Consider the following 57,671-nt stretch of genomic DNA (forward strand, 5'->3'; position numbering starts at 1 on the left):
AGTAAAGCGCTGGGCGGTAAAGGTCGATGTATTCGTATGGAGCAGCGGGTGAAGTCTGGCTGCTTTCTCACTTTCCGCTGAGCCTGTTTTGCCAAGTGACACATCAGCTTTTGTGACCCAATACCGGTCTTTGGCAAAAGGGTAGGCCGGGAGACTGATGCGGCCCGGGTTACGCCGATAAAGAGCTGACCAATCGACGTCAAGTCCTTTAACCCAAAGGTCAAGCAGCTTTCCGTATTTCCCTTTTTTCAGCCAGGCATTTATGGTAAGCGCCATATCTTCATCAGAAGTGAGCGAAGCCGCCAATGAATGATGTTTGGCAGTTCTGCCCCGCCAGATATGAGCATGTTCGATATTATGATCGTTTGAGAAACTCATAAGCTTCATTTTCAGTTCTTCTATCGACTCGGCCGTAAATGCAAGCCGCTCAGCCATCGGTTCTCTTCCTGCCTGAAGCGTATAAGCGATCTTGGCCAAATCTCCGTCAGAACGTTTTTTTCTTATGACATCATCCAGAAGCTGGCGGGCGCGCTCTGTCAATTGCTGCTCATTTCGCGCTGATAAAATAATAACAGCCGGTTTTTGCGGAGAAACAGACGCGTTTTCCATTGGTTTCAGGCTGTCAGACGGCACATATTCCTGAATGATGACATGTGCGTTTGAACCTCCTGCTCCAAACGAGGAAATGCCGGCAATTCTCGGGTATTCCTTCATTTCACCCGTGATATTCAAGACAGGGCGTTTCCATTCCGTTTCTTTTTGCTGTACGAAAAACGGAGTGTGCTCAAACTCAATATTCGGATTCAATTCCGCCGCATGCAATGAAGGGGCAATCTTCTTATGTTTCAATTGCAAAAGCAGTTTGGTGATCCCCGCAATCCCGGCAGCGCTTTCTAAATGTCCGATATTTGATTTAATTGAACCGATGGAACAAAACTGCCTGTCTTCTGTTGTCAGGCGAAAAGCTTTTGTTAACCCGTCGATTTCAATCGGATCACCGAGCGCAGTGCCCGTTCCGTGGGCTTCCAAGTAACTGACCGTTCTCGGGTGAATGTCTGTCCGTTTCAACGTCTCTGCGATCAGATCAAACTGCGCTTTCGGATTCGGCACCATATAAGCGTTTGTCCTGCCTGCTGCGTTCAGCATGCTTCCTTTGATAACGCCGTAAATATGATCGCCGTCTTTCTCCGCTTGAGCAAGCGGCTTTAACACAATCGCCCCTACTCCTTCACCGTCAACAAAACCGTCCGCACTGTCTCCGAAAGATTTGCATTTATCACCGGGAGACAGCATTGAAAAAGCGGACAGCCGCTCATAGTGGGCCGGATCAACGATAAGATTGACTCCGCCGGCAATCGCTGTTTCACTCATTCCGCTCCGCAGGCTTTCTGCGGCGAGATGGACAGCTGTTAAAGAAGAAGAGCATGCTGTATCCACAGCCATACTCGGCCCTTGAAAATTGAACAAAAACGATACTCTGTTTGCGATAGACCAGTCGCTGGGAACTGTCGGGTAATTGCTGTTCATCACACCGACAAAGACTCCGATTTTCCGGCTGTCACAAAGCGTGGCCGGGGTGTACCCCGCATCTTCAATGCTTGAATAAGCAGTCTGCAGAAACAACCTTTCCTGCGGGTCCATCCTTTCAGCTTCCGCGGGAGATATACGGAAAAACAGCGGATCAAATTTATCAATGTCATCGATGAAACCGCCCCATTTTGAATAAATGGACCCCCATTTTCCGCGTTCCTCGTTATAAAACGTTTTCCAGTCCCAGCGATCTTTCGGCACTTCAGTAATAGAATGCCTGCCGGTTTTTACATTTTCCCACAGCTCATCAACGTGATCGGCGCCCGGATACCGGCCTGACAGACCGATGACAGCGATATCCTGGATATAGGGATCTCCGTTTGTCCTGCTGCCTTCCTCGTTTTGAGGAATCTTGTTTTGTTTTACATTCAGGTTATCTGTGTGATCAGACAGCTGCTCCTCACGCACACCCATCGCTTTCATAAATGCTCCCCGCTGAGAAAGAAGCAGGTAATCCGCGATTTCTTCTATCGTCTGATATTCAAAAAAGAGGGTGCTGGTCATTTGGTCAAACACGTTACGAAAAGCATTTGTGAGCCTGACGACCAGAATAGAATCCAAACCGTATGCGGTTAAGGAAACCGACGCATCCATTCTCCCGCTCGGAACCTTCAGCGTTTTTCCTATTAATTCCGTCAGATATGTGATGCCCCGTTCTCTTACGTTTGGAATCGGCCCGGCGCTTTCTGCGGGAGCCTGCACCCGTCCGGCGTTTTCGGGATGAGCCCGTCCATTCCCGAATTGCCGCTCGAGCGCTTCTTTACGGGAAGACAGAAAGTAATCAGCAAGCTCATCAATGGTTTGATATTCAAAAAACAAAGTGCTGCTGACAGAACCGAAGACGTCTTTTAACGCGTTGGTCAGTCTGACGACCAGTATGGAATCCAATCCGTATGCGGTTAACGGTTCATGGGATAAAAGACGATGCGCCGGCACTTTAAGCGCTTCACCGATTAACTTCTTCATCAGTTCAACGCTTTTTTCTCTCAAGCTGAAATGCAAGGTATTATCCGAAAGACCATCTGCGTCATACGGACGGCGCTCCGGTTTTTCTTCTGATGCCTGCGGGAGGGCAAGCCTGACTATTCCGTCACTTTCAGCCGCTATAATCTGCTGGCCTAAGTCGTGTGCGGCTTCAGCCGGAAACAGAGGATGGACGAATCCTTCAAGCGAAAGCGCTTCCGCCCAGCCGGCCGGCTCAACCCCCGGACAGCCCGGAATCCGTAAATCATGATCCTCATACAGCCACCAGCCTTCAAGAAGGCCGAACGTCACATGGTTGAATATGGTACGGCTGTTGATCTCATTTATAAACAGCTGGCCGTTTTTTTGCAGCATTGCTTTCGCATGGCGCAGCGCAGAGCGGATATTTTTTGTCGCATGAAGCACATTGGTCGCGATCACTGCGTCATACGTGCCGATGTCCGGCGCTTCTGTTGATACCGGCTGCTCAGCGTTGAATATTTTATAAGTGACATAAGGATATTCCGGACCGAATATGTCTTCTGCATGTAAAAGAAATGCTTTAGAAATATCCGTGAAACAATATTCGGCAATATGCGCTTCATACGGTTTCAATTTTCTCATGACCGCGGCGCTCGTCCCGCCCGTTCCGGCCCCGATTTCTAAAATGCGGATTTTCGCCTGCGGGTCTTTTTCCAGACGTTCCCGCAAAACTGCAATCAATGTGTCAGCAAGCTTGTCATTGAAAAAATCAGAAATGATATTATTGCGGTAAATGCCTTCCACAAGACGGAAGGAGGAGTCAGGGAACATCACTTCGGTTGCTGGAAGCTTACCGGTTAAAATGTCTGGAAGCACACGCAATGTCTCTTCTGCCAATCTGACATGGGCCCTCATGTCTTTCTGGCGCAGCCAAGTCTCTTTTTTCCGCTCCCATTCCTCCCACATTTGCCCTAGATCCGTTTTTTCCGGAGCAAGCGCTAATTCAGTCAGGAAGACAAAGCTCTCTTTCAGCCATCTGCTGTATTGTTCCGTTATGCCGGCAGCTGATTGAAATAACGGCAAAGTCTCATCAAGCCTTGCGCCCATCTCATAAAGGGTTGATACAAGCATTTTTTCGATGAGGGACTCCATCTCTCTCATGCAGCTCATTACACTTGATGCTTTTAACCTCTCAGCTTCGTCATTCTGCGTGATGTTACCCGCTAATTGTCCGAGTGCGGGAGGAATCTTTTCCGGATAAACCGTTACTTGTTCTTTCAGATCGTCTTTCATAAAAACCGGATCTGTCATTTTGATCAGCGCCAACTGGTCATGAGGTCCGGAAAGCAGGGTTTCCAGCGTTTTCATCGCTTCGGGCGCCTCAATAGAAGCGATGCCGTCCCGCTCCATCCGTTTCCGGTATTGTTCTGAAGCCACGACGCCGACACTTCCCCAAAAACCCCAATTGACAACTTTTACGGCATACGGCGCTTTTTGTGAGATCCGCTTAGCAAAAGCGTCTTTAAACGTGCACCCGGCGGCATAATTGCTCTGTCCCGGCGCTTTTTGAAACGACATCATCGAAGAGAAAAACAACAAGAAATCCAGCGGTTCCCCTTCAGCTACCCGGGCAATCTGCAAGCTGACATCAGTTTTTGCAGAAAGTGAAGCGCGGAACTGATCCTCTTCCATATTGGCAAAGCTTCTGTCTGATAACACGATGGCGGAATGAACGATTCCGAGGACCTGTCCATTTTCCTTCACAATGGTGTCATACGCCCGCTTGAGAGAATCATAATCCGCAGCATCTGCGCTGAAATATTGCGGTGCGGGACCTAAAGCCGCAAGTCTTTTCAGCTTTCTTTCAATCTGTGTATCTTTTTTCCGTCTCCCGATCCAGACAATTTTCGCCTGATAGGTCTGAATCATATACTCAGTCCACACTTCTCCTATTCCGCCTGCTCCGCCGATAATCACATAAACCCCGCCGTGCCGGTATAACGAAGGCTCTTCTGCATGAGGCTGGCAGACTGCCAATTGCTGGCGGTGCCACTGACCTGCACGAAAGACCCACGGATTTCCCTCGGGGTCCGCCGGTAAAGAAAAGACATCGGGAAGATGCCGGTCTCCCCTTTGAGATTCCAAATCAAGAGGCCGGATGCTCCAATTGGTGTATTCTTTTGCGAGCGATCCCGCTAATCCGTGTATGCTTGCATGACTCGGATTGACCTCATCATGTTCATGAATCGGCTGTGCTTGAAACGTGCAGATTGTCAATGATAGTGGTTCCGTGTCAAAATTCAGAAGCAGAAGCGCTTTTACCAGCCGGAAAAGCTGCATGACCCCGTGCTCCTGTCCGCCGGCCGTATCCGCATCATAAACGGATGGAATGGGATGATCCGGTGCCGCCCATATCATGTGTTGAAAAGAGCCTTGCGCTTTCAGTGTTTCAGCCATTTGTTCCGCGCTGTCCAAAGAAGTGATGTCCGGAAAACTGACATCGGAATACATCTCTTTCAAAGCCTGCTGAAAATCCGGCCCGGGCCCGATGACGATTATTTTTTCTTCACGCATGAAAGACATGCCGGTTTCCGGAATGGTGACGGTGTTCCAAACCGGTGTCATAAGCAATTCCGTTTCACGGCTTTTCTTCGGCGTGACGCCGGCTTTTTGGTTAAACCCGGCGCTTTCCTGCACCTCTTTTATGATAAAATCTTTCACTGCCGCCAGCAGCACGCCGCGCTCATCACAAATATGCAGATCAAATTGGTGAACGGAGGCCGCTTTTACTTCCGCATGCACAAATACGGTTTTCGCTAACGGTTTAAGCAGCTGTATTTCTCCGAAGGAAAACGGTACGATAAGCGCAGGCTCTTTTTGAAATTGCAGCACATGCGCCATTGCAGTTTGAACAGTGCCATCCATTAAGGACGGATGCAGGATGTACTGTTTAAAATCGGCTTCCAAGTGTGACGGGAGCGTTAATTTGGCCAGTGCTTTCCTTTCTGTATAAGAAAATTCGCGGATGACCTGAAAACTGTACTTTTGCACGATTCCCGCCTCAGAGAACGAGTGATAGATGTCTTTCGGCTCCGTTCTCTGCGTAAATGGCGCCGGGAGCTGAAAGACCGGGGCCTCAAAAGGCGCTCCTTTTTCTTTACAAATCACTTCTCCTTGCGAAAAGAGGGTGCCGTCCGCTCCTTTTTCTTTAATGACATAGCTTATACGCTCTTTTTCTGCTTCAAACTCTATCATGACGGATGTTGGGTCTGTCCCTGTCACAATCGGCTCCATGTACCACACACTTTGAAGAGAGACGACCGGGCGTTCTCCCCACAATCCCGCGCCGTATGCCGCCATTTCCAGATGACAGACTCCGGGAAGCACATATTTTTCGTTCACTAAATGATCTTTAAAGAAATATTCATCCTTGGAAAATATCTTTTGAAACGTCCCTTTCCGGGCGGATGAAACATTCTCATCAAGCAGAGGATGCAGCGCTTCACTCCTTTTGGTATTTTGGGGCTTTTTTGTATACCGCTTTTTTTGATCGGTCAGCCAGGACGTTTCCTTTAAAAACGGATACGTAGGAAGCGGAACTTTCTGATACGGCGTTTCCGGCTTTTTGCAATCTTGAAAGCCTTTCACCCACAGCGCGGCAAATTTCTCAGGATCTGAAACGGATTGGCCTGAAACGTCCGGCCGCCCGGGTGACGCTTTTCCGAAGTAAATATGCCTTCCGTCTCTGTGACCGCTTACAAACCCGTTTAATCGCTGTTTCAGCTCAGAAAGGGATGATGCAATGACAGCAAGCCGGAAGGAGAAAGGCTCTCTGCCTGACAATAGGGTGGCAGCGATATTTTCCAGGCTGTATCCGCCGGCAGAAGGCGGGTTTTCCAATCGGGTAAGAAAAGAGCTTAATTTCCCGGCATATTCTTTCAGCTGCTGTTCGGAATGTGCGCTTAGTACGACCGCATGCAGTTTTTGCTCAGTATTCCCGTCCGCTTGCCGTTTTGGCTGATAAGCACCTACGATCAGATGAGCATTAGAGCCTCCTGCGCCGAATGAACTGATTGCGGCGATTCTCGGTTTATCTCCTTCAGCCGGCCACGGCCGGTTGTTTCGGACGACATAAAATGGCGAATCAGAAAAAGAAATCTTGCGGTTCAGTTCCTCGGAGTGCAGACTGGCGGGAAGCGTTTCATGTTTCATGCTTAAAAGCACCTTGATTAAACCGGCGATCCCTGCAGCCGCTTCCAAATGTCCGATATTGGATTTCACTGAGCCGATTCCGCAGTCATTTTTCTCATCGGTCTGTTTATCAAATGCCATAGACAGACCGCGTATCTCAATCGGATCGCCGAGTGCTGTGCCGGTTCCGTGAGCTTCAATGTAGCTGATATCCGCCGGACTTACCGCGGCTCTGTTTATAGCGGATAAAATCAGGTCCCGGTGCGCTTCCGGATTCGGCACCGTATACCCGGTCGTTTTGCCGCCGTGATTAGTGGCGGACCCCTTAATGACACCGTAGATGTGGTCGTTGTCCGCAATCGCTTTTTTCAATGGTTTTAATAAAACGGCTCCCGCGCCTTCGCCGGGCACGTAACCGTCTCCGCCTTCACCGAAACTGCGGCATTTTCCTTCAGAAGACAGGAAATGCGATTGGCTTAAAAACATGTATTTTTGCGGATGTAAGCTGAGGTTGACGCCTCCGGCAAGCGCCATTTCACAGTCGCCCGACATAATGGCCTGACAAGCCTGATGGACGGCGACAAGCGATGAAGAACACGCCGTATCAACAGCGATGCTCGGTCCATGGAGATCAAGGAAATAAGAAACCCGGTTCGGAATGCCCCAATATAAGGAGCCGGGGCCTTTATACTGATCTTTGAGGAAACCTTCTTCGTGTGCAATTAATGAATATTCATTCCAGGTCACTCCGGCGAATACACCGATTTGATCCGTCGGCCTCGCCGCCGGATTCCCGTAACCGGCATCCTCCATCGCTTCCCAGCAGCACGTGACATACAATTTTTGCTGAGGGTCCATTAAATCAGCTTCCCACGGGGAAACAGAAAAAAACAGCGGGTCAAATTGATCCGGATGATCAATAAAACCTCCCCATTTACTGTATGACGCGTATTCTGCCGTTTTCTCTTCCGAGTAATAAGAGCTGTCCCATCTGTCCTCAGGGATTTCGGAGACACAATCTTTATTTTCCATTAAATTGTTCCAAAAATCATGCTGGTTTTCCGCTTTCGGAAACATCCCGCTCATTCCGATAACCGCAATATCAGAACTCCTGTCCGTTTCCGGTTCAGGCACCTTTTCAGCCGCCTGTACTGGAAGCAATTCTTCTTCCTGCCGGCTTCCCGTATCAGGCTCCGTTTCTTGGAATTCAAGAACGCTTTCGGGATTTCGTTTCTGCGCACTTAAAAACTCACTCAATTTCTCAATGTTCGGATATTCAAACAGCAGCGTTTCAGAAAGGCCGGTAAATTCTTTATGCAATATGGTCATGATTTCTTCACTGATGAGAGACGTCACGCCAAGAGTAAAAAAAGCGGTTTTATCTTCTGCTTCGGTCATCTCGGCACCCAGCTTTTGCGCTATTACCGTTCTTAAAAATTCGTTAATACATTTCATGAGGATACCATCCCTTGTACAAAAGAATTTTTCTGTGCTTTAACAAGTTAATCCGCCGTCTATTGCCATTGTCTGTCCGGTCATAAAGGACGATTCAGGAGAAAGCAGGAAACGAACGAGTCCGGTCATATCGTCTGTTTCGCCTAAACGCCCCATCGGCGTCCTTCTGATAATTTGCGATTTTTGTTTTTCCGGCATATTTTTCGTCATATCGGTGTCCACAAAACCGGGCGCAAGTGAATTGACACGGATTCCTTTGGACCCGAGCTCTCTGGCCAGGCTTCGCGTCAAGCCGTCAAGAGCCGCTTTGGATGCGCTGTAGACAGAAGTGCCTTTAAATCCTCTTGAGCCGATAATGGAGCTTATGTTAACGATTGATCCGGAATTTTGTTTCAGCATGACCCGGGAAACGTTTCGGGTCAGCTTGATGACTGAACCGATATTCAGATTGAGGATGCGGTCAATGTCTTCATCATTGGTCAGGGGCAGCAGCTGATCAAGGTTCAAACCGGCGTTATTGACCAAGCCGTCTATTCTGGAAAACTTGCGGTATACTTGAAGAACAAACTGTTTCATGGCGGCATCATCCGCCGCATCCGCCGCTTCCCAATAAAAGCGGCCGCGGTACTTTTCACTCTCTCTCAATGTGTTAATAAAATCAGATTCACTGCGGCTGAAAGCGGCTACTTTGTAATCCTCATCCAAAAGCGCCTGTACAATCGCTTTTCCGAGCCCCCGGCTTCCTCCGCTGACGACCGCTACTTTTCCGTTATTCATATGTACCTCCTGTTTTACACGTTTCTTATTTTTTTAAATCGGTCATTAGACAGTTTCCGATCTGTAACAGAAATGATCTGCGGTATCTGATATGGCTGCAGCTTCTGTCTGCAATGAGCTACGGCCCGCTTTCTGAAAGATTTGATATCTTCCTCTTTTTCAAGCACGGCCTCTGCCGCGACAATCTCGCCCGTAATCGGATTTTTTCGGCCCGTTATGAGCACATCCCGGACATTCGGTATCTCCAGAAAAACGCTTTCCACCTCTGCCGGAAAAACTTTCTCTCCGCCCACATTAATAATTTCACTCTTTCTTCCGAGAATTCTTATATATTCGCCGTCTGTTTCCACCTGGTCACCGGTGTCGTACCATCCGTCTTCATCGAAAGGTGACGGTGCATTTAAATAGCCGAGCATCGCCGACTCAGAACGGACCCAAAGCGTGCCTCCGGTAATTTTGGTCTCTGTTCCGGCACCGCCTACTTTCATCCAAGTGGATTGGCTGTCTTTTGATTTCGTTGAGAATATACCCAGTTCAGTTAATCCGTATGTTTGTTTCAGCCGTACACCCGGAAACAGCCGGTGAATGCCGCGCAGCGTTGATAGGGGCATCGGTTCTGTGCCGTAAGTGATCAGCTGGAGTGAAGAGAGGTTATAGCCGGCATCCGCCTTGGACATCAGCAGCATGTTTAAAAAGGTCGGGGTGGCGGGGAGTACTTGGACAGCATGTTTGTCGACCGCCCGATAAACGGACTCCGGCGTTCTGCTGTCTGATGTGACGATTGTTCCCCCGTTAAACAGAATCGCAAACAGCGTATTAATGCCGCCTATATGATCCAATTTCAGAAAAATGAGTGTACGCAGCGGTTTTCTTTTCGCCGTTTTGTATTTTTCAAGCAGCCGGCCGGCGCTTAACACGGATGCTTTGCTTTTGCCGGAGGTTCCCGATGTGAAAATAATAATACCTGACTCTCCTCTCTCTCGCAGGTCATCAAGCAGAGGGTGAGAGGCGCTTTTAGAACCTTCACGAAGCGTCCAGCTGTCATTTTCATTTATTTCAATGATTTGATTCACTTTCGCGTCTTCAAACATATCGAGATGCTTTTCCCTTGATTCATTGCTGAGAGGGACAACGATATTTCGGTTTAACAGAAGCGCCAGCAGCAAAAAAATGGCGTTCGGGGAATAATCCCCGATAAGCGCCACACATTCTCCTTCACGTATTCCGTTTTGTTCAAGTTCTTTCTGAAAAAAGCTGATTCGTGTCAGCAAATCATCATACGTAAAAGTCTGCCCTTTAAAAATGAGAAACTCACTGTCTTGCGTTTCCCTAAGCTTATCAGTCACCCAGCTGATATCTCCCCCGCTTTCTGTTATCATGATTGAGCACTGTCCATATATTTTTGATAAATATCACAAATGCTGCCGACGGTTGTAATGCTGGAAATTGTTTCTCCTTGGGAAAAAGGATCTACTCCGGTTTCCATCTCCATCTGTGCGACTAATTGAGCGATATCCAGTGATGAGAAGCCCAGATCCTCTATGACTCTCACATCATCTCCCGCTTCGACGGCCCGATATGACTGCTGTTCTTGAATGTCCTGGATGATTTGAGCGATGATCTGCTTCATTTCCTTGGTTTGTTCCATTTGCTTTCAGCTCCATTCTTCATTTTATAAACTTCTGATGACCCGTTTATAATCCGGAATATGATCTTGTGAAGAGGTCGGCACCGCCAGCAGCTTATCCACCTTGGAAATGGCCAGCAATGTATGATTTCTTTTCATATAGACTTCAATCTGATAGCTGATTTTCGCCACTGAGATCATACCGAGGGAATCACCGTGAAAGTCGGGATCGCATTCTTCAATGTGTCCCGTCATATAAATATCAAGCTCTTCATCTGCAAAACAATTTCCGTAATAATACGTCTCTCTCTCAAGCAAAAATAAATGCCGCGCGATTGAAACCGGAAAACCCGGCTTCGACCGGCGCGTCATCCATTCAAATTCCGCCGCATCCATTATCTTGCTGAATTTCGCAAACACCATGGCATGCCCCGGCGCAGCATCCTGATCAACAGGAACCCGATATGAAACGGGGTCTGCTGTTTTGAGGTTGCCCGGCTTCATACCGAAAGCATCCGTTCTGATTTTCTTTGACCGCATCAGCGCGTAAGGCGGCTTGGCTAGCTTAGAAAGTTCCGCAATGCATTCAGCCTTAGGCGCTGAGACTTTGCGGGTCGAACCTTCAGTTTGTGTGACGTCGACGACAATTAAACTATTGGCTTTCATAGAAGGAAACAGCCCGCGGTCCCAATCGCTTTTATCAGAGCTGACCGCTCCTTTCGGCCCAAACAAATAATCAGATTCTAATATGGTTTCTCCAAACCGGGAGATATCGACTCCGACGGAAACCTCGTCCCATAATCGGTACTGATCAAGAGGCTTATCTGAAGGAACTTTGAGATGTGTCATAAAATAAGCCGGATACAAAATCAGCCCTTGGTGATCGGCCATCTGATCAGGCCGGAATCCCGTTCCGTCCGTTAAATGGTGACTGTGTGCGTTGCCGAATAACAGCAGCAGCGCGTACTCATTCAAATTCCCTAACCCGACATGGCTCATCGTTAATTCATGATTTTCAATCAGCATGGTAGTCCTCCGCAGAAAAAATGTAATGTCCGGTCATACTCAGCCTGTAATCGATACCAGCCTTTGCGCAAGAAGACCGGCTGTTTCTTCCATGAGCTGTTTGCCGATCAGATCGACATGCCTGTTTCTCCAATTTTCAAGCGGGGTTCCTTTCACCCATTGATTAAATGCGCCGAGTGCAGGGCCGCAATGAATTTGGTAATCTATTTTACTTTCGCTTTTTCCTTCCAGAGCGAGCCTCGTCGTATGGGAAAAATACCATTTAAATACCATCGCCATTTTGTGTTTCGGATTCTGTTCAGCTTTGGCAATCTGTTCAGGAGATTTATCATGTTTCAACTGCTCATACACTTCTTCAAAACTGCGCTGGAAATACTTATCTTCAATTAATGTTTTCGTTTTTTCATCTATTTCATCTAAAGAATTGTATTGTCTGTACAAGTCAAAGAGTTTATTGGCTCTGGCCGGGAAAAACAGGCCTTTTTTCAACACCTGCACCCTTGCTCCCGCTTCAAACATATCTCCCGCGGGAGCATATGACGTATCCTGCACGTTCGCTTCCTGAAGCAGATCTTTCACTGAATCGCTTGTTCCGGCTTCGACCGTGCATTGATTAATAGAACCGGTTCCGATAAATTCGGCGCCGAGCAGAAACGCGGCAGCAGCCGCTTCCGGAGTGCCGATGCCGCCGGCTGCGCCGATTCTTACTTTTTTCACATAACCGTGCTTCTCCATCATGCGGTCTCTGAGTCTGATCATGGCAGGCATTAATGTATACGGAATCCCTTGGTCGGTATGCCCTCCTGAATCCGCTTCAACGCAAATGTCATCAGCCATCGGAATTTCTTTTGCAAGCGCCGCTTCCCCGGCTGTCAGCCGATTGTCAGACACAAGTCTTTCCAGCATATGAGCCGGAGCCGGATTCAGAAAGGCCTCAGCGACTTCAGGCCGGGATATTTTCGCGATGATTCTGTTTTGAACTGACACCGATCTGTCATGATTCCTGCTTAATCCCTTTGCCCTGTATATAACGAGAGCGGGGGTTATGCCCATAAATGCCGATGCTTCAATAAGATGAATGCCGTTTTTCAAATATAAATCTATCATTCTGACTTCCTTGTCAGGTGACATCATATGATGAAGAAGATTCATTCCGAATGTTTCCCCTTGCCGCAGTGCAGACCGGATGGTTCCGATGGCCTGTCCGATCCGTTCGATACTCAATCCGCCTGTTCCGTAAAAGCCCAGCATTCCCGCTTTTGCCGCTTTAATGACCATCTGTTCCGAAGCAATTCCCCTGTACATGGAGCCCGTCATGTAAGCATATTGGATGTTATAATCTTTTTTAAAATCTTCGTTCCCTAATCTCATTCCCGCCGTTTTTTGTGAATCAGCTGCCGCACTTGTAACATCAGCAGTATCAGACTCTTCTGTCGGCATAGGTAATGGGACGGCATCTTTTTTAATCTGCCGCGTCAGTTTTGTCAGCACTTCCCCGGGCCCGACTTCTGTAATTTCATTATTTTCAAGTCCCATCAGACGGCGTATCGTGTCCGTCCACTTTACCTGATTGGTCATTTGCAAAGTCAGATTTGTTTTGATTTCATCATTCTTATAAGGTGCGGCATGAAGATTTGAGATCACCGGAAAACGAAGAGGCAAAAACGCCGTTTCTTCTAAATAATCCGCAAACTCTTTTTCAGCATCTTTCATATAGCGGGAATGGAAAGCGCCGCTCACATTTAAAGGAAGGTACATTCTCACGCCGGCTTTTTCAAAGACGGGGCGCGCTTTTTCAATGTCTTGTTTCGTTCCGGCGATCACAATTTGCAAAGGTGAATTATGGTTAGCGATATCAATGCCGGTCAGATGATAATCGGATAAAACATCTTTTACTTGTTCAGCCGTAAACCCCAAAACCGCCGCCATGCCTCCGGGAGCTGCCTTGCTCATGAGCTCCCCTCTTTTTTTTACAAGCTGCAAACCGGTCTCAAAATCAAAGCAGCCGGCCGCAAATAACGCATTATATTCTCCTAAACTGTGCCCTGCGGCGTAATCAGGCTCTCTGCCGGACTCTTTCATTTTCTTTAAATAACTGAGTGCACTCACCGTATATAACGCCGGCTGGGTAAATTGCGTTTTCCCCAGCTGGTGATTCGGATCCTCCAGGCACAATTCTTCTATAGAGTAGCCTAATATGTCATCAGCCTGACGTGTCAGATCTTGAAATTCATCAAACAGTCCGCCTCCCATTCCTTTAAATTGAGAACCCTGCCCCGGGAAAACAAACGTAAGCATCTCATCCTCATCCTTTCCGCATCGTCAATTTTGCACACCACATGTGGTTCTCAATACAAAAACGTCTCTTATCTCATATATTGACTGGTGTAAACACCGGCATAAAAATAAAAACACAAACGCGTTTGCGATTCAGCACAGGTTTAAAAATCGCAAACGCATTGTGTTTTCCTTTTCTAACATAATTTACATAAAAACATATTGCTTGTTTACTGAATGTTTCTCATGACAAGCTGCAGTGCCAATATGCCCGAAAACAGCCGTGACGGCACACTTCTCCCTTATCATGTATATGTAGATATATACACTACAATCATTTTTATAATCCCTATTTCCTCTTCAACGTGCCGAAACAGCGATTGAAATTTAATAGGTGCTTTACTTTAATTTAATAAATTTAACAAATAGTTGCTATTTAAAGAGAATAATATCAATTTATAGATAATAATGTCAAGGGGTTTTTTCTTTATTTTCTGACATTTATTTCACAGTTTTATGTTCGGTGGATAAAATGTCAGATAATTCTCTGAACCCTTTTCATGTCAAAGAAAATTCATCGCTTCTCTGTCAATTGGGTCTATACTTATTTTTCATTTTCATATATTATGTAAAAAAAAGACGAAATAGAAAATTTTTTAATCATTTTAAATATTATCCATTAAATACTTTCTTTGTATAATAATTTCTTATTATTCTAAGGAGGATCCAGTCATGAAATGGTACGCACTTTTTGTAGAGTCGGGAAAAGAAGAAGCAGTGCAAAAATTTCTGCGTCTGCAGTTTGATGAGCAGGCTCTCTACTCAATCATACCCAAGAAAAAAGTCACAGAACGAAAAGCCGGAATCAAATACGAGGCACTCAAAAAAATGTTTCCGGGATATGTGCTGTTTAAAACAAAGATGACAGAGCGGACATTTCATAAAATCAAAGAACTCCCCATTTCATGCAGAATCGTGAATAACGGCGCATATTATTCCAAAGAGCGTAAAACCTATTTCACGACAATTAAGGATGAAGAAATCCTCCCTATTATCAGGCTGATCGGAGAAGGAGACACTGTAGATTATTCAAAAGTCTATATTGAAAATTCAAAAGTAACCGTTGCCTCAGGGCCTCTTAAAGGAATGGAAGGCATTATTAAAAAGATCGATAAAAGAAAAAGACGCGCCAAAATCTGCCTGTCTTTTATGGGACTGGACAAAATGGTCAACGTCGGAATTGAAGTGCTCTCCAAACCCTAGCATTTCAAAAAAAGCATCAACAGCATGTGCCGTTGATGCCCTTTTTATATAAACAGACGAAAGCCCGACATCAAAATAACCCCGCTCACCACTGTCACGGTCAGACTTTTTGTTTTCAAGGCAGTATTTTCATTCTGACAATCTGGTTCAAAGGACGCCACGCAGTTATCGGTGCGTTTCTCATCTATATTTGCTAAATGATCGGCTGTAAATGCCTGTTATGAAGATACGGCCCCGATGTGTATAAGAAAAATGCCCGTTCAGAACAATAAGAACGATGTGTTCAGCTGTGAGCAGTTTATATGACTGGATGATCATGAGTTGTTATAATCAATGTCTAAAAACATTCCGGGAGGCGAAATAAATGGCCAGAAAATTATTTACACCATGGACCGTTAAAGATGTAACGATCAAAAACCGTATTGTTATGGCACCGATGTGCATGTATTCCTCACATGAGAAGGACGGAAAACTGCAGCCTTTTCATATGGCGCACTACATATCGCGTGCAATCGGTCAGGTCGGTCTCATTATCGTGGAAGCGACAGCCGTTAATCCGCAGGGACGTATTACCGATCAGGATTTGGGCATTTGGAGCGACGATCATATCGAAGGCTTTGCCAAACTGACAGAACAGGTGAAAGCGCAAGGGTCTAAAATCGGCATTCAGCTCGCGCACGCGGGACGTAAAGCAGAGCTTGACGGAGAAATTTACGCTCCTTCAGCCATTCCGTTCGATGAGCAGTCCAAAACACCGGCTGAAATGACGATAGAACAAATTAAAGAAACCATTCAGGAATTCAAGCAGGCCGCGGCGCGTGCGAAAAAAGCCGGCTTTGACATTATCGAGCTTCATGCGGCACACGGCTACTTAATGCACGAATTTTTGTCACCGCTGTCCAATCACCGTACAGATGAATACGGCGGCTCACATGAAAACCGCTACCGCTTCTTAGGCGAGACCATTGAAGCCGTCAAGGAAGTCTGGGACGGACCGCTATTTGTCCGTGTTTCCGCATCTGATTATACTGATAAGGGTCTGGACATTGCCGATCATATCGGCTTTGCGAAGTGGATGAAGGAGCAGGGAGTCGACTTGATTGATTGCAGCTCAGGCGCACTCGTTCAAGCTGATATTAACGTCTTCCCCGGCTATCAAGTGAGCTTTGCGGAGAAAATCCGTGAGCAGGCCGAAATCGCAACAGGCGCCGTCGGTTTGATAACGACAGGAACAATGGCCGAAGAAATTCTGCAAAACAACCGCGCTGACCTTATTTTTGTCGCGAGAGAACTTCTGCGCGATCCGCATTTTGCAAGAAGTGCAGCGAAGCAGCTGAATACAGAAATACCGTCGCCGGTTCAATACGACAGAGCATGGTGACAGAAGAGACAGCCGGAATTTTTATCATCGGCTGTCTCTTTTTTTATTTTTTGAGAAACGATCGCCGAAGCATCTCCGTCTTCCTTATAGAACCAATTAGAGGGGATGACTCCAATGAAAGCAGCATGGATGGAAAGGACATACCTGATTGACGGCTGTCCGTTTTATACAAAACACCGTAAAGGTGCCGGCGAAGTGACGATCGTCTTTGAAGCCGGCTGCGGCACTTCTTCTGAAACATGGACACCATTACTCACTGACATAGATGAAGAATTTGGGGTTTTCACATATGACAGAGCCGGAATCGGCAAAAGCGGCCAAAGCAGAAACAAGCGAACGGCAGATCACATGGTACAGGAATTAAACGCCCTTCTGCTGAAGGCGGGCGTCAAGCCTCCTTACCTTGTCGTCTCGCATTCATACGGCACGATTATCAGCAGACTTTGGGCGAGCCGAAACCGACGGGATATTCTCGGAATGGTGCTCCTTGACCCGGTTTCTGAAGATCAGGAGACGAAAGTGCTTCCGCTTCTTCCCGAGGAAATGAAAGCGGCCTACCTGAAGCAGTTCAGATTAGAAGGATCACACGCTGAATTTTTGACAAGCCTTCGGCAGATCAAGCACCAGCAGATTCATTTTAACGATATGCCGCTGTTGATTTTATCATCGGGAGAGCGGGATGAGCGCTTAAAGCACGCTCATGAAGAATGGATGAAACTGCACAGAAGCATGCTTGATGTCTCTTATCAAAGCGGATGGATTCAGGCCAAAAACAGTTCTCACGCCATTCATCACGATGAACCGCATATCGTCCACCTTGCCATTTATGATGTTTGGTGTGCGGCGCGCCAGCAAATGAATGCTCCGGCCTATCAGGCGGTAAACTCATAAAACAAAAGCCATTGTGCCGGAGCACAATGGCTTTTTTATCGTGATCTACTTCGTCTCACGATGTAAAGTATACTTTTTCAACCGGGGTGAATACTTTTTCATTTCCAATCGATCCGGATTCGTCCGTTTGTTCTTCGTCGTGATATAGTTTCTGTCCCCTGTCTCTGTGCAGACCAATGTTACATTCACACGCATCATTTTCACCTCTCGATCAAATCGTAATAATTACGTTTTATTATATATCCTCAAATCAAAATGTCAAGCGTCCATTTTTTAAGAGCGTTCCACTGTGACTTCCATGAAGTCAAATGCGATCCTGCTGTTTTCAAATACCGCTTTCGCCTCATGTTCCAGACGCTCTATCGGCGATTCGCCTTGATACCTTGCGCTGATGTGAGTTAAGATCAGCTGTTTGGCGCCTGCTTTTTTTGCCGTTTGTGCAGCCTGTTCTGTCGTCGCATGATAGTAATTATGCGCAAGCTTTGCATCTTCTTTGGCAAACGTCGCTTCATGAACAAGTACATCGGCATTGCGCGCAAGCTCTGTTACCCGCTCTGATGCCCGGGTATCCCCTGAAAAAGCGACGATCCTCCCCTTTTTCGGCGGCTCCAAAAAATCCTGTCCATCAATTATTCTTCCATCATCAAGCGTGACTGTTTCGCCTTTTTTGATCTTCTGATAGACGGGGCCGGGCGGAATATTCATTTCCTTCAGTCTGCCGGCCTGCAATGCACCGGGAATATCTTTTTCCTGTACACGGTAGCCGAACGCTTCTACACCGTGAATGACGGATGCTGCGGTAACGATGAATTGCTCATCTTCAAAAACCGTTCCCTCTTCAATTTCATGTACGGTAAGAGGATATGTCAAATGAGTCGCCGTCACATTCAGGCTTGTTTCGATAAATGCTTTTATGCCTTTGGGCCCGTAAATCGTCAGCTCTTCTTCACCGCCCTGAAATGACCGGCTTCCCAACAGACCCGGAAGACCGTAAACATGGTCACCGTGAAGATGGGTGATAAAAATCTTTTCAATTTTCCTCGGTTTGAGTGTTGTATGTAATATCTGATGCTGAGTGGCTTCTCCGCAATCAAACAGCCATACGGAACGCCTTTCTTCAAGAAGCTTCAGCGCGACGGACGTTACGTTTCTCGCCTTTGCCGGCATGCCGGCCCCCGTCCCTAAAAATAATAATTCCACAATGCTTCCTCCTAGATCTTTGTACTACTAAGGATACAGGATCAGGCTGAAAAAGTGAATTCACCCGGGGCTTCTCCGGCCTGATTAATTTTTTTCCGCAAACCTCAAAAAACAGGCTGAAACATTTGCTTTCAATGAATTTTAGATTTAAAATGAAGGAAATATGCGGGGTTTTAAACCATGCTTCAGATAAAGTGAGGTACTCTAAGTGAAAACAAACGACAAACCAAAAGCAGTAATTGTAATATTTGGTGCCACAGGGGATTTGGCAAAACGAAAACTTTACCCATCCATTCACCGTTTATATAAAAATGGTCAGATTGGTGAAGAGTTTGCAGTTGTAGGTGTTGGAAGAAGACCTTGGTCAAACGAGGACCTCCGTGAAACCGTTAAAACGTCTGTTTCTTCGGCTGGGCAAAAAGACATAGATGATTTCACATCTCATTTTTATTACCATCCGTTTGATGTAACGAATCCGGGTTCCTATCAGGAGCTGAATGTCCTGCTTGATCAGCTTGAACATACATATGAAATCCCGAATAACCGAATGTTTTACTTGGCAATGGCCCCTGAGTTTTTCGGCACAATCGCAAAATCGCTTAAAAATGAAGGTGTCACAGCGACCAAAGGCTGGTCCCGTCTCGTAATTGAAAAGCCGTTCGGCCATGACCTGCCGAGTGCAAAAGAGCTTAACAAAGAAATACGGGAAGCTTTCACAGAAGATCAAATTTATCGGATCGACCATTACTTGGGCAAGCAAATGGTTCAAAACATCGAAGTCATCCGTTTTGCGAATGCGCTGTTTGAACCGCTTTGGAATAACCGCTACATCTCAAACATCCAGATTACGTCAAGTGAAGATCTCGGCGTTGAGGATCGCGCGAGATATTATGAAAAATCAGGCGCACTCCGCGATATGGTTCAAAACCACATTTTACAAATGGTCGCTCTGTTAGCGATGGAACCGCCGATTAAACTGAACACGGAAGAAATCCGCAGCGAAAAAGTGAAGGTGCTGAGAGCTCTCCGCCCTGTCGCTCCAAACGAAGTGAGCGATTACTTCGTCCGCGGACAATACCAAGCGGGAACGATCAACGGAAACTCTGTACCGAGCTATACAGATGAGCAAAACGTAGCACCGGATTCCAATACAGAAACATTCGTATCCGGAAAGCTGTTAATCGACAACTTCCGCTGGGCCGGCGTTCCGTTTTATATCCGAACAGGGAAACGGATGAAAGAAAAATCAACGAAAATCGTCGTTCAATTTAAAGACATTCCGATGAACCTATATTACGGCAATGAAACGAATGTAAATCCGAACTTGCTTGTCATCCACATCCAGCCGGATGAAGGCATCACTTTATATCTGAATGCTAAAAAATTAGGCGGAGCCGCACATGCTCAGCCGATTAAGCTGGACTACTGCAGCAACTGCAGTGACGAAATGAACACACCGGAAGCTTATGAAAAATTGATTCACGACTGTCTGCTCGGCGATGCAACGAACTTTGCCCATTGGGACGAAGTGGCGCTTTCTTGGAATTTCGTCGACGCGATTTCCGAAACATGGGCAGCCGACAAAACCCTTTCCCCGAATTATGTAGCCGGATCAATGGGACCTAAGGCTTCAGACGACCTCTTAGAAAAAGACGGCCTTCACTGGTGGAATATATAAGAAGGAATTAAAAAACCGCGGCGCTGTTTATAAGGCCGCGGTTTTTACATATCAGAAAAGCCCCCGCAGTTATTGCGGGGGCTTCTTCATTACTTCATCCATTCAGTATGGAAAATGCCTTCTTTATCCGTGCGTTCGTACGTATGCGCGCCGAAGTAGTCACGCTGCGCTTGAATCAAGTTTGCAGGAAGCACTGCCGTACGGTAGCTGTCGTAATATGCAAGTGCGCTTGAGAACGAAGGTACCGGCACGCCTTGGGCTACGGCAAGTGAAATCACTTGGCGAAGGGCGCCTTGGTAGCTTTCTGCAATGTTTTTGAAATAGCTGTCTAACAGCAGGTTGTCAAGCTCTGGTTCACGGTCATACGCATCTTTGATCTTTTGCAGGAACGCCGCGCGGATGATACAGCCGCCGCGGAAGATCATCGCGATTTCACCGTATTTCAGATCCCAGTTATATTCTTCAGACGCAGCTTTCATTTGGGCGAAACCTTGTGCGTAAGAACAGATTTTACTCATGAAGAGCGCTTTTCTGACCGCTTCAATCAGCTCTTCTTTGTTTTCAGTGACCGGCTTAACGTCAGGTCCGGACAACAGGCTGCTTGCTTTCACACGCTCTTCTTTCATTGCGGAAATGAAACGCGCAAAAACAGATTCAGTGATAATCGGAAGCGGCACGCCTAAGTCAAGAGCGCTTTGGCTTGTCCATTTACCCGTTCCTTTTTGGCCTGCTTTATCAAGGATGACATCAACAAGCGGTTTGCCCGTTTCTTCATCTTTTTTAGTGAAAATGTCAGCAGTGATTTCGATCAGATAGCTGTCAAGCTCACCTTTGTTCCACTCAGCGAATACTTCGTGAAGCTCTTCGGCAGACAGTCCGAGCACCTGTTTCAAAATGAAGTATGACTCAGAGATCAGCTGCATGTCACCGTATTCGATACCGTTGTGCACCATTTTTACATAGTGCCCCGCTCCGTCCGGGCCGATGTATGTCGTACAAGCTTCTCCGTCCACTTTAGCAGAAATGGCTTCCAAGATCGGCTTCACGAGTTCGTGCGCTTCCTTTTGGCCGCCCGGCATAATAGAAGGCCCCTTAAGCGCTCCCTCTTCACCGCCTGATACACCCGTCCCGATAAAGTGAATGCCGCTTTCGGCAAGCTCTTTGTTCCGGCGCTGTGTATCTTTATAGTATGTATTTCCGCCGTCAATCAAAATATCGTCTTTTTCCAGATGAGGAAGAAGAGATTGAATCGTCGCATCCGTTGCAGTTCCCGCTTTAACCATTAATAAAATTTTGCGGGGTGTTTCAAGAGACTGGACAAACTCCTCAATGCTGTATGTACCGACAACATTTTTGCCTTTTGCCTCTTCTAAAAACTCTTCCGTTTTGCTGCTTGATCTGTTGTATACAGACACAGAAAATCCCCGGCTTTCAATGTTAAGAGCCAGATTTTTACCCATTACCGCAAGACCGATAACTCCGATTTGTTGTTTTGACATATTCTAACGTCCCTTCTTCAAACGTTTAACCATTTTAAAATTTAAATTAAAATAAAATGATATTTATACTAAAGAAATTATCATACATAACCCCTTTTTTCAAGTTATTCACCTTTTCTTTTCATCCTGAAAAAAGTCTCTGTTAAAGCTCGTTCCCCTTGTTTTGCTTTCTTCTTTTTTCATGACGGCGCCTTTTCGGATCATGTGCCGGCCGTATTTTTCATTCAGCTCGTTCATCATCTGAACAATCGGCTCGTCTTTTGCATCCTCCTTGAATGAAAACAGGTCAAGCTGTTTATACGCCTGCTGTTTTTCGACCAGTTCCGTTCCGGTGATGCCGAGAAGTCTCACCGGGTTTTGGTTCCAGTGCTTGTCAAACAGTTCCATCGCCGCATTCATGATGTCTTTTTTCTGATCAGCCGGATTGCTGAGGGTCATGCTTCTTGTGACCGTTTTCCAATCCGCATAGCGGATCATGATGAACAGCCGGCAGGCCATGACCTCCTTACGCTGGAGCCGTTCGCTTACAGACAGCGCGAGGCGGTCAAACACGCCGGTTAATTCATCCCAGTCAGCCGAATCATGCGAAAGGGTGGATGAGTTGCCGACGCTTTTAAATTCATAAATCCGTTCGGGATCGACTTCTGCGCGGTGGATGCCGTTCGCCTTATCCTTCAGCCTCGGCCCGTTTATGCCGAGCAGCATTTTCAGCGCCCGTTCATCTCCTTTTGCCAAATCACCGATCGTTTTGATGCCGAGCGTTTTTATTTTTTCCGCAGTTTTCGTTCCTATACCGTGCATCTCTTCGATCGGGAGAGGCCACAATATGTCCGGCAGCTCTCTTTTTCTTAAAATGGTGATGCCGAGCGGTTTTTTCATATCAGACGCCATCTTGGCGAGAAACTTATTCGGAGCAATGCCGATGCTTGACGGAAGCAAAAGCTCTTTTTGCAGCCTTGCCTGAATGTCTGCGGCTGTCTCATACGCCCTGTGTCCGTGTGGTGTGTCCGTAATATCCATGTATCCTTCATCAATAGAAACAGGCTCGACCAAATCCGTATACTCCCTCAGAATGCTGAACATTTCTTTTGACGAACTCCGATAGCGGTCAAAATTCGGAGGAACGACGATGAGTTCCGGACAGAGGCGTTTCGCCTGCCACACCGGCATGGTGGTCTTTACGCCCCGCGCTCTCGCTTCATAGCTGCAGGTGACGATGATTCCCCTCCGTTCCTTCACGTTTCCGGCAACGGCGAGAGGTTTTCCCTTTAAAGTCGGATCATACGCCATTTCTACAGAGGCATAAAAACTGTTCATATCGATATGAAATATAATTCTCCCTTTTCCGGCCACTCCCGGCGCCTCCTTTCCTTTCATAGACAACCTTATATATATGTAGTAAAATAAGAGCTGAATGGATGTGATAAAATGATTCTTGAGTCAATGAATGACTTTTTATTTTTAGTCGATTTTTTCACAATTATTCTTCCCGCTCTGACCGCGATCGGCATCGCTTTTCTATTGCGTGAGCGCCGCGCAGGCGAGCATTGGAGAACGAAACGAATAGATGAACATCAAGCAGTCGTTCAGCTGAACCGAACAGACTTTCTTATTATTATATATCATCGCATTACAACTTGGATACGTAAAGTCATCCGCATGAATTCACCGGCGAATGATGATGAAGATGTCAGCTTCCTCCTTTTATAACGGCAAGTGAAGATAAAAAGGAGGAGACATAATTGTCTAAAACATATCAAAAATGGATAGCTTTCGGATTATTTTTTATCGTACTGTGCACAGGCCGCTCGGCTTTTGCGGCGACATCTCAGACTCAGACGGGAGGCCTCGGGAATATCGGTTTTTTCCACGATTACCTGATCGAGCCGTTTTCGGCACTTTTAAAAGGTGTGGCGGGCCTGTTCCACGGTGAGTACGGACTGTCGATTATTCTGGTGACGATTATCGTCCGGATCGTTGTATTGCCTTTGTTTGTGAACCAATTTAAGAAACAGCGGGTGTTCCAGGAAAAAATGGCTGTGATCAAACCGCAGATCGACAGCATCCAGGCTAAAATGAAACAAACGAAAGATGCGGAGAAACAAAAAGAACTGCAAATGGAAATGATGAAGCTTTACCGTGAGCACAATCTGAATCCGATGGCAATGGGATGCCTTCCGATGCTGGTGCAATTCCCGATTTTGATCGGTTTTTATTACGCCATCCGCTCAACGCCGGAAATCGCTTCACACTCGTTTCTGTGGTTCAGCTTAGGGCATTCTGATATTCTTGTATCACTGTGCGCGGGCGCCATGTATTTCTTACAGGCTTATATTTCCCAAAAGTTAAACGAGAAATATTCACCGGCCGCTCAAAATCCGGCCGCGATGCAGTCAGCAAAAATCATGGTCTTTATTTTCCCTGTCATGATGACCATTTTTTCACTTAACGTACCGGCTGCGCTTCCGCTTTACTGGTTTACAAGCGGACTGTTTTTAACAGTGCAGAACGTGCTTTTACAGCAGACGCATCATAAAAAGAAACAAGCTGCGGCTCAGGCGGAGCCCGCAAAATCATAACATTGAACCTGCCGTGTGAATTCCGGCAGGTTTTTTCATGTGGATCTTACGAAAAAAAGCACCCAATTCATTGGGTGCTTCGTTTTTAGTTGGCTGCTGTTTCGATAATGGCAACAACCATTTCCGCCGTTTTGACGAGCTCTTCAATCGGCATTTTTTCATTTTTCGTATGGATTTGTTCATAACCTACTGACAGGTTGACTGTCGGAATGCCGTGGCCGGCAATGATGTTCGCGTCACTTCCGCCGCCGCTCGTCTGAAGTTCGCTCGGCCGGCCGATTTTTGCCGCCGCTTTTTTCGCGACTTCCACAACCTGATCGCCGTCCTGGTATTTGAAACCCGGATACATGACCGCGATGTCCACTTCTGCGCGGCCTCCCATCTCAGCTGCCGCAGATTCGAAAGCTTCCTTCATTTTCTGCACTTGCGCTTCCATTTTTTCAGGCACTAACGAACGCGCTTCAGCCAGAATATCAACTTGATCGCAGACAATATTGGTTTGCGTGCCTCCTTCAAAACGTCCGATATTAGCCGTTGTTTCTTTATCAATACGGCCGAGCGGCATTTTTGAGATTGCTTTTGATGCGATTGTAATCGCGGAGATGCCTTTTTCCGGTTCTACTCCCGCATGAGCCGTTTCTCCGAAAATGGTTGCTCTCACTTTCGCTTGTGTCGGCGCGGCTACAATAATGTTGCCGACTTTTCCGTCTGAATCAAGCGCAAAACCGTATTTCGCGGTAATGTCTGAACGATCCATTGCTTTTGCTCCGACTAATCCTGATTCTTCTCCGGCCGTGATGATGAATTCAATCGTTCCGTGCTCGATGTTTTGTTCTTTCAGCACTTTAATGGCTTCAAACATTGCGGCAAGGCCCGTCTTATCATCAGCGCCTAGAATCGTCGTGCCGTCGGTTTTGACATAGCCGTCTTCCACAATCGGCTTAACGCCTTTTCCCGGAACAACAGTGTCCATATGCGATGTGAAATAAATCGTATCCGCATCTTTTGTGCCCTTTAAGGTGCAGATTAAGTTGCCGGCTCCATGCCCCGTCACTTCTTTTGTATCGTCTTCTTTTACGCTCAATCCTAAATCAGTAAATTTTTGTTTGAGCACCTTGCTGATTTCCGCTTCGTGTTTTGTTTCTGAATCAATTTGAACAAGTTCCAGAAATTCTTCAAGCAGGCGTTTTTCGTTTACCATTTTCAGTTCCTCCGTTTAAAGCGGTATATTACCGTGCTTTTTTTTCGGTCTTTCCTCTTCCTTATGTGCAAGCATGTCAAATGCCTGAATCAATTTTTTCCTCGAGTCTTCCGGCCGGATGATGTCATCCACCATACCGCAGGCAGCCGCTTTATACGGACCGGCGTTTTCCTTTTCATATATGGCTTTTTTTTCGCGCTTCATTTTTTCCGGATCGTCAGAAGCCTGTATGTCTCTGCGGTATAAAATCGATGCCGCGCCTTCTGCTCCCATCACGGCAATTTCCGCATTGGGCCAGGCAAATACAAGATCAGCTCCGAGCCCTTTCGAATTCATGGCGACATAAGCGCCTCCGTAAGCTTTTCTGATGATGAGCGTCACTTTCGGCACCGCCGCTTCGGCAAAAGCATACAGCAATTTTGCTCCGTGACGGATGATTCCCGCATGCTCCTGCTGGAGGCCCGGCAGAAATCCGGGAACATCAGCGATCGTTAACAGCGGAATATGAAATGCGTCGCAAAAACGGATGAATCTCGATGCTTTGTCAGCGGCATCAATCGTGAGGCTCCCCGCCAAATGTTTCGGCTGGTTTGCGACAAAACCTACCGTGCGACGTCCGAGCTTCAGAAAACCGACAGCAATGTTTTTGGCAAAATACGGCTGAATATCAAAAAACGTTCCGTCATCCGCCAGTTCTTTTATCACCTGTAACACATCGTAAGGTTTCGAACTGTCCGCGGGAACGAGGGTGTTTAATAACGGTCTGATGTCTTCCTTTTTAACGGGCAATGCCGTCTGTCTGCCGTGCGGGAGATAAGAAAGCAAGGTTTTCACCGCGGAAAGAGCCTCTTTTTCCGTTCGTGCGGAATAGTGGGCATTTCCGCTTATCACATTATGTATTCCCGCACCGCCTAAACTTTCCGCGTCAATCCGTTCACCCGTCACCTGTTCAATGACTTTAGGGCCTGTAATAAACATGTGCGACGTCTGTTCCGCCATAAACACAAAATCCGTCAGAGCGGGTGAATAAACAGCACCGCCGGCACATGGCCCGAGGATAACAGAAATTTGCGGAATCACGCCCGAGTAAAGGACGTTCCGCCTAAAAATATGACCGTATCCATTTAATGATACCACACCCTCCTGAATTCTCGCACCACCTGAGTCGTTCAGTCCGATGATCGGGGTTTTATTTTTAGCCGCCAGATCCATCACCGCCGCGATTTTTTCGGCATGTGTCTCACCGAGCGTCCCGCCGAGAACGGTAAAGTCATGAGCAAATAAATACACGGGCCGTCCGTCAATTGTCCCGTATCCGGTAACGACGCCGTCTCCCGGAGCATTTTGGCATTCGGGCATGCGGCTTTTGGCAAACGGCTGAAGCTCTGAAAAACTGTCTTCATCCAATAAATAGGCAATTCTTTCTCTTGCCGTCAGCTTGCCTTTTTTGTGCTGTTTTTCATTTCTTTCCGCACCGCCGCCGTTTGTTAAAAAGGAACGTCTTTCGTTTAAATGTCTGATATGGTCACTCATGCTCATCTTGAGTTTCTCCTTTTTCAATTGTTTCACAAAGCTCAATCAAAACCCCGTCCGCCTCTTTCGGGGAGAGAAATGCGATCTTCTTCCCGCCCGCTCCGCTTTGCGGTTCATGATGGATCAAAGTCATGCGGCTTGATTCAAGCTCCTTGATCGTTTCCTTAAGATCGGCGCACCTGAACGCCAAATGATGCAGCCCTTCGCCTCTTTTCTGTAAAAAAGAGCTGACGGGAGACGCTTCTGACAGCGGCTCAATCAGCTCAAGTTTTGTGCTTCCCGCTTCTAAAAAAGCAACTTTCACATTTTGGCCGTTTACCAATTCGTCTCCCATATACGTAAGCCCCAGCATCCGTTCATAAAATCCTCTTGCGGCATCAATAGAGCTGACGGCTATCCCGATATGATCAAGTTTTTTCATCGCGCGGGCACCTGCTTTCTGTCATAGGATATGGCTTGTTCATACAAGCAAAACACGTTAAAATGATAGACAGTAATCTTAAGGAGTGAAACGATGTCTCAGAAATTCATGAAAAGCGCCGTCATCGTCATTTTAGGCGTATTTATACTGTCAACAGTCCTCTCAGGCATTATGATGTATTTGCGTTAAAAAAGCGGGCGCCTCATTGCACGGGGGTTTCCTGCTTTTTTATGAGGGCTTTCCGCTCTTTTGCAATGTCCTCAAATGAGCGGTTTTCTTTTGTAATCAATACTTTTGTTCCGGGAGGGATAATCCGAAAAATATGGATGACATCCCGGTTTTTCATGCGGATACAGCCGTTTGATACAAACCCTCCGATCAGCTCTTCTCTGTTTGTTCCGTGAATGCCGTATATCCTGCCGTCGGTTCCTTTCGCATCAAAACCGATCCAGCGGACGCCGAGCGGATTTTCCGGCGCACCTCCCTCTACATTTTTCTTCCGGTAATACGGATTTACAGCCTTGACCGTTACCGTAAATTCTCCTTCAGGCGTCAGATCATCTGTTTTTCCCGTCGCCACCTGATAAATGCCTTCTATTCGATTATCCTTCACAACCGCAAGCGCATTTGTGGTTTTATTGACGATGATGTAAGGGTCACCCGGCAAAGGATTCGCGCCAAGCGGCCAAAGCGGAGACAGCAGCAGGGTTGCTGACAATAAAAAAAATCGCATGGGCTCCCCTCCTTTTTTCATTAGAATGACCAATGAAAGGGGGACTCATGCGATAATCCATGTGTTTTTTACAGCTTGATGCCTTTGAAATAACTTTTAATCACGAGATATTGTTCCATCTCACCGAGCAGGTGGAATAAAGCCGCCCGCGCTTCAAATTCCTCGCGTGTTGCCGGGAGCGGCATTTCTTCAAATTCCGTTCTCATTTCCGCCAGTCTTTTTAAAAATTTATGGGCGGTATTGCCGGGATGAATAGCTTCCCTTAATTCATGGATAAAATGGGCAATCATTTTTCCCTGCTCCACCGTTATTGAAACAGAGGTAATCTTCGGCAGCAGCCTTTCGATAATTTCAAATTGTTTCTGTCTCATTTTAAAATAATGATAGTAGAGATTTTCATGGCGCAAAATATGATTCTGGACGTCACGGTACGCGAGGTTTTTCGCCTCTTGAATCATCTGATGCGTCTCCGGTATTTCTTTCCCCGTCCAATCTTGCTCACCTGTTAACAAATACCGTTCGATTTCGGCGAAGATGACGGCAAAGTTGTCCTCGATTTTTTTCCGGTACGCCGCAAGTTTTCTGTCCAGGCTCGGCATATACAGATTCATTAACAGCGCAACGCCGATACCTACGGTGATCAGCTGGAACTCATTCCAGATAAACGCCGGCGTAATGCCGCCGGACATATATAAATGAAGAATGATAACTGAGCTGGTGACGATCCCCTCGTTTATTTTTAAAACGACTGTAGTCGGAATGAACAGCACGAGCAATATTCCGATCACAAACGGATAATAGCCGATCAGTCCGAAAAAGACATATGAAAAGACGATCGCCAATAAACAGGCGGCAAATCGGGCCCACGAGGCCTGAAGAGACCGCTTTTGCGTAATTTGGATGCACAATATGGTGATGATTCCTGCGGATGCGAAGTTTTGCAGATGCAACAGCTGGGCTAAATAAATGGCCAGCGCCGTTCCAAGTGCGGTCTTTAGTGTGCGGTAACCGATTTTAAACATTGCTTGCTCCATTCTGTTTGTTTCGTTCTCAAAAAAAAGAAGAAGAGCATTCTTCTTCTTTTCTTACAGTTATATTTTATAATATTTTTTCTAAAAAGTCCTGTGCTCTTTTTGACTTCGGAGAAAGAAAAAATTCTTCCGGCGGCCCGTCTTCCACTATTGTGCCATCATCCATGAATAATACGCGGTCTGCGACTTCCTTGGCAAACCCCATTTCGTGCGTGACGATCACCATCGTCATGCCCGTCTGCGCGAGCTCTTTCATCACCTCAAGGACTTCTTTGACCATTTCCGGGTCAAGGGCTGAGGTCGGTTCATCAAACAGCATGATGTCAGGATTCATGGCAAGCGCCCGCGCGATGGCGACACGCTGCTTTTGCCCGCCTGACAAGCGGTTCGGATAGTCGTTCCGTTTTTCAAGCAGCCCGACTTTTTCGAGGAGCGCGCACGCCTTTTCTTCCGCCGCCTTTTTGGATTCTTTCTTCACACTGACCGGCGCGTATGTGATATTATCAAGCACCGTTTTATGAGGAAACAGATGAAAATGCTGAAATACCATGCCGATATTTTCCCGCACTTTCAGTTTATTCGTTTTAGCGGCGGTGATTTCTTTTTCTTTAATGGCAATCGTTCCGCCGCTCGGGGTTTCCAGCAGATTTAAGCAGCGCAGAAACGTTGATTTGCCCGAGCCGGAAGGCCCGATGACGGCGACGACTTCACCTTCTTGGATCTGTGTTGAAATGTTTTTCAATACTTCATGTTTCCCGAATGATTTTGAAAGGTTGTCGACCTTAATCATTGGCTTTCAGCTTCCTTTCTACGCCTTTTCCGATGAATGCTAAAATCAAAACGAGCACGTAATAGATTAAGCCCGCCACAATAAGAGGCTCTAAATAGTTGTATGTTGCGGCGCCGGACTGGTAGGCCCGTCTCATGATATCGCCGAGACCGATAACCGTGACGATCGCCGATTCTTTCGTCAAAGTGATTAATTCGTTTATAATGGCCGGAGAAATGTTTTTGAATGCCTGCGGCAGCAGCAGATCTTTCATCATTTTTCCGTACGGCACGCCGAGAGCGACGGCAGCCTCTTTTTGTCCTTTGTCAATCGCGTTGATTCCCGCTCTGATAATTTCAGAGACGTAAGCGGCAGAATTGAGCGATAAGGCGGTGACCGCAGCCCAAAATTGGTCGATCTGAAAGCCGAGGAGCTGCGGCATACCGAAATAAATGATCATCAGCTGCAGCACGAGCGGCGTGCCGCGAAAAATTGAAGTATAAAAATCCGCAATCCATTTCAGCGGACTGATCGTGCTGATTTTAAACAGACTGAGAATGATGCCTAATACAAGGCCGATGACCGCTGAAACGAGCACAATTTTTAATGTGACGGCAAGGCCTTCCAATATAAAAGGAATTTGGGGTATTGTCGCTGAGAAATCCAAATTCATACGTGTAATCTCCTTTACCTATATTCAAGATAAAAAGCTCAACGAAAAGTTGAGCTTTCTTTTATTTCTCGTTGGTGAACCATTTTTTCTTCAGTTTTTCGATTTCTCCGTTTTTCTCCATTTCTTTCAGCGCTTTGTTAAACTTCGCTGTCAGATCACTGTCTTTGCGGAACGCAATCGCGGAGCCCGATTCGTCTGATTTCGCATCTGCTGAGACAAAGCCCTGCAGATCATGATTTGAACTGAAATAGCCCTGTGCCACGATGTCTTCGATAATTGCGGCATCAAAACGTCCGGATTTAATCTCTTCCGTTAAGTCTGAAATGCGGTTGCGGTCTTCGAGCTGAAAACCGTATTTTGAAGCAAGCTTCTTGCCTTTTTCTTCTTGAATGGAGCCGAGCTGAACACCGACGGTTTTGCCTTTCAGATCATTCAGAGATTTAATGCTGCTTCCCTTTTTCGTAACGATCATATTGTTAGCAGTATAATAAATATCTGAGAAATCTACTTGCTTTTTCCGGTCCGGCGTAGGTGTCATTCCTGATAAAATCATATCAACCTGCTTAGACTTCAGCGATGTAATCAGACTGTTGAAGTCCATGTCCTGCACCTCAACGTCATAGCCGGTCTTTTTGCCCAGAGCTTTTGCAAGATCAACGTCAAATCCGACGATCTGATCGCCGTCTTTATATTCAAACGGTTTATAATCAGCCGATGTACCCATAATCAGTTTGTTCTTTCCGCCTTCTGAGCCTGAATTGCCTGATCCGCAGGCGGACAGCGCAAAGGTGATACATGCGGCAGTCAATACCAACAGCCATTTCTTCATGATTATTTTCCCCCATATCTGCTTATCTCTTAAACTTGAATATTTATTCGTTAATCTGTATTTTAAACACTTTTTACTAGTTATGCAATACTATTTTCAAAAAATATAATTCCCTTTCTTTATTTATTATAGTCATTGTTTTTCGAATGAGTGACAGCTGATTGCCGGTGCATAAATATTTATATTTATACAAACACCATATAAAAAAACCCCGCAAGCGCTCGGCTCCGGGGTTTTCCTTTTTACTTATACTTCTTCACAATATTCTTCAAATGCTTCCTGCAGTTTTGTGACGACGGCCATAGGCTCATGTCCTTCAATTTCATGGCGTTCCACCATTTTCATGATTTTCCCGTCTTTTAAAATCGCAAAGGACGGAGAGGACGGCGGATAGCCTTCAAAGTATTCTCTCGCTTTTGCTGTCGCTTCTTTGTCCTGTCCGGCAAAAACCGTCACAAGCTGATCCGGGCGTTTATCATAATGTACGGAATGGTACGCCGCAGGTCTTGCAATTCCGCCTGCGCATCCGCACACAGAATTGACCATAACAAGTGTCGTTCCTTTTTTCGAAAGCGCTTCGTCCACTTCCTCGGCGGTTTTCAGCTCCGTATAACCGGCGGCTGTGATTTCCTGGCGGGCTTGACGCACGACATCATTCATAAATAAATTAAAATCCATATTCAACTGGGACCTCTCCTTTTTGATCATCTTCTCTTATGATAGCAAGGAACCTGCCCTATCGGCAAATGACACCGCTCATCTCTGATTGTTTTTTGTCCCTTTTATGTTTTCGATGTAAGTTTATGACCTTTTAAAAACGGGAAACTTGTTAAAGAGATTGTCTGAAATAAAGGAGCAGTCGTATGAGCCAACGGAAAGCAGTATTAATTTATAACGGAAACGCCGGTCAAAAACAGATTGATAAAACCCTCGGCACGGTCGTCCCCATTTTGGCCCAGTCAGCTGACGAGCTTTTGATTAAACCGACCAAACATCAGGATGATGCCAGTCAGTTTTGTGAAAATCTCGACAGCTCGGTTGACCATTTATACATTTTAGGCGGAGACGGCACGGTGCATCAATGCATCAACAGCATCAGCAAGCTTGATCACAGACCCGCTGTCGGCATTTTGCCGGGGGGAACGTGCAACGATTTTTCACGGGCGCTCGGCATCCCGCAAAACCTTCAAAAGGCCGCTGAAGCGCTCGCAGCCGGGCATAAACGAATGATAGACGTCTGTAAATCGGATGACGGCTATTTTTTAAACTTCTGGGGGATCGGGCTGATCACTGAAGCATCGAGCCATATTAATGAAAAAGAAAAAGCATTGCTCGGGAAAATCAGCTATTTCACGAGCGCCTTGCGGACGATGACAAGCGCGAACCCTTTTCCCGTCAGATTGACGATCGACGGTGAGGTGAAAGAAGACGAGGCCGTTATGGTGCTTGTAATGAACGGGCATTTTATCGGGACAAACAGAGTACCCCTGCCTGATGCCAGCCTTCAGGACGGGTTAGCCGATGTGTTAATCTGCCGCAGTACAAGCCTTGCCGCTTTGCGGGAGCTGATGACGATGGAGCAGGGTTCATTTGATGATTTTAAAGGGGAGCTTTCGTATATTCAGGCTTCCAAGATTGAAATCGAAACCGGACGTGAAATGGACGCGGATACGGACGGCGAGGTATATGGAAAGGCGCCTTGCACGATCGAAGTAAAAAAACATCATCTCACCATGCTCGTTCCCGAAGATTCAGAATGAAACTGAAAAAAACTCCCTTTGCCGCCAGGGCAAAAGGGAGTTTTTTTTAATAGACTGAAGTATTTTCGTCAATGTTTTCTAAGATCTCTTTGACGCGTCCGAGGAAACGGCCGCATACGAGCCCGTCAAGCACTCTGTGATCTAAAGACAGGCAAAGATTAACCATATCACGCACGGCAATCATCCCGTTATTCATGACAACCGGACGTTTGACGATTGATTCTACCTGAAGAATGGCTGCCTGCGGATGATTGATAATGCCCATAGACTGAACAGAGCCGAAAGATCCCGTGTTATTGACGGTAAAGGTGCCGCCCTGCATATCATCGGCGGCAAGTCTTCCGTCTCTCACTTTTTTCGCAAGATCCGTTATTTCTCTGGCTATGCCTTTAATCGTTTTTTCATCAGCATGCTTAATAACCGGAACAAACAGCGAATCTTCTGTGGCAACGGCAATGGAGATGTTGATGTCTTTCTTTTGGACGATTTTGTCCCCCGCCCACATGCTGTTCATTTGCGGGAACTCTTTAAGAGCCTGCGCCGCCGCTTTTACAAAGAAAGCGAAGAATGTTAAATTGAAGCCTTCTTTTTGTTTAAACGAGTCTTTCATGCTGTTTCTGTACGCCGTCATGTTTGTGACGTCAACTTCCATCATCGTCCAGGCGTGCGGAATTTCTGTTTTGCTTTTATGCATATTGGCTGCGATGGCTTTTCTGACGCCTGTAACCGGAATTTCAATATCACCGGCTGACAGAGCTGGTGCCGGCGCTTGTTTTTGCTCCTGTTTCGGTGCTTGTTGTGTTGTTTGGACGGCAGCCGGTGCCGGTGCTTCCGTCTTCTGCTGCATTCCCGAATCAATGATCTTTTGAATGTCTTTTCGCGTAATTCTTCCGCCTGCACCCGTTCCTTCCACTTCTTCAAGCTGAATGCCGTGTTCTCCCGCTAATCTGAGCACGGCCGGCGAATATCGCGCTTTATTTGACTGATCTTTACCTGCACGGTTTGAATCGGTGTCTGCGGTGTCTGCAGGGGGATTCTGCACTTCTTCCCGCTTCGGCGCCTCTTCGGCTGCCGTTTCTTCTGTTTCAATTTTGCAGATGATCTCGCCTACTGCAAGAGTCTGCCCTTCTTCCCCTACTAGTTCTGTAATCGTACCGGTAAAAGAAGACGGCACCTCCGCATTCACTTTATCTGTCATGACCTCCGCGATGGGGTCATATTTATTCACTTGATCACCCGGGGATACCAGCCATTTGCTGATCGTCCCTTCCGTCACGCTCTCTCCGAGCTGAGGCATAGCCATTTGTTCAATCGCCATGTCAAAAACCTCCTTACGTCTTTAAAACTCCGCTAATTCTCTCATCGCGGCTTCTGCTTTGTCAGGATTCATCATGAAGTATTTTTCCATTGCCGGCGCATAAGGCATCGCCGGAACGTCAGGACCCGCAAGCCGCTTGATCGGTGCGTCTAAATCAAATAAGCAGTTCTCAGAAATAATGGCGGCGACTTCGCTCATAATGCCGCCTTCTTTCGTATCTTCTGTGATCAGCAATACTTTACCCGTTTTAGATGCGGCTTCAATGATGGCTTCTTTATCTAACGGATAGACCGTACGCAAATCTAATATGTGCGCGGAAATTCCGTCTTTTTCAAGACGCTCGGCAGCCTGCAGAGCGAAATGGACGCATAAACCGTACGTAATGACAGTAATGTCGCTGCCTTCGCGTTTTACATCCGCCTTACCGATCGGAAGGACGTAATCGTCAGCAGGGACTTCGCCTTTAATCAGGCGGTACGCCCGCTTATGCTCGAAAAACAGTACGGGGTCTTCGTCACGGACAGCAGCTTTTAACAGCCCTTTTGCATCATAAGGAGTTGAAGGCATGACAATTTTAAGGCCCGGCTGGTTGGCAAAGATGGCCTCCATAGATTGGGAATGATACAACGCCCCGTGCACGCCGCCGCCATAAGGCGCTCTAATGACCATCGGACAGCTCCAATCATTGTTTGAACGGTAGCGGATTTTTGCCGCTTCTGAAATGATTTGGTTGACCGCAGGAAGAATGAAATCGGCAAACTGCATCTCCGCGATCGGACGCATGCCGTACATGGCGGCGCCGATGCCGACACCCGCAATCGCTGATTCCGCAAGCGGCGTATCCATCACCCGCTCTTCTCCGAACTGCTCATAGAGACCTGCCGTGGCTTTAAACACGCCGCCTTTTCTCCCGACGTCTTCCCCGAGAACAAAAACGCGCGGATCTCTTTCCATTTCTTCTTTCATTGCTGCATTAATACTGTCAATATAAGACATTACAGACATAAGTATTCCTCCCTACTTCGCATAAACGTGATCAAGCGTTGATTCAGGAGATGCATATGGCGCTTTCTCCGCTTCGTCTGTCGCTTCGTTTACGATCGCCATGATGTCATCCAGCATGGTCTTTTCTTCTTCTTCACTAAGAAGCCCGGCTTCTTGAAGGTATGTTTTGTATATAAGAAGCGGATCTTGTTTCTTTGCTTCTTCTACTTCTTTGCGTTCTCTGTAGCTGCTGTCGTCATCGTCACTCGAATGCGGCGTCAAACGGTAGGAAACCGTTTCGATTAATGTAGGGCCTTCGCCTTTAGACGCACGTTCGCGCGCTTCTTTCACGACCCGATAAACTTCAAGCAGATCGTTTCCGTCAACAGTGATGCCCGGCATGCCGTAGCCTACCGCCCGGTCGGAGATATTCTCGCAGGCCACCTGTTTGTCATACGGGACAGAAATGGCATACTTATTGTTTTCACACATGAAAATGACCGGCAATTTATGCACGGCGGCAAAGTTCGCCCCTTCGTGAAAATCTCCCTGATTGGAAGATCCTTCTCCAAAGGTCACGAAAGAAACGATATCCTTTTTATCCATGCGTCCCGCAAGCGCGATCCCCACTGCGTGAGGGACCTGCGTCGTAACAGGAGAGGAGCCCGTTACGATTCTGTTTTTCTTTTGACCAAAGTGTCCCGGCATCTGCCTTCCGCCTGAGTTCGGGTCAGCCGCTTTCGCAAAACCGGACATCATCAAATCCTTTGCAGTCATACCGAATGCAAGAACAACTCCCATATCTCTGTAGTAAGGAAGCACATAGTCGGTATCGCGGTTTAAAGCATAGGCCGCGCCTACTTGGGCCGCTTCCTGCCCTTGACATGAAATAACGAACGGAATTTTGCCCGAGCGGTTTAACAGCCACATTCTTTCGTCGATTTTTCTGGCTAACAGCATGGTTCTATACATTTCAACGGCTTCCGCGTCAGAAAGCCCTAATGCTTGATGGCGGTTTGTAGTCATTCAAACCCCTCCTTCTTTCCTTTTAAAAATGAATCGCGTTTCCGTCTGCGGCTAGTGCAGCTTCTCCAATCGCCTCTGAAAGCGACGGGTGCGGGTGTATGGACTGGCCGATTTCCCACGGCGTCGCATCGAGCACCTTGGCAAGCCCCGCTTCAGAGATCATATCGGTGACGTGCGGACCGATCATATGAACACCGAGAATATCATCTGTGTTCCGGTCGGCGACGATTTTGACAAAGCCGTCGCTTTCCCCGTAAACAAGAGCTTTTCCGATCGCCATGAACGGAAACTTTCCGACCTTAAGTTCGTGTCCTTTGCGTTCGGCTGCTTCTTCTGTCAAACCGACACTCGCCGCTTCCGGATTTGAATAAATGCATTTTGGCACAAGAACGGCATCAAGAGGCGCCGGATTAAGACCCGCCATATGTTCAACGGCAATGATGCCTTCACGGGATGCGACATGTGCAAGCTGCAGTCCGCCGACAACATCACCGATCGCATAAATGTGCGATTCCTTCGTCTGTCCGGCTTCATTTACGACGACAGAACCGTTTTCCGTTACAATGTCCGTGTTTTCAAGGCCGATTCCTTCAATGTTGGGCTGGCGGCCGATGGAAACAAGCATTTTTTCTGCATGATACGTTTCGCTTTTTCCATTCTTTTCAGCGTCAATTGAAACACCGTCCGCTTTTTTCAATGTATCCGGAAGCACTTTCGCTCCCGTCACGATCTTAATTCCTTTTTTCATTAACAGTTTTTCCATTTCGCTTGAAATATCACGGTCCTCAGTCGGCAAAATGCGGTCCGCATATTCGATCACAGTGATATCGACGCCGAAATCGTTCAGCATGGATGCCCATTCAATACCGATGACACCGCCGCCGACGATCATCATGGATTGGGGCAGACGTTCAAGCTCAAGCGCTTCATCTGACGTCAGAATATATGTACCGTCAGCTTCTAAACCCGGCAGCATTTTCGGTCTCGAACCGGTTGCGATAATCAATTGTTTCGGTATCAGCATGTCGTTTTCTTCGCCATTTGCGTATTCAACGGAAACCGTACCTGGAAGAGGTGAGAAGATGGAAGGGCCGAGCATACGTCCGTACCCGTTGAATACATCAATCTTCCCCTTTTTCATCAGGTGGGCGACACCGCCGGCCAGCCGGTCAACGATTCCCTGCTTTCGTTTTTGCACACTGTCAAAACGGAGGGAGACACCTTCCGTTTCAATGCCGAACGATGCCGCTTCCTTTGCGGTTCGATACACTTCCGCGCTTCTTAACAGTGCTTTACTCGGAATACATCCTTTATGCAGGCATGTTCCGCCGAGTTTTTCTTTTTCTACAACGGCCGTTTTTAAGCCGAGCTGGGCCGCTCTGATGGCGGCGACATAACCGCCTGTTCCGCCGCCCAGAATGACCACATCATACTCAGTCGCCATCTGTTTTCACTCCTTCGCCGATCTGATATTGTTTTGCCTGCTCCTCACCGGCTAAAACCCGAAGCGCGCCTTGCGCGAGAGATTGCAGTTCATTTTCTCCCGGATACACCAGTACATCCGAAATCCAATCTATGTACGATCTGATGGCGGATACGAAACGTTTCCCGTACGCTAATCCGCCCGTCAGGACGATAATGTCTACTTTTCCTTTTAAAACGGCGCTTGCCGCCCCGATTTCTTTTGCTACTTGATAAGCCATGGCATCATAAATGAGCCTTGCATGCTCATCTCCGTCCTGAATTCGTTTTTCCACTTTCAACGCGTCCGTTGTTCCCAGGTAGCCGGACAGTCCGCCGGTGCCGACAAGTTTTTTCATCATATCGGCTTTTGAATATTTGCCGGAAAAACACATTTCCACCAGATCTCCAGCCGGAACGGTTCCCGCACGTTCCGGACTTAAAGGTCCTTCACCGTGAAGCCCGTTGTTGACATCCGTCACCCTTCCGCAGTCATGAACGCCGACTGTGATCCCTCCGCCCATGTGGGTGACGACCATCTTCATCTGTTCATACCGCTTGCCGAGGGACGCCGCCGCCTGACGGGCAACGGCTTTTTGGTTTAAAGCATGAAAAATGCTTTTCCGCTTGATTTCAGGCATCCCTGATACTTTAGCGAGCGGAGTCATCTCATCCACCACGACCGGATCGACGATGTATGCCGGGATATTTAGCCCGTCAGCAATTTCCCTGGCAATAATTCCGCCCAGATTGGAAGCATGCTGGCCGTTGTAGCCGTTTTTCAAATCAGTGATCATGGCGTCATTCACTTCATATGTTCCGCCCTCAATCGGTCTGAGCAGGCCGCCTCTGGCACAAACGGCATCAAACTTTGAAATGTTGATGCCCTGTTCGTGCAGAGACTCAAGTATGCTTATTTTTCGAAATTCGTATTGGGCGATAATGCTGTTAAATGTTTTCAGCTCTTCTTCGGGGTGCCGCAGCGTCTTTTCAAATATACAGCGTTCATTGTGAAAGACGCCGATTTTCGTTGATGTTGAGCCTGGATTCAGAATGAGAATGCGTTTTTCCTGTTCGAACATTTTCATACCTCCAGATCAATTTCCTACCGTCTGCTTAATATGCTTTGGCCGTTTTGCAGAAACTGGCTTCTTGAACGGCGCATGCGCTCAATTCGTTCCTCAGCAAGACGGTCAGCCGCTAAGTATGTCGGAATGCCGTCACGCGCAGAAATATCGAGCACCCGTTCAATGTTTGCATAGATGCCTTCAACCTTTTTCAAAGCCCGCTCTGCATTGTAGCCGTAAAGCTCATCTGCTACATTGATGACGCCGCCGGCATTGATGACATAGTCCGGCGCGTATACGATTCCCATCTCATGAATGGTATCGCCGTGACGTGTTTCTTTCAGCTGGTTATTGGCCGCTCCCGCAATGACTTTCGCCTTCAGCTGTTTAATCGTGTCATCGTTAATGACAGCGCCGAGAGCACACGGAGCATAAATATCGCACGCCTGTGAGTAAATGTCGTCCGGATCGACTGCACGGGCGCCAAAGTCCGCAACGGCACGTTTAACAGATTCTTTATTGATATCCGTCACGATTAAAGAAGCGCCTTCTTCGTGAAGGTGGCGGCAAAGATTATAAGCCACATTTCCCACGCCTTGCACAGCAATTGTTTTTCCTTCCAGTGAATCAGTGCCGAACGCCGCTTTAGCAGCAGCTTTCATCCCTTTGTATACGCCGTACGCCGTAACCGGAGACGGATTTCCTGAGGAACCGAATGCAGGAGAAATCCCTGTTACATAGTCTGTTTCATCATGAATAATATCCATATCTTCAACGGTGGTGCCGACGTCTTCCGCCGTAATATATCTTCCGTTTAAGCCTTGGATGTACCGGCCGAATGCGCGGAACATTTCTTCATTCTTATCCTTGCGCGGGTCCCCGATAATAACGGTTTTCCCGCCGCCCAGGTTTAGTCCGGCAGCCGCATTTTTATAAGTCATGCCTTTTGCGAGTCTTAATGCATCTTCAATCGCAGCTTCTTCACTGTCATATGTCCACATTCTTGTTCCGCCGAGTGCAGGACCGAGCGTCGTATCATGAATCGCGATGATCGCTTTTAATCCAGATTGTTCATCTTGGCAGAATACCAACTGTTCGTAATCATAAGTCTCCATATATTTAAAAATTTCCATAGGTTCGTTCCTCCTACTGTTCTTGTGATGCGCAAATCGCAAGCGCAATTGAATACAGTTTATTTTCTGCGGTATCCGCTCTGCTCGTTAATGCAATCGGCGCCTTCGCACCGGCGATGACGGCAGCAACATTTGCTTTCGCAAAATAAATCATTGACTTATAAAGCATATTTCCAGCCTCAATTGAAGGAACCAAGAGAATATCCGCCTGGCCCGCAACGCTTCCGGAAATTCCTTTTTGGAGTGCGGCCGCTTGGGATACGGCATTATCCAAAGCAAGCGGTCCGTCCGCAATGCAGCCCGTAATTTGTCCTCTATTGCACATTTGGACGATTGCAGCGGCGTTCAGCGTCGCCTCCATTTTCGGGTTGACCGTTTCAATTGCGGCAAGGACTGCTGCTTTCGGCATAGGGTTCCCTACTGAATGTGCGACATGAACCGCATTTTGCAGAATATGCCGAAGCTCTTCAAGAGACGGGGCAATGTTCAGCGCCGAATCCGTTACATACATCAGCCGGTCATAGTCCGGCACCTCAAAAACGGCTACATGTGATAACACCTTTTTTGAACGCAGCCCTTCCTGTCGGTTTAACACCGATTTCAGAAGAGTTGAGCTCGGCAGATTCCCTTTCATTAAAATATCCGCCTCTTGTTCGCGCACTGCCCGCACTGCTTTTGCCGCAGATTCTTCGGGTGAATCGGCGTGGACGATTTCAGCATTAAACTTCGGCTCGTTTTCCAGGAGTTCTTTCAGCTTTTCACTGTCACCCGTCAGTAAAAATCGTGCCGATAAGTGTTCTGCCGCCATTTTGAGGGCTTGGATCACTTCTTTATCTGCTGCGTGGGCCACTGCAATGGTTTTTGCGTTTTTTGCCGCGGCTTTTTCAACTAGGTCTCTCAGCTTCATTTTGTACCACCTTCCTTGTGCGAATCCGCTTTTATCAATGCAAGTTCCGTGCCAAATATGCGGGAGGGTTATTCCGGCCTTTTTTCAAGAAAACATGCAGCTGGTTGCGCTGTTTCTGCAATTTATTGCATGCCGTCATTTGCAAGGCCGTACTTGTCCATTTTGTAGTACAGATTCCGAATGCTGACGCCAAGCGCTTTTGCCGTTTTGGTTCGGTTGAATTTGTGCTTTTCAAGTGTTTTTTGAATGACATGCGCTTCAAATTTTTCAACGGCTTGAGAGAGTTTTTCTCCTTCCACATCCGGAAAATCACTTTGAGCGCCGTTTTTTTCATTCAGCTCTGTTTCAAAAACAGGCAGATGCTGCTGTTCGATCCGCTCCATGTTCGGCTCTAAAAATATCATCGCCCGGCCGAGCACATTTTCGAGCTCTCGTACGTTTCCAGGCCAGCTGTAGGCTGATAAAGCACGCAGCGCGTTGGGCGAGAGCCCCTTTACGTTGCGTCCGTAATCCTGATTGATTTTTTCAATGAGCCGAATGCTCAGCGCTTCAATATCTTCTTTACGCTGCCGAAGCGGCGGGATGGAGATCGGATAGCGGTTAATCCGGTAATACAGGTCTTCCCGGAACGTCCCTTCCGCCATGGCTTTTTCGATGTTGACATTTGTCGCTGCGATAATTCTGACATTGACAGGAATTGCTTTAGTGCCGCCGACTCTGATAATTTCTTTTTCCTGCAGAACCCTGAGCAGCTTTGCCTGGGTGCTTTGGGTCAGCTCCCCGATTTCATCTAAGAAAATGCTGCCGTTATTCGCTTCTTCAAAAAGCCCTTTTTTGCCCCCGCGCCTCGCGCCCGTAAACGCGCCTTCCTCATAGCCGAAAAGCTCGGATTCAAGCAGGGATTCAGACAGGGCTGCACAATTGACCCTGATGAATTTATTGTATTTTCGGTCGCTTTCGTTATGGATGGCGTGGGCGAAAAGTTCTTTTCCGGTGCCGGATTCTCCCCGCAGCAGAATCGTCGCCGGCGTTTTCGCCCCGAGCTTGGCCTGTTCAAGGGCGACCAGCATTTGTTCACTCGTGCCGATAATGTCATCAAACGTGTATTTCGCTTCAAGCGTGCGGATGATCTGGCGCGCCCGGTTCAATTCAGCCGTCAGCGTTTTAATTTCTGACACATCGTGAATGACGCCGACGCTTCCTTTTAAAATACCGTCGACAATAACAGGGGCAACATTCACGATGACATCCTTTTTATTGGGGCCGACTTTCATCCTTACCCCCCGTACGGGCCGCCTTGTCCCCAATACTTTCAGATGCATGCTTTCCCCTTCCGAAATATCGGTGGAGGCGGGTTTTCCGATGACTTCGCTTTCTGCCAGCCCGGTCATTTTTGTATACGCTTTGTTGATTAACATTCCGATGCCGTTTTCATCAACGACGGAAATGGCTTCGTCTGACGATTGAATAATCGCTTCGAGCATAGTGCGGATTTGTTTTAAGTTCGTGACCTCTTCTGCCAGCTCAACCGCGTCCGTGATGTCTTTAAACACACATAACGCCCCGAGAAGCTTCCCGCCTTCATCAATGATCGGCAGTCTTGTCGTGACAATCTGAAGGTGCTTTCCGAGGAGCTGCTTCTGGTTATACTCCGGCTCTCTCGTTTCCAGAATCCGCGGCAGTTTTGTATTCGGCACTACGTCTTTAATTTGGCGGCCGATGACATCTTCCCGTTTTTGACCGACCATTTTTTCAGCCATCTGATTAAATAAAATGATCGTTTCATTGACGTCTATAAAAATCATGCCGTCGTGCGTTGAATTAAAAATCCGGTCATGCTTATACGTCTGGGACTTCAGCATTTGAATAAGCTCCTGTTTTTCCTCCATCAGCTGAAACATCATGTACGCCAATTTTCCCGGCATGACGATGGTTTGTTCTTTTTTTTGTTGGAGAAGCTCATCCATGACCGCCTTGTCGCCCGTTGTATGGATGATGATATCTATATCTTCGGTTATGTAAGATTTCCAATCTGATGAGGTTGCAATTCCATATTTCCGGGCTTCTTGCAGCCCTTGCGCCTCCGGATCTTGATCAACCACCGCAATAATTTGGATCAGCTTTGTTTTCATCAAAATCTGTAAGAGCGCCGTGCCTCCTTTACCAGCACCTATAATCAGCACCTTCTGCATCCCGATACCCCTTTATATGAAAAAATTTGCACACCTGTATTTTCCGTTGCAATAATTTGCACAACCCCTATGTTACCATGTTTTCATCTCTTGACAAAATATTTTTTCGATTGGACAATAAAGGAAATCACATCGTAAAGGGGTTTTCTGAATATGAGCCGGCTTGTTGCGCTTTTGATTCTCGTCCTCCCCGGCGCTGTCGCGGCGCTCGGCATTAAGCTGATGAGAGATGCATTATTCGGGCATGTGTTTGCCCCGTTTCCGTCCCTTTTTCTTCAGGGAGCTGCCGGACTGGCGTTTTTTTTATTCGGCCTTTATATTCTGGCCGGGTTTATTCTGTACAGAGATCGGAAACGCAACCAAGTCAGCCCGCGGTTCAGGAAAAAAAAGCTGTAAAAAAAGCCCTTGCAAAAAAGGGCTTTTTCAGTCGTCCGGCAGTATCGTTTTAGCAATGGATTGATCCAGTTCTTCATAGTCATCGTAAGCGATCGTTTCATATAATTCTTTTCTCGTCTGCATATCGGAAAGCCCCGCTTTTTGCGAGCCTTCTTCTTTTATAAGGCGGAAAATACGCTCAAAGGCCTTGGCCGCCGTTCTGAGTGATGTGACCGGGTAAATGACCATGTGACAGCCCATATCGGAAAATTCTTCCGCACTGTAATACGGCGTTTTTCCGAACTCGGTCATATTTGCGAGAACCGGCACACTGGTTTGTTTGGAAAACGCTCTGAATTCGCTTTCTGATTGGAGCGCTTCCGGAAAAATAGCGTCAGCACCCGCTTTTATATAAGCGGCCGCTCTTTTTACGGCGCCCTCCAGCCCTTCCTGCTGTCTGGCGTCTGTCCTTGCAACAACGAGAAGAGTCGGCGCGGCCTGCTTGACCGCTTTGATTTTCTGCGCCATTTCTTCAATCGGCACGAGCTGCTTCCCATTCAGATGCCCGCATTTTTTCGGCAGGCGCTGATCCTCCATCTGCACTGCGGCTGCGCGCGCTTCATACATTTCTTTCGCCGTCCGGGCAGCGTTCAGGATACCTCCGAAACCCGTATCAATATCCACAAGGACGGGCAGATCAGAGGAGCGGACCAAATCTTTAACCCGTTCAGCCATTTCCGCCGACGTGATGATGCCTAAATCGGGCAGCCCTCTGCTCGCCGTGTAAGCCGCGCCTGATAAATAAAGAGCCGAAAACCCCGTTTTCTTGGCGATAAGAGCAGCCATCGCATCATGAGCACCGGGGATCTGCAATACATCCGGCGCTGTCATCAGCGTACGGAACCGCTCTGCAAGCTCCTCTTGAGACGACTGCCTGCTGACGATCCACGTCATGTTTGTCACCCTCCTATTTTATATGAGAAATAAGTCCATAAATTCAATAACGCTGAGCTGCTGCATCCGTCCGCTATGTCTGCAGGCTTCTTCTATTTTACGCTGCTGCTTCAATGAAAAATGAGTGCTGATGTTTGCTGAAAACTTGGCAAGAATATTCGGTACGGCTTCGTTTCTGCGGAACCGGTGCCCGAGCGGGTATTCACATTCGATCCGTTCCGTAGCTGTGCCGTCTGTAAAATGCACCTGTACGGCATTTGAGATGGATCGCTTATGCGGGTCTAAGTAATCCTTTGAGTACGCTTTGTGTTCCGTCACCTCCATTTTACCCCGCAATGTATCAATTCGCGGGTCAGACGCCGTTTCCTCTTCATAATGATCTGCCTTTATATCTCCGAAAAGAAGCCCGATTGCCGTAATGTACTGCAGGCAATGATCCCGGTCTGCCGGATTGTGAAGCGGCCCTTTTTTATCGATAATCCGGATTGCTGATTCATGCGTCATAATCGTGATCCTGTCGATTTCCCCGATGCGGCCTTTCACCTGCGGATGGAGCCGGACCGCGCATTCCGCCGCTGTCTGGGCGTGGAATTCTGCCGGATAGGATACTTTAAACAATACATTCTCCATCACATAGGACCCAAGCGGGCGGGCAAGCTTTATTTCCTGCCGGTTAAATAATACGTCTTGAAATCCCCACACCGGTGCGGTCAGCGCCGTCGGGTACCCCATTTCACCTTTTTGCGCCATCAGGGCCAAATACACTCCCCTGCTCGTCGCGTCACCGGCCGCCCATGATTTGCGCGACCCGGTGTTCGGCGCATGCCGGTACGTTCTGAGGCTTGAATTATCAATCCAGGCGTGAGATACGGCGTTATTGATTTCCGCTTTTGAGCCTCCCAGCATGTGGGCGCAAACAGCCGCAGTCGCCACTTTCACAAACAGCACATGGTCAAGCCCGACTCTGTTTAAACTGTTTTCTAAAGCGAGGATTCCTTGAATTTCGTGCGCTTTGATCATTGCACGAAGCACATCGCGCACGGTAAGCGGTTCTTTCCCTTCAGACATTCTCACTCTGGAAATATAGTCCGCACAAGCTAATATGCCTCCGAGATTGTCAGACGGATGACCCCATTCAGCCGCAAGCCACGTATCATTATAATCGAGCCACCTGTTGATGCATCCGATATTAAAGGCGGCCGTGACGGGGTCTAATACAAAAGGCGTGCCCGGGACCCGGCTGCCGTTCGGCACAACGGTTCCCGGGACAATCGGGCCGAGCAGCTTTGTACATTCGGGATAGCTGAGCGCCAAAATTCCGCAGCCTATCGTATCAAGAAGCACATGTCCTGCCGTAGTGAAAGCTTCTGAACTGTCAATCTCCTGATGGAGCACGTAATCAGAAATCTCTTCGATCACGGCGTCCATTCGGCGGGTTTCTGTCATGTTTTCATCTTCCTTTCTTATCTGTTTACAGGCGCGCTCCGGTATAGCGGACACGCGGGCGGAAAAGCCGGTTTCTGCTGTGCTGTTCAATGATGTGCGCGCACAGGCCGACGGTTCGCGCACTGAAGAATATAGGCGTGTACAGCGGTATCGGAATGCCGAGCATGTAATAGACCGGCGCTGCGTAGTAATCTAAATTCGGATAAAGGCCTTTTTTCTCCCGCATGACGGTTTCGCCGGCTTCACACATGTGATAGAGACGGAAATCCCCCGAGAGATCAGACAGCTTTTTCAATGCTTCTTTCATCATGAGCGCCCTCGGATCCATTTTTTTCATGTAGACACGATGTCCGAAGCCCATGATTTTTTCTTTGTTTGCGAGTTTCTGAGTTAACAATTGAATAAACCCGTCTGTATCCTTCGCTTCTTCAAGCATGTACATCACCGCTTCGTTCGCTCCGCCGTGAAGGTTTCCCTTAAGCGAGGCGACGGCTCCGGTGAGAGCGCCGTAAATATCCGATTGCGTCGAAGCGATGACACGGGCTGTAAATGTTGAGTTCGGCAATTCATGCTCACTGTATAAAAGAAGCGACCTGTCGAATATTTCTTCTTCCAAGGAGGACGGCGTTTTTCCGGTAATCATATATAAAAAGTTTGCGCTGTACGATAAGGTTCCGACAGGCGCTAAAGGTTCCTGACCGTTTATGACACGATAGCTGTTAACTGTCAGATTGGGCATTTTGCCGATCAGCCCGCGGACACGGTGCCGATTTACAGAAGAAGTGCGGTCATCAATATTCTTGTCAAAGCCGCCAAGTGCGGACAAGCCTGTCCTCAGACCGTCCATCGGATGAGTATGTTCAGGCAGCAGACGGCATATATGCAAGATTTCCTCGGGAAGGTCTCCGCCGCGCCGGATGTCATCTTCAAGCGCCGCCTTCTCTTTCGCATCAGGAAGTCTGTCTTCCAATAAGAGGTGGACAATGTCCATATAGCCGGCCGTTTTAGAAAGCTCGATCAGATCATGGCCTTTGATTAAAATCCTGCCCTGCTGTGTATCCAGAAAAGAAATCCCCGTTTCCACCGCAATGACGCCATCTAAACCGGGAGAATAAGATTCCATGGTTTCGCTCCTTTTCCGCGCTTTTTATTGAAGAAGATACTTAGAAATAATCAGCCTTTGAATCTCATTAGTGCCCTCATAAATTTGCGTGACCTTCGCATCCCGAAATAAACGCTCCGCGGGATACTCTTTCATATAGCCGTAGCCGCCGTGAATCTGCACAGCCTCCACTGCCGCTTTCATCGCCGCATCAGACGCGAATTGCTTTGCCATCGATGCTTCTTTTCCGCACGGAAGCCCGCGCTGATACAGATCAGCGGCATGATAGACCAATAGTTTGGCAGCTTCCGCATTCGTCGCCATGTCAGAAAGTTTAAAAGAAACGGCCTGATTCGAGGCAATGGGCCTGCCGAACTGGCTGCGGGTTTTGGCGTATTCCGCCGAGCAGCCGAGCGCCGCTTCGATAATTCCGAGCGCCTGAGCCGCTATGCCGATCCGTCCGACATCTAAGTTTTTCATGGCGATTGAAAAACCCTCGCCCTCTTCGCCGAGCCGGTTTTCAATTGGAATTTCCGCTTGGTCAAATTGCAATTCGACGGTATTGGAACCTAACAATCCGAGCTTTTTTTCTTTCTTTCCGACAGAAAAGCCGGGTGTGTTTTTTTCAACGATAAAAGCGGAAATCCCCTTTCTCCCTTTTCCCGGGTCCGTTAAGGCAAATGTCAGATACAGATCTGCCGCTCCGCCGTTTGTAATAAAGATTTTTGAACCGTTCAGAATATATGAACCGCCTTTTCGCACAGCCGTTGTTTTCAGGCTTCCCGCATCAGATCCGGATTGAGGCTCAGTAAGCGCAAAAGCCCCGACGTATTCGCCCGCTGCCAGCTTTGGAATATACCTTTGTTTTTGGGCTTCTGTCCCGAAATGCAGAATCGGGTTTGTCCCTACCGATGTGTGGACGGATAAAATGACGCCGACAGCCGCGCTGACTTTTGATATTTCATGAATCGCTAAAATGTAAGATGTTGTATCAGCCCCCGCTCCGCCGTATGCTTCCGGCACGGGGATGCCCATTAACCCCGCTTCTCCCATTTTTTTAATCAGCCGGTCCGGAAATTCATCGGTTGTTTCCATGATTTCAACCATCGGTGCGATTTCCTTGCGTGCAAAATCGCGCACCATTTTTCTCATCATGATGTGCTCTTCTGTAAAATGCACGGCTGCAGGCCTCCCCCATGATTTTTATGTCATCTGTTGTACTCATAAAAACCGCGCCCGCTTTTTTTGCCGAGCCAGCCGGCGCTGACATATTTTCTGAGCAGCGGGCATGGGCGGTATTTCGAATCTCCGAACCCCGCATAGAGAACCTCCATTATGGAAAGGCATGTATCCAATCCGATGAAGTCGGCTAATGTTAAAGGACCCATCGGATGACGCATGCCGAGCTTCATCACTTCATCAATCGCTTCCTTTGAAGCCGCCCCTTCGTAAAGACAATATACGGCCTCGTTAATCATCGGCATTAATATACGGTTAGATATAAAGCCTGGAAAATCATTGACTTCGACAGGCGTTTTTTTCATCTGGACGGCAAGCTTTTTTACTGTTTCCGCCGTTTCTTCCGACGTAGCAAGCCCTCTGATAACCTCGACAAGCTCCATGACAGGAACCGGATTCATAAAATGCATGCCGATTACTTTGTCAGGCCTTTTTGTGACAGCGGCAAGTTCCGTAATGGGAAGAGAAGACGTATTGCTTGCCAATACGGTATGAGGGGGACACATTTTGTCAAGTGTGCCGAGTAATTCAGTCTTTGCTGTTTTGTTCTCGGCAATGGCTTCTATTACAAAATCAGCATCTCCCGCTTCTGTGAGCGCTGCCGGGGAGATGCGGCTGAAAACGGATTCTGTTTCATGCCGTGTCTTGCGTCCTTTCGCCTGATCTTTCTCCAGATTTGTCTTTATGCGGTAAAGGCCTTTTGTCACCGATTCCGGCTCCACATCGTATAACATGACGGAAAACCCAGCTTCTGCAGCCGTCTGCGCGATACCTGCTCCCATCTGACCGGCACCTGCGACCATGATTGTTTTCATCTTCATCTGACGCTCCCCTCGTTATATCAGTACACCTCCAGCAGGACGGCGTCTCCTTGGGCCGCTCCGCTGCATATCGCCGCTATGCCTAAACCTCCTCCGCGCCGCTTTAATTCGTATATCAAACTCATGATGATTCTGGCGCCGCTTGCGCCGATCGGATGGCCGAACGCGATCGCCCCTCCGTTTACATTCACTTTCTCCCGGCTGAATCCGGCAATCTTTTCGCTGACGAGCACGACGGACGCAAATGCTTCGTTTACTTCAAACAAATCAATATCGTCAACGGACAGTCCGGTTTTTTTCAAAAGCCGGCTGATCGCTTCTCCCGGTGCGCTGGCAAGTTCAGACGCTTCCAGTCCGACAGACGCAAAGCCAAGTATCGCAGCGAGCGGTCTGACATGCTGCTTCGCGGCCTTTTCCTCTGACATCAGCACAAATGCTCCGGCGCCGTCATTTACACCGGGAGCGTTTCCCGCTGTAACCGTTCCGCCGGCTGTAAAAATAGGCTTAAGCTTTGCGAGCTGCTCAAGGCTCGTATCAGGGCGCAGCCCCTCATCCTGCGTAACAGTATGCTGTTTTCCCTTTTGGCCGGTCCAGGTAACCGGAACGATTTCTTCTTGCAATTTGCCCGTCTCAGCCGCCTCAGCCGCGCGTTTCTGGCTTGAAAGAGCGTAATTATCCTGTTCATCTCGGGAAATGCCGTACTTTTCGGCCGCAGCGCTTCCGTGGACAGCCATATGCACCTGATCGAACGCACAGGTCAGCCCGTCATGGACCATTAAATCCTGAAAAACCCCGTCTCCCATTCTTATACCCCAGCGGCCGGCCGGAATGGCGTACGGGATGTTACTCATGCTTTCCATTCCGCCTGCAATCAGCACGTCGGCATCATTTGCCCGGATGATTTGATCACAGAGGGTAACGGCTCTGAGCCCCGATGCACAAACCTTATTAATGGTTTCAGCCGGAACGGACCATGGAAGCCCGGCATACCTTGCAGCCTGCCGTGCCGGAATCTGCCCCGCACCCGCTTGGACGACCATTCCCATCACCGCTCCTTCTGCTTCGCTTTCACCGATGCCGGCGCGCTTGATTGCTTCTTTTATGGCAATGCCGCCAAGCTCGGCTGCTTTTACCTCTTTTAATGCACCGCCGAATTTTCCGAACGGTGTTCTTGCCGCACTGACGATAACCGTTTTCCCCACACTTTTGCCTCACTTTCAGTAAAATAAAAGATAACGCTTACATAAAACGCCCTGTTACACTATATGAACCTCCTGATCACGTTATGATCGCCCCTCCGGTTTCTGCCCATAAAAAAAAGACTGTCTGAACAGTCTTCTTAATGGCGGCATTCTTCTTTTATAGAAACAGCCAGCTTTGGATAATCGGTAAAAAATGCGTCTGCTCCCGCTTTCATCAGCTGCTTCATATCTTCCGGACGATTAACGGTGAACGGACGGAGCTTCACTTGGTGTTTTACAAGATGTTTGATCGCTTCAGCGCTGACCGCCGGCGTACCAAGCTTCGGATGATAACCTGAAGCGGGAATTGAAGCGAGATACTGTTCAGGCCGGTACAGCACATCCATCGTCAGCACCGCCCGTTCAATCTCAGGCGCCAAGGCGTGGCAAAGCGCGAGGCTCTCATGATTAAATGAAGAAAAAATAACGCGCTTTTCCAATCCGTAATACCTGACTTTTTTGATCACTTCTTTTTCCATTCCCTCGTAGCGGAATACACTGTTTTTCAGCTCAATATTGATCAGAAAATCGGCGCGCTCCGCAAAACGCAGCACGTCTGACAAAAGCGGAATTCTGACTCCTTTAAAAGAATCTTTCCATTTTCCGGCGGCATCGGCGGTTCTGATTTTGTCATACGCTGTATCTTTCACAAATCCTTGTAAAGACGTCGTTCGGTCAAGGGTTTCATCGTGAATGACCACGATACGGCCGTCTTTTGTCATCTGTACGTCAAGTTCGATTCCGTCCGCCCCGTCCTCAATCGCTTTTGTGAACGCGGGCATCGTATTTTCGGGATAGTCGCCCGACGCCCCCCGGTGGGCAAAAATAGTCGTCATATGTGTCACCTCAGGTGTTTGTCATCGGTTTTCTCTATTATAATCGTTATGCACGTAAGGTGGGCGCTATTTACACATATTTTACGATTATTGGCCGCTGTAATAGGTTTCGATTCCATTTACAATGGCGTCGGCGGCGTGTTCTTGCCCGTTAGCGTTTTTCAGCTTGTCCGCATCTTGAGGATTTGTGATAAAGCCTAATTCAGCCAGCACACTAGGCATTTTTGAATATGTAATGACATAAAAAGGGGCTTCTTTTACACCTCTGTCCCTCATCTCTAGAGACGAGACAAGCTGCTGTTGGATATCAGAAGCAAGCCTTTCGCTGTCTGCTCCTTCATATGTTGAATTAAAATACGTTTCTGTACCCGATGCCGTCGATACGGCTGAGTTCGTATGAAGGCTGACGAATAAATCGGATTGGCTGGCGCTTGCTTTCGCCACCCGCTCGTCCAAACTTAAAAAAGTATCATCAGTCCTTGACGCAACAGGTGTTGCACCTTCTGCTTCCAATTTGGCGGCTACCTTGTTTGACACCGCTAAATTGATGTTTTTCTCCAGCAGTCCATTTCCCCCGGCCCCGCTGTCTTCTCCGCCATGACCGGCATCAATATAGATGGTCTTCCCTTGCAAAAGTTCGGCTGCATAAGCGGACGGCGCAAGCAGAAGAAGGGCGGCACCGAATGCAGCAGCGCTTTTTGTCAGTAGGCCCACGTTTTTTCCTCCCCGTTTTTCACATATCTGTTTCTTTTTTCAGTTCTTCAAGCCGTAATTGTCCATTGCTCTCTTTTTTATAGGTGATTTGCACCGCCATATGTTCAGGCAGAAACTGACATTCAAGCCGCTTTTATAAATGTTCCTTCCTGTGTAAATGACGGCGCCGAATCCGCCTCCGCGGTATACTCGCAGCCTGACAGCAGCCATGCAGTGAAGATCAGAAGGATGACAGACTTCACACAGATCACCTCACGTTTTCTCATTCGGCTTTATCTTTGTACAGAATGGCGGATTTGTAAAGGGCGCCTTCGTCCCTCCAGCGTTTTTCCATATTTGGAATAAAGGCTTTCTGACCCGCTGATTACCTGAACTTAGAAAGAAAGCGAGCTGATCCGTCCATGAAAAAGGTTCTGTCTTATGGCCGGATATGCAAAATTTAACGGAAACGGACGACTTTCTATTCATTTTGAAAAAATGACAGATCGGCAAAAAAAGAGAGCCCGTCATGCGCTCTCCCGAACAGAATGATTCATATTTATTTTGAGCTTTTCATAAAATGAACGGGACAACTTAAAAGAGCAGCGTATTGACGGCAATGATGAGAATAATCACACCGCTCAGCACCGTGCTGAACTGTCCGACATGGAAAGTACCGATGCGCAGTGACGCAGCTTTTTTCCCAAGCAGGCAGCCGATCCATATGGTCAGAAAGCTTCCGATCGCCGCAGTGATGGAAATGGCAGCGGGAGAAAGCCCGATCAGGCCCGCGCTTAATCCGTTGGTCAGCGCATTTGCGGATACGGCCACCCCGAGAACCATGGATTCCAATATACCGATTTCTCCCGAACCGTCAGCATCCGCTGTCTCCGGATTTTGCAGCAGACCGGCGAAACGGCCTTTTTTTCCAGACGTGTCAGCAGGCGTTGTATTTTCTTTTTTTCTCGGCACAGCCAGCAGGATGATGCGGATGCCGATCACAGATAAAATAAAAGCCGCCAGCAAAACGGGAAAAAAGCCCGGTAAAACGGCTGAAATCCATTTACCGAAATAAATTCCGATATAACTGAATAAAAAACAGATAAAAGCAATCATTGTATTTGATGCGTGCGATATTTTGATCTTTCTGATGCCGTATGACATCCCCACTCCTAAATTATCAATGCTCGAGGACACTGCCAAACCTAAAATCAATAACCAAGCCATGTTATGTTCTCCCCATTCTTTGATGTCTTTTCAACATGTTGTGCTGTTCCAATCTACACTATCCTATTCATCAGCACAGAAAAGGTACCTTTTCCTGCAAAAATTATTGACTGATTATCATCATTCCGGCGGAAACGAGGTGACACCCTTGGCAGAAAATGAACATAAGACATTGGGCCCCCTTTTAAAATCACTGCTTGATAAGCACTCTCTCTCCATGAGAAAACTCGGCGCATTAGCCAACATTGATACGGCCACCATCTCCCGGATTATAAACGGCAAGCAGAAGGCCAATTTAAAGCATCTTCAGGAATTTTCAAAGCACCTCCGCACCCCGCTGGAGGAATTGCTTGAAGCGTCAGGAATAGACATCGGCCATGAAAAAGAGACTGCGCCGCAAGATCCGATGCACGCGATTCAGGATATGCTGAACATGGGGGAGATGTTTGATCAGCCTTTTTCCCGTGAACAAATTGAACGCGAACTGACCAGATATGAACAATATGCCAAAACCCAGCAGGGCCATCGCCTGATTTGTGATGAGTTTCAAAAGAAAATGAATAATGAAGAAAGTGTCGGCCCTTTTATTGATCACTTGAAAAACATGCATCATCAATATATGGATGAATCAACACCGGCTGAAGACCGCCCGATTCTAGGGAGTGCGCTCCTGTATTATATTTTAGCGACAGACGTGATTCCGGATTACATGTTTCCGATCGGCTATCTGGATGACGCCATCGCCGTTCAAATCGCTTTGCATCGGCTGAAAAAAAAGTAAAGGCGCCTAAAAAGCGCCCTTTTTTGTTGAAAAATATGAAACACCGCATTACGGTTTTGTCAAAACAGAGACAGCTGTCATATGATACATTAACCTAACAAAAAGGAGGGTGTCTTCTATGGACAGCAACACAGTTGTGGCAGTGTGCGCTCTGTTAAGTGTTGTGATTCAGATCGGAACGATATTCGCCGCAGGAAAGTGGAAAAAAGAATAAAAAACAAATTTGACGGTTTTTTCACACAAGCGTATGCTTATAAATAACCTTGTAAAAGATAAGAAAGAAGATATGCATATGAAAAAAATCATTCTCCTATTCGCCGCCGCTGTCATATTCAGCTCGATCGGCCATCAAATTTCAGGCGGGTATAAAGACCCTGAAAAGGAACGGAGAAAACCGTTCCAGTCGTTTAAATGGTTCGGCCGGTCATAACCTCAGGAAGAAGAACAAGCAAAATAATTGCACACAATTAAAACATAAGCTAGAATACGGACGAGTTAAACTTTTAAGGAAGAAGGCGAAATAATGAAGCAAACATATAAACCGCTGTTTGAACCTTTTACGTTCGAAAGCGGCGTTACCAGACCAAACCGTATTTCCGTTGCACCGATGACACACTATTCCTCAAACGATGACGGAACGATTTCTGAACGTGAATTGAGCTACATTACTCCCCGTTCAAAAGAAATGGGCATGGTCATTACGGCATGTGCAAACGTAACACCTGACGGCAAAGCGTTTCCCGGCCAGCCCGGCATCTATGATGATTCTCACATTCCCGGCTTGAAAAAACTCGCTCAAGCGATCCAGTCTCAAGGAGCGAAAGCCGTTGTGCAGATTCACCATGGCGGATTGGAATGCCCTCCTGAACTCGTACCGAATAACGACGTCGTCAGCCCAAGCGGTTCAGAAGAAGACGGCAGACAAACTTCCCGGGCTCTCACTGAACAAGAGATTGAGCACATTGTAAAAGCATTCGGCGAAGCGACACGCAGAGCGATTGAAGCCGGCTTTGACGGTGTAGAAATTCACGGGGCAAACGGATACTTGATTCAACAATTTTATTCTCCGAAAACAAACCGGCGCACAGACCGCTGGGGCGGGAGCGATGAAAAGCGCCTTGCGTTCCCGCTTGCAGTCGTTGACGCTGTCAAACAGGCAATTGATGCACACGCTGAACATCCATTTGTTCTCGGCTACCGTCTGTCACCTGAAGAGCCGGAAACGCCGGGGCTTACAATGAAAGAAACATTCATGCTCGCTGATGCACTTGCGGAAGAAAACTTGGATTATCTGCATATTTCACTGATGGATGTCAATTCCAAAGCCCGCCGCGGCGCAGATACTTCACGGACACGGATGGATTTATTAAACGAACGCGTCGGCCACAAAGTGCCGCTGATGGCGGTCGGTTCCATCTATACCGCGGACGAAGCGCTCGCCGTATTAGAAAGCGGGATTCCGCTGGTGGCTCTGGGACGTGTCATTTTAATTAACCCTGAATGGGCGGTGCTGGTCAAAGAAGGCCGCGAACAGGAAATCGAAAAAGCCATTAAAGCATCTGAAATTGAGAAATACCGACTTCCTGAACCGTTATGGGAAATGATCCAGAATACAGGCGGCTGGGTGCCGTTTGAAAAGTAATCAAAAAACTGCCGGACGTCCGGCAGTTTTTTTGTTTCATAACTTTTTACCGCTTTGTTTACTCCTATTTCTGATTTGCAGCGTACATATAGTAAATAGATTAATAGAAAGGAGACCGTATATGATGGCTGGTTTTCCTATTACGATTAACAGTCTTTCCGGAAACGGAGTTGTCAATGTCGGCGGGGCGTTTTCGATAAGCCCTTTAACCGTATCAAAAACCGTCTACGGCTCAGGAGGAGGAAATATAGGTATTGTTCTGCAATTAAACCAATTCAGCACGTCTCAATCTCTAAACTCGCAATTCTCTGATCAAAATGTAACGAAAACACTATGATATCTGTATTTCCCTCCCTTTCCGGCTCACAGCAGCCGGTTTTTTTTGCCGTTTTGTTTAATCTTATTTCATATTACAGCGTACATATAGATAGTAGACTGTGAGAGAAAGGAGAAAAAATAGAATGAGCGGTTGCCCGATTACGATAAACAACGTATCAGGAAACGGCGTTGTCAATGTTGGCGGCGCCATATCCATCAGTCCGCTGACTGCATCAAAAACCGTTTTCGGTTCCGGAGGGGGAAATATCGGCATTGTCATTCAAAACAATGCTGTAAGCCAGTCCAAAATGTTTGAACACCAATTTTCAGATCAGAATATTGTGAAGTCAATTTAAGGGCTGCCATGCAGCCCTTACTGCATAAATAAAGCAGGCGCACTGATTTCCCGAAAACTTGATTTTAAACATCAGCGGTCACCTTCTCATGTTTTGAATGATTTCAGTTCAGTGTGAATAAAATGCAGATTGAAAGCATGAAAACACGTCAGTACTGAATCTCATTAAGGAAAGAAGGAATCGCGATGAAAAAACTTTGCCGGGAAGTTTGGATTGAAGTTGACCTTGATGCGATAAAAAAGAATGTACGGGCGATCCGCCGCCATATTCCGAAGAAGTCAAAGATTATGGCCGTCGTAAAAGCAAATGCTTATGGCCACGGCTCTGTGGAAGTAGCGCGGCAGGCACTGGAAAGCGGCGCGAGCGAGCTCGCGGTTGCCAGCGTTGAAGAGGGAATTGTGTTACGGAGAGCGGGAATTACGGCACCTATCCTTGTGCTCGGCTTTACAGCTCTCAGCTGTGTAAAAAAATCTGCCTTGTGGAATATAACATTATCAGCGTTTCAAGTCAGCTGGGTCAAAAAAGCAAATCAGATATTGGAAAAAGAAGCTGATTCGAAACGGCTGTCCATTCATATCAATGTGGATACCGGAATGGGCCGGCTGGGTGTACGCACAGAAGAAGACCTTTTAGCAGTTGTAAAAGCGCTCAAGTCGAGTACATACCTGTCATGGGACGGGATCTTTACCCATTTTTCAACAGCGGATGAACCTGATACTGAATTGACAATGCTGCAGCATGAAAAGTTCATCAGCTTTCTCCGCTTTTTAAAAAATCAAGACATCCCGCTGCCTACTGTCCATATGTGCAACACAGCCGCCGCTATCGCTTTTCCCGAATTCAGCGCCGATATGATCCGTTTAGGCATCGGTTTATATGGACTATACCCGTCCGCTTATATAAAGGAGCTGAACCTCGTAGATCTCACGCCCGCACTCAGCTTAAAGGCGCGTATCGCTTATGTGAAAGCTATGGTGACAGAGCCCCGGACCGTCAGTTATGGCGCCACATATATCGCCGAACCGGGTGAAATCATCGCGACAATTCCGATCGGCTATGCTGACGGCTACTCGCGCGCCCTTTCCAACCGCGGGTTTATTCTTCACCGCGGCAGAAGAGTGCCGGTGGCGGGGAGAGTGACGATGGATATGATTATGGTCAGTTTGGGTGATAGTGAGGGCAAACAAGGAGAAGAAGTCGTCATTTACGGCAAACAAAAAGGA

The 57,671-nt window shown here is 47.4% G+C and carries 51 protein-coding genes and 1 pseudogene (1 of these 52 running past the window's edge); 15 read left to right on the top strand and 37 right to left on the bottom strand.

Features of this window, described 5'->3' with window-relative positions:
• The 6 genes from ICW23_RS11615 to fabD all read right to left on the bottom strand — a co-directional run.
• The coding region (locus tag ICW23_RS11615) for an SDR family NAD(P)-dependent oxidoreductase (RefSeq protein ID WP_188154538.1) at positions 1–8,181 on the bottom strand (8,181 nt) is incomplete at its 3' end.
• 39 nt (positions 8,182–8,220) lie between these two features.
• Positions 8,221–8,958 (bottom strand): SDR family oxidoreductase, encoded by a 738-nt coding sequence (locus tag ICW23_RS11620; RefSeq protein WP_045927169.1) that lies wholly within the window; start codon positions 8,956–8,958, stop codon positions 8,221–8,223.
• A gap of 14 nt (positions 8,959–8,972) precedes the next feature.
• Positions 8,973–10,337, bottom strand: coding sequence for a long-chain fatty acid--CoA ligase (locus tag ICW23_RS11625; protein WP_188154539.1), 1,365 nt, complete (start codon positions 10,335–10,337; stop codon positions 8,973–8,975).
• Complete coding sequence (locus ICW23_RS11630) at positions 10,334–10,606, bottom strand: acyl carrier protein (RefSeq protein WP_003153264.1); 273 nt, start codon at positions 10,604–10,606, stop codon at positions 10,334–10,336. Before ICW23_RS11630 ends, ICW23_RS11625 begins: the two co-directional genes overlap by 4 nt.
• 24 nt (positions 10,607–10,630) lie before the next feature.
• Positions 10,631–11,611, bottom strand: a complete 981-nt coding sequence (locus ICW23_RS11635) for an LnmK family bifunctional acyltransferase/decarboxylase (protein WP_188154540.1) — start codon at positions 11,609–11,611, stop codon at positions 10,631–10,633.
• Positions 11,612–11,650: 39 nt separating this feature from the next.
• Positions 11,651–13,909, bottom strand: a complete 2,259-nt coding sequence (fabD, locus tag ICW23_RS11640; RefSeq protein WP_188154541.1) for an ACP S-malonyltransferase — start codon at positions 13,907–13,909, stop codon at positions 11,651–11,653.
• 711 nt (positions 13,910–14,620) lie between these two features.
• Here fabD and loaP point away from each other — a divergent pair.
• From loaP to ICW23_RS11655, 3 genes are all read left to right on the top strand, one after another.
• Positions 14,621–15,151: an antiterminator LoaP gene (gene loaP / locus ICW23_RS11645; RefSeq protein ID WP_003153257.1), complete on the top strand. Its 531-nt coding sequence runs from the start codon at positions 14,621–14,623 to the stop codon at positions 15,149–15,151.
• A 364-nt stretch (positions 15,152–15,515) separates the two neighbouring features.
• On the top strand, positions 15,516–16,532 hold the full coding sequence (namA, locus tag ICW23_RS11650; protein WP_016939203.1) for an NADPH dehydrogenase NamA: 1,017 nt from the start codon (positions 15,516–15,518) through the stop codon (positions 16,530–16,532).
• A gap of 114 nt (positions 16,533–16,646) precedes the next feature.
• Positions 16,647–17,423, top strand: a complete 777-nt coding sequence (locus tag ICW23_RS11655; RefSeq protein WP_016939204.1) for an alpha/beta fold hydrolase — start codon at positions 16,647–16,649, stop codon at positions 17,421–17,423.
• A 45-nt stretch (positions 17,424–17,468) separates the two neighbouring features.
• Here the strand turns inward: ICW23_RS11655 and rpmG are convergent, their stop codons facing one another.
• Together rpmG and rnz are read right to left on the bottom strand one after the other, a co-directional pair.
• Positions 17,469–17,618 carry a 50S ribosomal protein L33 gene (gene rpmG / locus ICW23_RS11660; protein WP_188154542.1) on the bottom strand — a complete coding sequence of 50 codons (150 nt, stop codon included), beginning with the start codon at positions 17,616–17,618 and terminating at the stop codon, positions 17,469–17,471.
• A 78-nt stretch (positions 17,619–17,696) separates the two neighbouring features.
• Positions 17,697–18,623, bottom strand: a complete 927-nt coding sequence (rnz, locus tag ICW23_RS11665) for a ribonuclease Z (RefSeq protein WP_016939205.1) — start codon at positions 18,621–18,623, stop codon at positions 17,697–17,699.
• Positions 18,624–18,831: 208 nt separating this feature from the next.
• Here rnz and zwf point away from each other — a divergent pair, with 208 nt between their 5' ends.
• The gene (zwf, locus tag ICW23_RS11670; protein WP_049626977.1) at positions 18,832–20,301 is read left to right on the top strand and encodes a glucose-6-phosphate dehydrogenase; all 1,470 of its coding nucleotides are present in this window, start codon (positions 18,832–18,834) and stop codon (positions 20,299–20,301) included.
• Positions 20,302–20,390: 89 nt separating this feature from the next.
• On the opposite strand, the gene gndA is transcribed toward zwf, so the two are convergent.
• The gene (gene gndA, locus ICW23_RS11675; RefSeq protein ID WP_007408395.1) at positions 20,391–21,800 is read right to left on the bottom strand and encodes an NADP-dependent phosphogluconate dehydrogenase; all 1,410 of its coding nucleotides are present in this window, start codon (positions 21,798–21,800) and stop codon (positions 20,391–20,393) included.
• A 108-nt stretch (positions 21,801–21,908) separates the two neighbouring features.
• Positions 21,909–23,153, bottom strand: a complete 1,245-nt coding sequence (locus ICW23_RS11680) for a DNA polymerase IV (RefSeq protein WP_045927162.1) — start codon at positions 23,151–23,153, stop codon at positions 21,909–21,911.
• A 75-nt stretch (positions 23,154–23,228) separates the two neighbouring features.
• Between ICW23_RS11680 and ICW23_RS11685 the strand changes: the two genes are divergently transcribed.
• Both ICW23_RS11685 and ICW23_RS11690 read left to right on the top strand, forming a co-directional pair.
• Positions 23,229–23,510, top strand: coding sequence for a hypothetical protein (locus ICW23_RS11685; RefSeq protein WP_003153239.1), 282 nt, complete (start codon positions 23,229–23,231; stop codon positions 23,508–23,510).
• Between the two features lie 32 nt (positions 23,511–23,542).
• Positions 23,543–24,379, top strand: a complete 837-nt coding sequence (locus tag ICW23_RS11690) for a membrane protein insertase YidC (protein ID WP_049626980.1) — start codon at positions 23,543–23,545, stop codon at positions 24,377–24,379.
• An 85-nt stretch (positions 24,380–24,464) separates the two neighbouring features.
• Here ICW23_RS11690 and ICW23_RS11695 read toward each other — a convergent pair whose 3' ends face one another.
• The 3 genes from ICW23_RS11695 to mce are packed head-to-tail and all read right to left on the bottom strand — an operon-like array spanning position 24,465 to position 27,534.
• Positions 24,465–25,580: a M20/M25/M40 family metallo-hydrolase gene (locus ICW23_RS11695; protein ID WP_045927160.1), complete on the bottom strand. Its 1,116-nt coding sequence runs from the start codon at positions 25,578–25,580 to the stop codon at positions 24,465–24,467.
• 15 nt (positions 25,581–25,595) lie between these two features.
• The gene (locus ICW23_RS11700) at positions 25,596–27,113 is read right to left on the bottom strand and encodes an acyl-CoA carboxylase subunit beta (RefSeq protein WP_188154679.1); all 1,518 of its coding nucleotides are present in this window, start codon (positions 27,111–27,113) and stop codon (positions 25,596–25,598) included.
• Positions 27,106–27,534, bottom strand: a complete 429-nt coding sequence (gene mce, locus ICW23_RS11705) for a methylmalonyl-CoA epimerase (RefSeq protein ID WP_188154543.1) — start codon at positions 27,532–27,534, stop codon at positions 27,106–27,108. Before mce ends, ICW23_RS11700 begins: the two co-directional genes overlap by 8 nt.
• Positions 27,535–27,627: 93 nt before the next feature.
• On the opposite strand from mce, the gene prli42 reads away from it, so the two are divergent.
• A complete protein-coding gene (gene prli42, locus ICW23_RS11710; RefSeq protein ID WP_016939040.1) occupies positions 27,628–27,723 on the top strand; it encodes a stressosome-associated protein Prli42 in 96 nt (31 codons plus the stop codon).
• Positions 27,724–27,736: 13 nt separating this feature from the next.
• Here the strand turns inward: prli42 and ICW23_RS11715 are convergent, their stop codons facing one another.
• The 6 genes from ICW23_RS11715 to brxB form a co-directional block, all read right to left on the bottom strand.
• A complete protein-coding gene (locus ICW23_RS11715; protein WP_188154544.1) occupies positions 27,737–28,267 on the bottom strand; it encodes a L,D-transpeptidase in 531 nt (176 codons plus the stop codon).
• A 68-nt stretch (positions 28,268–28,335) separates the two neighbouring features.
• Complete coding sequence (locus ICW23_RS11720; RefSeq protein WP_016939038.1) at positions 28,336–29,289, bottom strand: aromatic acid exporter family protein; 954 nt, start codon at positions 29,287–29,289, stop codon at positions 28,336–28,338.
• A gap of 76 nt (positions 29,290–29,365) precedes the next feature.
• The gene (gene artM / locus ICW23_RS11725) at positions 29,366–30,088 is read right to left on the bottom strand and encodes an arginine ABC transporter ATP-binding protein ArtM (RefSeq protein WP_016939037.1); all 723 of its coding nucleotides are present in this window, start codon (positions 30,086–30,088) and stop codon (positions 29,366–29,368) included.
• Positions 30,081–30,740 (bottom strand): arginine ABC transporter permease ArtQ, encoded by a 660-nt coding sequence (gene artQ / locus ICW23_RS11730; protein WP_016939036.1) that lies wholly within the window; start codon positions 30,738–30,740, stop codon positions 30,081–30,083. Before artQ ends, artM begins: the two co-directional genes overlap by 8 nt.
• A 61-nt stretch (positions 30,741–30,801) precedes the next feature.
• Positions 30,802–31,569 carry an arginine ABC transporter substrate-binding protein ArtP gene (gene artP / locus ICW23_RS11735; protein ID WP_045927157.1) on the bottom strand — a complete coding sequence of 256 codons (768 nt, stop codon included), beginning with the start codon at positions 31,567–31,569 and terminating at the stop codon, positions 30,802–30,804.
• Between the two features lie 246 nt (positions 31,570–31,815).
• Positions 31,816–32,253: a bacilliredoxin BrxB gene (brxB, locus tag ICW23_RS11740; protein WP_003153223.1), complete on the bottom strand. Its 438-nt coding sequence runs from the start codon at positions 32,251–32,253 to the stop codon at positions 31,816–31,818.
• Positions 32,254–32,432: 179 nt separating this feature from the next.
• Between brxB and ICW23_RS11745 the strand changes: the two genes are divergently transcribed.
• Entirely contained in the window at positions 32,433–33,329 is an 897-nt protein-coding gene (locus ICW23_RS11745) for a YegS/Rv2252/BmrU family lipid kinase (protein WP_188154545.1), read from the top strand.
• Between the two features lie 46 nt (positions 33,330–33,375).
• Here the strand turns inward: ICW23_RS11745 and ICW23_RS11750 are convergent, their stop codons facing one another.
• The 8 genes from ICW23_RS11750 to ICW23_RS11785 all read right to left on the bottom strand — a co-directional run bounded on the left by ICW23_RS11750 (position 33,376) and on the right by ICW23_RS11785 (position 43,417).
• Positions 33,376–34,647: a dihydrolipoamide acetyltransferase family protein gene (locus tag ICW23_RS11750; RefSeq protein ID WP_064779017.1), complete on the bottom strand. Its 1,272-nt coding sequence runs from the start codon at positions 34,645–34,647 to the stop codon at positions 33,376–33,378.
• Positions 34,648–34,668: 21 nt separating this feature from the next.
• Positions 34,669–35,652 carry a 3-methyl-2-oxobutanoate dehydrogenase subunit beta gene (gene bfmBAB / locus ICW23_RS11755; protein ID WP_016939032.1) on the bottom strand — a complete coding sequence of 328 codons (984 nt, stop codon included), beginning with the start codon at positions 35,650–35,652 and terminating at the stop codon, positions 34,669–34,671.
• Between the two features lie 12 nt (positions 35,653–35,664).
• Positions 35,665–36,657, bottom strand: coding sequence for a thiamine pyrophosphate-dependent dehydrogenase E1 component subunit alpha (locus ICW23_RS11760; protein ID WP_049626987.1), 993 nt, complete (start codon positions 36,655–36,657; stop codon positions 35,665–35,667).
• Between the two features lie 22 nt (positions 36,658–36,679).
• Entirely contained in the window at positions 36,680–38,101 is a 1,422-nt protein-coding gene (gene lpdA / locus ICW23_RS11765) for a dihydrolipoyl dehydrogenase (protein WP_095241630.1), read from the bottom strand.
• The gene (gene buk / locus ICW23_RS11770; RefSeq protein WP_095241629.1) at positions 38,091–39,206 is read right to left on the bottom strand and encodes a butyrate kinase; all 1,116 of its coding nucleotides are present in this window, start codon (positions 39,204–39,206) and stop codon (positions 38,091–38,093) included. Before buk ends, lpdA begins: the two co-directional genes overlap by 11 nt.
• A 17-nt stretch (positions 39,207–39,223) precedes the next feature.
• Positions 39,224–40,318 carry a branched-chain amino acid dehydrogenase gene (gene bcd / locus ICW23_RS11775; protein WP_188154546.1) on the bottom strand — a complete coding sequence of 365 codons (1,095 nt, stop codon included), beginning with the start codon at positions 40,316–40,318 and terminating at the stop codon, positions 39,224–39,226.
• 13 nt (positions 40,319–40,331) lie between these two features.
• Positions 40,332–41,225, bottom strand: coding sequence for a phosphate butyryltransferase (gene yqiS / locus ICW23_RS11780; protein WP_016939028.1), 894 nt, complete (start codon positions 41,223–41,225; stop codon positions 40,332–40,334).
• Positions 41,226–41,347: 122 nt separating this feature from the next.
• Positions 41,348–43,417 (bottom strand): sigma-54 interaction domain-containing protein, encoded by a 2,070-nt coding sequence (locus ICW23_RS11785; RefSeq protein WP_064779015.1) that lies wholly within the window; start codon positions 43,415–43,417, stop codon positions 41,348–41,350.
• A 153-nt stretch (positions 43,418–43,570) separates the two neighbouring features.
• On the opposite strand from ICW23_RS11785, the gene ICW23_RS11790 reads away from it, so the two are divergent.
• Entirely contained in the window at positions 43,571–43,813 is a 243-nt protein-coding gene (locus ICW23_RS11790; protein WP_016939026.1) for a DUF2627 domain-containing protein, read from the top strand.
• Positions 43,814–43,840: 27 nt separating this feature from the next.
• Here ICW23_RS11790 and prpB read toward each other — a convergent pair whose 3' ends face one another.
• The 10 genes and pseudogenes from prpB to ytaF all read right to left on the bottom strand — a co-directional run bounded on the left by prpB (position 43,841) and on the right by ytaF (position 53,351).
• Positions 43,841–44,746: a methylisocitrate lyase gene (prpB, locus tag ICW23_RS11795; RefSeq protein ID WP_064779013.1), complete on the bottom strand. Its 906-nt coding sequence runs from the start codon at positions 44,744–44,746 to the stop codon at positions 43,841–43,843.
• 18 nt (positions 44,747–44,764) lie between these two features.
• Positions 44,765–46,192 carry a bifunctional 2-methylcitrate dehydratase/aconitate hydratase gene (locus ICW23_RS11800; RefSeq protein WP_188154547.1) on the bottom strand — a complete coding sequence of 476 codons (1,428 nt, stop codon included), beginning with the start codon at positions 46,190–46,192 and terminating at the stop codon, positions 44,765–44,767.
• A gap of 25 nt (positions 46,193–46,217) precedes the next feature.
• The gene (gene mmgD / locus ICW23_RS11805) at positions 46,218–47,315 is read right to left on the bottom strand and encodes a citrate synthase (RefSeq protein WP_049626993.1); all 1,098 of its coding nucleotides are present in this window, start codon (positions 47,313–47,315) and stop codon (positions 46,218–46,220) included.
• A 24-nt stretch (positions 47,316–47,339) separates the two neighbouring features.
• Entirely contained in the window at positions 47,340–48,473 is a 1,134-nt protein-coding gene (locus tag ICW23_RS11810) for an acyl-CoA dehydrogenase (protein WP_016939022.1), read from the bottom strand.
• A gap of 29 nt (positions 48,474–48,502) precedes the next feature.
• Positions 48,503–49,354: a 3-hydroxybutyryl-CoA dehydrogenase gene (locus ICW23_RS11815; RefSeq protein WP_188154548.1), complete on the bottom strand. Its 852-nt coding sequence runs from the start codon at positions 49,352–49,354 to the stop codon at positions 48,503–48,505.
• Between the two features lie 20 nt (positions 49,355–49,374).
• Positions 49,375–50,556: an acetyl-CoA C-acetyltransferase gene (locus ICW23_RS11820; RefSeq protein WP_188154549.1), complete on the bottom strand. Its 1,182-nt coding sequence runs from the start codon at positions 50,554–50,556 to the stop codon at positions 49,375–49,377.
• A 137-nt stretch (positions 50,557–50,693) separates the two neighbouring features.
• Positions 50,694–51,431 (bottom strand): glycerophosphodiester phosphodiesterase, encoded by a 738-nt coding sequence (locus tag ICW23_RS11825; RefSeq protein ID WP_064779010.1) that lies wholly within the window; start codon positions 51,429–51,431, stop codon positions 50,694–50,696.
• Between the two features lie 87 nt (positions 51,432–51,518).
• Entirely contained in the window at positions 51,519–52,145 is a 627-nt protein-coding gene (locus tag ICW23_RS11830; protein ID WP_188154550.1) for an N-acetylmuramoyl-L-alanine amidase family protein, read from the bottom strand.
• A gap of 19 nt (positions 52,146–52,164) precedes the next feature.
• Positions 52,165–52,411: pseudogene (locus ICW23_RS11835) on the bottom strand (hypothetical protein).
• Between the two features lie 307 nt (positions 52,412–52,718).
• Positions 52,719–53,351 (bottom strand): sporulation membrane protein YtaF, encoded by a 633-nt coding sequence (gene ytaF, locus ICW23_RS11840; RefSeq protein ID WP_188154551.1) that lies wholly within the window; start codon positions 53,349–53,351, stop codon positions 52,719–52,721.
• Positions 53,352–53,499: 148 nt separating this feature from the next.
• Between ytaF and ICW23_RS11845 the strand changes: the two genes are divergently transcribed.
• From ICW23_RS11845 to alr, 6 genes are all read left to right on the top strand, one after another.
• Complete coding sequence (locus tag ICW23_RS11845; RefSeq protein ID WP_188154552.1) at positions 53,500–54,132, top strand: helix-turn-helix domain-containing protein; 633 nt, start codon at positions 53,500–53,502, stop codon at positions 54,130–54,132.
• A gap of 292 nt (positions 54,133–54,424) precedes the next feature.
• Positions 54,425–54,562, top strand: coding sequence for a hypothetical protein (locus tag ICW23_RS11850; protein WP_162829239.1), 138 nt, complete (start codon positions 54,425–54,427; stop codon positions 54,560–54,562).
• A gap of 93 nt (positions 54,563–54,655) precedes the next feature.
• Positions 54,656–55,774: an NADH-dependent flavin oxidoreductase gene (locus ICW23_RS11855; protein ID WP_188154553.1), complete on the top strand. Its 1,119-nt coding sequence runs from the start codon at positions 54,656–54,658 to the stop codon at positions 55,772–55,774.
• A 124-nt stretch (positions 55,775–55,898) separates the two neighbouring features.
• Positions 55,899–56,111, top strand: a complete 213-nt coding sequence (locus ICW23_RS11860) for a spore germination protein (RefSeq protein ID WP_032864884.1) — start codon at positions 55,899–55,901, stop codon at positions 56,109–56,111.
• Between the two features lie 124 nt (positions 56,112–56,235).
• Positions 56,236–56,448 (top strand): spore germination protein, encoded by a 213-nt coding sequence (locus tag ICW23_RS11865; protein WP_016939010.1) that lies wholly within the window; start codon positions 56,236–56,238, stop codon positions 56,446–56,448.
• Positions 56,449–56,633: 185 nt separating this feature from the next.
• Positions 56,634–57,671, top strand: partial view of an alanine racemase gene (gene alr / locus ICW23_RS11870; protein WP_047475647.1) — the 5' portion only. It continues 144 nt past the right edge of the window; only the first 1,038 of its 1,182 coding nucleotides appear in the window; it begins with the start codon at positions 56,634–56,636; its stop codon lies beyond the right edge, outside the window.

This window comes from Bacillus sp. 1021 (genome assembly GCF_014534735.1).
Lineage (GTDB): Bacteria > Bacillota > Bacilli > Bacillales > Bacillaceae > Bacillus > Bacillus siamensis.

Bases quoted from the DNA above. Each gene is read 5' to 3' on its own strand.
- ICW23_RS11620 (WP_045927169.1), bottom strand. From the start codon at position 8,958: ATGAATAACGGAAAAGTAGCGGTCGTCAGCGGAGGAAGCCGGGGGCTC.
- ICW23_RS11625 (WP_188154539.1), bottom strand. From the start codon at position 10,337: ATGATAACAGAAAGCGGGGGAGATATCAGCTGGGTGACTGATAAGCTT.
- ICW23_RS11630 (WP_003153264.1), bottom strand. From the start codon at position 10,606: ATGGAACAAACCAAGGAAATGAAGCAGATCATCGCTCAAATCATCCAG.
- ICW23_RS11635 (WP_188154540.1), bottom strand. From the start codon at position 11,611: ATGCTGATTGAAAATCATGAATTAACGATGAGCCATGTCGGGTTAGGG.
- fabD (WP_188154541.1), bottom strand. From the start codon at position 13,909: ATGCTTACGTTTGTTTTCCCGGGGCAGGGTTCTCAATTTAAAGGAATG.
- loaP (WP_003153257.1), top strand. From the start codon at position 14,621: ATGAAATGGTACGCACTTTTTGTAGAGTCGGGAAAAGAAGAAGCAGTG.
- namA (WP_016939203.1), top strand. From the start codon at position 15,516: ATGGCCAGAAAATTATTTACACCATGGACCGTTAAAGATGTAACGATC.
- ICW23_RS11655 (WP_016939204.1), top strand. From the start codon at position 16,647: ATGAAAGCAGCATGGATGGAAAGGACATACCTGATTGACGGCTGTCCG.
- rpmG (WP_188154542.1), bottom strand. From the start codon at position 17,618: ATGCGTGTGAATGTAACATTGGTCTGCACAGAGACAGGGGACAGAAAC.
- gndA (WP_007408395.1), bottom strand. From the start codon at position 21,800: ATGTCAAAACAACAAATCGGAGTTATCGGTCTTGCGGTAATGGGTAAA.
- ICW23_RS11685 (WP_003153239.1), top strand. From the start codon at position 23,229: ATGATTCTTGAGTCAATGAATGACTTTTTATTTTTAGTCGATTTTTTC.
- ICW23_RS11695 (WP_045927160.1), bottom strand. From the start codon at position 25,580: ATGGTAAACGAAAAACGCCTGCTTGAAGAATTTCTGGAACTTGTTCAA.
- ICW23_RS11700 (WP_188154679.1), bottom strand. From the start codon at position 27,113: ATGAGTGACCATATCAGACATTTAAACGAAAGACGTTCCTTTTTAACA.
- mce (WP_188154543.1), bottom strand. From the start codon at position 27,534: ATGAAAAAACTTGATCATATCGGGATAGCCGTCAGCTCTATTGATGCC.
- prli42 (WP_016939040.1), top strand. From the start codon at position 27,628: ATGTCTCAGAAATTCATGAAAAGCGCCGTCATCGTCATTTTAGGCGTA.
- ICW23_RS11715 (WP_188154544.1), bottom strand. From the start codon at position 28,267: ATGCGATTTTTTTTATTGTCAGCAACCCTGCTGCTGTCTCCGCTTTGG.
- ICW23_RS11720 (WP_016939038.1), bottom strand. From the start codon at position 29,289: ATGTTTAAAATCGGTTACCGCACACTAAAGACCGCACTTGGAACGGCG.
- artM (WP_016939037.1), bottom strand. From the start codon at position 30,088: ATGATTAAGGTCGACAACCTTTCAAAATCATTCGGGAAACATGAAGTA.
- artQ (WP_016939036.1), bottom strand. From the start codon at position 30,740: ATGAATTTGGATTTCTCAGCGACAATACCCCAAATTCCTTTTATATTG.
- artP (WP_045927157.1), bottom strand. From the start codon at position 31,569: ATGAAGAAATGGCTGTTGGTATTGACTGCCGCATGTATCACCTTTGCG.
- ICW23_RS11745 (WP_188154545.1), top strand. From the start codon at position 32,433: ATGAGCCAACGGAAAGCAGTATTAATTTATAACGGAAACGCCGGTCAA.
- ICW23_RS11750 (WP_064779017.1), bottom strand. From the start codon at position 34,647: ATGGCGATTGAACAAATGGCTATGCCTCAGCTCGGAGAGAGCGTGACG.
- bfmBAB (WP_016939032.1), bottom strand. From the start codon at position 35,652: ATGTCTGTAATGTCTTATATTGACAGTATTAATGCAGCAATGAAAGAA.
- ICW23_RS11760 (WP_049626987.1), bottom strand. From the start codon at position 36,657: ATGACTACAAACCGCCATCAAGCATTAGGGCTTTCTGACGCGGAAGCC.
- lpdA (WP_095241630.1), bottom strand. From the start codon at position 38,101: ATGGCGACTGAGTATGATGTGGTCATTCTGGGCGGCGGAACAGGCGGT.
- buk (WP_095241629.1), bottom strand. From the start codon at position 39,206: ATGAAAATGTTCGAACAGGAAAAACGCATTCTCATTCTGAATCCAGGC.
- bcd (WP_188154546.1), bottom strand. From the start codon at position 40,318: ATGGAAATTTTTAAATATATGGAGACTTATGATTACGAACAGTTGGTA.
- yqiS (WP_016939028.1), bottom strand. From the start codon at position 41,225: ATGAAGCTGAGAGACCTAGTTGAAAAAGCCGCGGCAAAAAACGCAAAA.
- ICW23_RS11785 (WP_064779015.1), bottom strand. From the start codon at position 43,417: ATGCAGAAGGTGCTGATTATAGGTGCTGGTAAAGGAGGCACGGCGCTC.
- ICW23_RS11790 (WP_016939026.1), top strand. From the start codon at position 43,571: ATGAGCCGGCTTGTTGCGCTTTTGATTCTCGTCCTCCCCGGCGCTGTC.
- prpB (WP_064779013.1), bottom strand. From the start codon at position 44,746: ATGACGTGGATCGTCAGCAGGCAGTCGTCTCAAGAGGAGCTTGCAGAG.
- ICW23_RS11800 (WP_188154547.1), bottom strand. From the start codon at position 46,192: ATGACAGAAACCCGCCGAATGGACGCCGTGATCGAAGAGATTTCTGAT.
- mmgD (WP_049626993.1), bottom strand. From the start codon at position 47,315: ATGGAATCTTATTCTCCCGGTTTAGATGGCGTCATTGCGGTGGAAACG.
- ICW23_RS11815 (WP_188154548.1), bottom strand. From the start codon at position 49,354: ATGAAGATGAAAACAATCATGGTCGCAGGTGCCGGTCAGATGGGAGCA.
- ICW23_RS11825 (WP_064779010.1), bottom strand. From the start codon at position 51,431: ATGACGACTATTTTTGCCCACCGGGGGGCGTCGGGCGACTATCCCGAA.
- ytaF (WP_188154551.1), bottom strand. From the start codon at position 53,351: ATGGCTTGGTTATTGATTTTAGGTTTGGCAGTGTCCTCGAGCATTGAT.
- ICW23_RS11850 (WP_162829239.1), top strand. From the start codon at position 54,425: ATGAAAAAAATCATTCTCCTATTCGCCGCCGCTGTCATATTCAGCTCG.
- ICW23_RS11855 (WP_188154553.1), top strand. From the start codon at position 54,656: ATGAAGCAAACATATAAACCGCTGTTTGAACCTTTTACGTTCGAAAGC.
- ICW23_RS11860 (WP_032864884.1), top strand. From the start codon at position 55,899: ATGGCTGGTTTTCCTATTACGATTAACAGTCTTTCCGGAAACGGAGTT.
- ICW23_RS11865 (WP_016939010.1), top strand. From the start codon at position 56,236: ATGAGCGGTTGCCCGATTACGATAAACAACGTATCAGGAAACGGCGTT.